The organism is Pseudomonas sp. W2-17, from assembly GCF_041060445.1.
Taxonomy (GTDB): Bacteria; Pseudomonadota; Gammaproteobacteria; order Pseudomonadales; family Pseudomonadaceae; genus Aquipseudomonas.
On the sequence record NZ_JAUFNS010000028.1, the window covers coordinates 1 to 57,671 of the forward strand.

Annotated in this window: 53 protein-coding genes and 1 pseudogene (1 of these 54 running past the window's edge); 1 reads left to right on the plus strand and 53 read right to left on the minus strand. The window is 60.4% G+C overall.

The genetic code is table 11. The features are described 5' to 3' along the window. Positions 1–838 precede the first annotated feature (838 nt). The 47 genes and pseudogenes from QWI20_RS24335 to QWI20_RS24565 all read right to left on the minus strand — a co-directional run bounded on the left by QWI20_RS24335 (position 839) and on the right by QWI20_RS24565 (position 47,748). Positions 839–1,237, minus strand: coding sequence for a DUF2802 domain-containing protein (locus tag QWI20_RS24335; RefSeq protein WP_369307585.1), 399 nt, complete (start codon positions 1,235–1,237; stop codon positions 839–841). Next, positions 1,238–1,717, minus strand: a complete 480-nt coding sequence (locus QWI20_RS24340; RefSeq protein WP_065987319.1) for a chemotaxis protein CheW — start codon at positions 1,715–1,717, stop codon at positions 1,238–1,240. Between the two features lie 72 nt (positions 1,718–1,789). Next, complete coding sequence (locus tag QWI20_RS24345; protein WP_369307586.1) at positions 1,790–2,746, minus strand: chemotaxis protein CheW; 957 nt, start codon at positions 2,744–2,746, stop codon at positions 1,790–1,792. A 112-nt stretch (positions 2,747–2,858) separates the two neighbouring features. Then, entirely contained in the window at positions 2,859–3,647 is a 789-nt protein-coding gene (locus QWI20_RS24350) for a ParA family protein (protein ID WP_369307587.1), read from the minus strand. A gap of 37 nt (positions 3,648–3,684) precedes the next feature. Further along, positions 3,685–4,566: a flagellar motor protein MotD gene (gene motD / locus QWI20_RS24355; protein WP_369307588.1), complete on the minus strand. Its 882-nt coding sequence runs from the start codon at positions 4,564–4,566 to the stop codon at positions 3,685–3,687. Positions 4,567–4,573: 7 nt separating this feature from the next. Beyond that, positions 4,574–5,314 carry a flagellar motor protein gene (locus QWI20_RS24360; protein ID WP_369307589.1) on the minus strand — a complete coding sequence of 247 codons (741 nt, stop codon included), beginning with the start codon at positions 5,312–5,314 and terminating at the stop codon, positions 4,574–4,576. Continuing rightward, positions 5,314–6,486, minus strand: coding sequence for a chemotaxis response regulator protein-glutamate methylesterase (locus tag QWI20_RS24365; RefSeq protein ID WP_369307590.1), 1,173 nt, complete (start codon positions 6,484–6,486; stop codon positions 5,314–5,316). Before QWI20_RS24365 ends, QWI20_RS24360 begins: the two co-directional genes overlap by 1 nt. Positions 6,487–6,874: 388 nt before the next feature. Beyond that, positions 6,875–9,226 (minus strand): chemotaxis protein CheA, encoded by a 2,352-nt coding sequence (locus tag QWI20_RS24370; RefSeq protein WP_369307591.1) that lies wholly within the window; start codon positions 9,224–9,226, stop codon positions 6,875–6,877. 144 nt (positions 9,227–9,370) lie between these two features. Continuing rightward, positions 9,371–10,159 (minus strand): protein phosphatase CheZ, encoded by a 789-nt coding sequence (locus QWI20_RS24375; RefSeq protein WP_122536798.1) that lies wholly within the window; start codon positions 10,157–10,159, stop codon positions 9,371–9,373. Between the two features lie 19 nt (positions 10,160–10,178). After that, positions 10,179–10,553 (minus strand): chemotaxis response regulator CheY, encoded by a 375-nt coding sequence (locus tag QWI20_RS24380; protein ID WP_172612850.1) that lies wholly within the window; start codon positions 10,551–10,553, stop codon positions 10,179–10,181. 241 nt (positions 10,554–10,794) lie between these two features. After that, the gene (gene fliA / locus QWI20_RS24385; protein WP_074892894.1) at positions 10,795–11,538 is read right to left on the minus strand and encodes an RNA polymerase sigma factor FliA; all 744 of its coding nucleotides are present in this window, start codon (positions 11,536–11,538) and stop codon (positions 10,795–10,797) included. Then, complete coding sequence (gene fleN, locus QWI20_RS24390; protein WP_037011520.1) at positions 11,535–12,368, minus strand: flagellar synthesis regulator FleN; 834 nt, start codon at positions 12,366–12,368, stop codon at positions 11,535–11,537. The genes fliA and fleN overlap by 4 nt, the downstream gene beginning before the upstream one ends. Positions 12,369–12,486: 118 nt before the next feature. Next, positions 12,487–13,830, minus strand: a complete 1,344-nt coding sequence (gene flhF, locus QWI20_RS24395) for a flagellar biosynthesis protein FlhF (protein WP_192174156.1) — start codon at positions 13,828–13,830, stop codon at positions 12,487–12,489. Between the two features lie 11 nt (positions 13,831–13,841). Continuing rightward, positions 13,842–15,971 (minus strand): flagellar biosynthesis protein FlhA, encoded by a 2,130-nt coding sequence (gene flhA / locus QWI20_RS24400; protein ID WP_369307592.1) that lies wholly within the window; start codon positions 15,969–15,971, stop codon positions 13,842–13,844. A 759-nt stretch (positions 15,972–16,730) separates the two neighbouring features. Further along, positions 16,731–17,462, minus strand: a complete 732-nt coding sequence (locus tag QWI20_RS24405) for an anti-sigma factor (protein WP_369307593.1) — start codon at positions 17,460–17,462, stop codon at positions 16,731–16,733. After that, complete coding sequence (locus QWI20_RS24410; RefSeq protein WP_369307594.1) at positions 17,459–18,022, minus strand: sigma-70 family RNA polymerase sigma factor; 564 nt, start codon at positions 18,020–18,022, stop codon at positions 17,459–17,461. The genes QWI20_RS24405 and QWI20_RS24410 overlap by 4 nt, the downstream gene beginning before the upstream one ends. A gap of 111 nt (positions 18,023–18,133) precedes the next feature. After that, entirely contained in the window at positions 18,134–18,676 is a 543-nt protein-coding gene (locus tag QWI20_RS24415) for a DUF3455 domain-containing protein (protein WP_369307595.1), read from the minus strand. 237 nt (positions 18,677–18,913) lie between these two features. Beyond that, the gene (locus QWI20_RS24420; RefSeq protein WP_282373144.1) at positions 18,914–19,471 is read right to left on the minus strand and encodes a fasciclin domain-containing protein; all 558 of its coding nucleotides are present in this window, start codon (positions 19,469–19,471) and stop codon (positions 18,914–18,916) included. 74 nt (positions 19,472–19,545) lie between these two features. Beyond that, positions 19,546–20,259, minus strand: coding sequence for an anti-sigma factor (locus tag QWI20_RS24425; protein WP_369307596.1), 714 nt, complete (start codon positions 20,257–20,259; stop codon positions 19,546–19,548). Continuing rightward, positions 20,256–20,834, minus strand: a complete 579-nt coding sequence (locus tag QWI20_RS24430; RefSeq protein WP_369307597.1) for a sigma-70 family RNA polymerase sigma factor — start codon at positions 20,832–20,834, stop codon at positions 20,256–20,258. Before QWI20_RS24430 ends, QWI20_RS24425 begins: the two co-directional genes overlap by 4 nt. An 898-nt stretch (positions 20,835–21,732) precedes the next feature. Further along, positions 21,733–22,872, minus strand: a complete 1,140-nt coding sequence (gene flhB / locus QWI20_RS24435; RefSeq protein WP_369307598.1) for a flagellar biosynthesis protein FlhB — start codon at positions 22,870–22,872, stop codon at positions 21,733–21,735. 1 nt (position 22,873) lies between these two features. Next, complete coding sequence (gene fliR, locus QWI20_RS24440) at positions 22,874–23,659, minus strand: flagellar biosynthetic protein FliR (protein WP_369307599.1); 786 nt, start codon at positions 23,657–23,659, stop codon at positions 22,874–22,876. Between the two features lie 7 nt (positions 23,660–23,666). Then, positions 23,667–23,936, minus strand: coding sequence for a flagellar biosynthesis protein FliQ (gene fliQ / locus QWI20_RS24445; protein ID WP_065987304.1), 270 nt, complete (start codon positions 23,934–23,936; stop codon positions 23,667–23,669). A gap of 25 nt (positions 23,937–23,961) precedes the next feature. Beyond that, a complete protein-coding gene (gene fliP / locus QWI20_RS24450; protein ID WP_369307600.1) occupies positions 23,962–24,705 on the minus strand; it encodes a flagellar type III secretion system pore protein FliP in 744 nt (247 codons plus the stop codon). Between the two features lie 119 nt (positions 24,706–24,824). After that, positions 24,825–25,247, minus strand: a pseudogene (gene fliO, locus QWI20_RS24455) (flagellar biosynthetic protein FliO); the annotation flags it as partial. Positions 25,248–25,307: 60 nt separating this feature from the next. Beyond that, positions 25,308–25,766, minus strand: a complete 459-nt coding sequence (gene fliN / locus QWI20_RS24460; protein WP_369307601.1) for a flagellar motor switch protein FliN — start codon at positions 25,764–25,766, stop codon at positions 25,308–25,310. Between the two features lie 62 nt (positions 25,767–25,828). Further along, the gene (fliM, locus tag QWI20_RS24465; RefSeq protein WP_237251446.1) at positions 25,829–26,797 is read right to left on the minus strand and encodes a flagellar motor switch protein FliM; all 969 of its coding nucleotides are present in this window, start codon (positions 26,795–26,797) and stop codon (positions 25,829–25,831) included. A gap of 9 nt (positions 26,798–26,806) precedes the next feature. After that, entirely contained in the window at positions 26,807–27,313 is a 507-nt protein-coding gene (gene fliL, locus QWI20_RS24470) for a flagellar basal body-associated protein FliL (RefSeq protein WP_192174147.1), read from the minus strand. A 237-nt stretch (positions 27,314–27,550) separates the two neighbouring features. Next, positions 27,551–28,978 (minus strand): flagellar hook-length control protein FliK, encoded by a 1,428-nt coding sequence (locus tag QWI20_RS24475; RefSeq protein ID WP_369307602.1) that lies wholly within the window; start codon positions 28,976–28,978, stop codon positions 27,551–27,553. A gap of 115 nt (positions 28,979–29,093) precedes the next feature. Beyond that, positions 29,094–29,486: an Hpt domain-containing protein gene (locus QWI20_RS24480; protein WP_369307603.1), complete on the minus strand. Its 393-nt coding sequence runs from the start codon at positions 29,484–29,486 to the stop codon at positions 29,094–29,096. Between the two features lie 29 nt (positions 29,487–29,515). Then, on the minus strand, positions 29,516–31,225 hold the full coding sequence (locus QWI20_RS24485; RefSeq protein ID WP_369307604.1) for a SpoIIE family protein phosphatase: 1,710 nt from the start codon (positions 31,223–31,225) through the stop codon (positions 29,516–29,518). After that, positions 31,225–31,527, minus strand: coding sequence for an STAS domain-containing protein (locus tag QWI20_RS24490; RefSeq protein WP_369307605.1), 303 nt, complete (start codon positions 31,525–31,527; stop codon positions 31,225–31,227). The genes QWI20_RS24485 and QWI20_RS24490 overlap by 1 nt, the downstream gene beginning before the upstream one ends. Positions 31,528–32,431: 904 nt before the next feature. Continuing rightward, positions 32,432–32,881, minus strand: coding sequence for a flagellar export protein FliJ (gene fliJ / locus QWI20_RS24495; protein ID WP_369307606.1), 450 nt, complete (start codon positions 32,879–32,881; stop codon positions 32,432–32,434). Positions 32,882–32,887: 6 nt separating this feature from the next. Then, positions 32,888–34,246: a flagellar protein export ATPase FliI gene (fliI, locus tag QWI20_RS24500; RefSeq protein ID WP_369307607.1), complete on the minus strand. Its 1,359-nt coding sequence runs from the start codon at positions 34,244–34,246 to the stop codon at positions 32,888–32,890. Further along, a complete protein-coding gene (gene fliH / locus QWI20_RS24505) occupies positions 34,236–35,051 on the minus strand; it encodes a flagellar assembly protein FliH (RefSeq protein ID WP_369307608.1) in 816 nt (271 codons plus the stop codon). The genes fliI and fliH overlap by 11 nt, the downstream gene beginning before the upstream one ends. A 15-nt stretch (positions 35,052–35,066) precedes the next feature. Further along, positions 35,067–36,083 carry a flagellar motor switch protein FliG gene (gene fliG, locus QWI20_RS24510; protein ID WP_065987292.1) on the minus strand — a complete coding sequence of 339 codons (1,017 nt, stop codon included), beginning with the start codon at positions 36,081–36,083 and terminating at the stop codon, positions 35,067–35,069. Beyond that, the gene (gene fliF, locus QWI20_RS24515; RefSeq protein WP_369307609.1) at positions 36,076–37,854 is read right to left on the minus strand and encodes a flagellar basal-body MS-ring/collar protein FliF; all 1,779 of its coding nucleotides are present in this window, start codon (positions 37,852–37,854) and stop codon (positions 36,076–36,078) included. The genes fliG and fliF overlap by 8 nt, the downstream gene beginning before the upstream one ends. Before the next feature lie 14 nt (positions 37,855–37,868). After that, positions 37,869–38,198 (minus strand): flagellar hook-basal body complex protein FliE, encoded by a 330-nt coding sequence (gene fliE, locus QWI20_RS24520; protein WP_065987290.1) that lies wholly within the window; start codon positions 38,196–38,198, stop codon positions 37,869–37,871. A 316-nt stretch (positions 38,199–38,514) separates the two neighbouring features. After that, positions 38,515–39,921 (minus strand): sigma-54-dependent transcriptional regulator, encoded by a 1,407-nt coding sequence (locus tag QWI20_RS24525; protein ID WP_369307610.1) that lies wholly within the window; start codon positions 39,919–39,921, stop codon positions 38,515–38,517. After that, a complete protein-coding gene (locus QWI20_RS24530; RefSeq protein ID WP_369307611.1) occupies positions 39,918–41,165 on the minus strand; it encodes a PAS domain-containing sensor histidine kinase in 1,248 nt (415 codons plus the stop codon). Before QWI20_RS24530 ends, QWI20_RS24525 begins: the two co-directional genes overlap by 4 nt. Before the next feature lie 139 nt (positions 41,166–41,304). Further along, a complete protein-coding gene (gene fleQ / locus QWI20_RS24535; protein WP_192174136.1) occupies positions 41,305–42,780 on the minus strand; it encodes a transcriptional regulator FleQ in 1,476 nt (491 codons plus the stop codon). 169 nt (positions 42,781–42,949) lie between these two features. Further along, positions 42,950–43,246 carry a flagellar protein FliT gene (fliT, locus tag QWI20_RS24540; protein WP_133775902.1) on the minus strand — a complete coding sequence of 99 codons (297 nt, stop codon included), beginning with the start codon at positions 43,244–43,246 and terminating at the stop codon, positions 42,950–42,952. An 11-nt stretch (positions 43,247–43,257) separates the two neighbouring features. Beyond that, complete coding sequence (gene fliS / locus QWI20_RS24545; protein ID WP_369307612.1) at positions 43,258–43,653, minus strand: flagellar export chaperone FliS; 396 nt, start codon at positions 43,651–43,653, stop codon at positions 43,258–43,260. Positions 43,654–43,773: 120 nt separating this feature from the next. Continuing rightward, positions 43,774–45,204 carry a flagellar filament capping protein FliD gene (fliD, locus tag QWI20_RS24550; RefSeq protein WP_369307613.1) on the minus strand — a complete coding sequence of 477 codons (1,431 nt, stop codon included), beginning with the start codon at positions 45,202–45,204 and terminating at the stop codon, positions 43,774–43,776. A gap of 78 nt (positions 45,205–45,282) precedes the next feature. After that, positions 45,283–45,672, minus strand: coding sequence for a flagellar protein FlaG (locus QWI20_RS24555; protein ID WP_369307614.1), 390 nt, complete (start codon positions 45,670–45,672; stop codon positions 45,283–45,285). Positions 45,673–45,745: 73 nt separating this feature from the next. Then, positions 45,746–46,597, minus strand: coding sequence for a flagellin domain-containing protein (locus QWI20_RS24560; RefSeq protein WP_369307615.1), 852 nt, complete (start codon positions 46,595–46,597; stop codon positions 45,746–45,748). Between the two features lie 299 nt (positions 46,598–46,896). After that, positions 46,897–47,748 (minus strand): flagellin domain-containing protein, encoded by an 852-nt coding sequence (locus QWI20_RS24565; RefSeq protein WP_369307627.1) that lies wholly within the window; start codon positions 47,746–47,748, stop codon positions 46,897–46,899. 407 nt (positions 47,749–48,155) lie between these two features. Here QWI20_RS24565 and QWI20_RS24570 point away from each other — a divergent pair, with 407 nt between their 5' ends. Further along, positions 48,156–50,228, plus strand: coding sequence for a hypothetical protein (locus QWI20_RS24570; RefSeq protein WP_369307616.1), 2,073 nt, complete (start codon positions 48,156–48,158; stop codon positions 50,226–50,228). 58 nt (positions 50,229–50,286) lie between these two features. Here QWI20_RS24570 and QWI20_RS24575 read toward each other — a convergent pair whose 3' ends face one another. From QWI20_RS24575 to pseI, 6 genes are all read right to left on the minus strand, one after another. After that, positions 50,287–51,594: an HlyD family type I secretion periplasmic adaptor subunit gene (locus tag QWI20_RS24575; protein WP_369307617.1), complete on the minus strand. Its 1,308-nt coding sequence runs from the start codon at positions 51,592–51,594 to the stop codon at positions 50,287–50,289. Further along, positions 51,591–53,315 (minus strand): type I secretion system permease/ATPase, encoded by a 1,725-nt coding sequence (locus tag QWI20_RS24580; RefSeq protein ID WP_369307618.1) that lies wholly within the window; start codon positions 53,313–53,315, stop codon positions 51,591–51,593. Before QWI20_RS24580 ends, QWI20_RS24575 begins: the two co-directional genes overlap by 4 nt. Positions 53,316–53,483: 168 nt before the next feature. Next, on the minus strand, positions 53,484–53,753 hold the full coding sequence (locus QWI20_RS24585; RefSeq protein ID WP_369307619.1) for a hypothetical protein: 270 nt from the start codon (positions 53,751–53,753) through the stop codon (positions 53,484–53,486). Then, positions 53,750–55,045 carry a motility associated factor glycosyltransferase family protein gene (locus QWI20_RS24590; protein ID WP_369307620.1) on the minus strand — a complete coding sequence of 432 codons (1,296 nt, stop codon included), beginning with the start codon at positions 55,043–55,045 and terminating at the stop codon, positions 53,750–53,752. The genes QWI20_RS24585 and QWI20_RS24590 overlap by 4 nt, the downstream gene beginning before the upstream one ends. Positions 55,046–55,146: 101 nt before the next feature. Beyond that, positions 55,147–56,079: a ketoacyl-ACP synthase III gene (locus QWI20_RS24595; protein WP_282371604.1), complete on the minus strand. Its 933-nt coding sequence runs from the start codon at positions 56,077–56,079 to the stop codon at positions 55,147–55,149. 642 nt (positions 56,080–56,721) lie between these two features. Further along, a protein-coding gene (pseI, locus tag QWI20_RS24600; RefSeq protein WP_369307621.1) for a pseudaminic acid synthase crosses the window boundary here: on the minus strand, positions 56,722–57,671 show its 3' portion. Its footprint extends 103 nt past the window's final position; only the last 950 of its 1,053 coding nucleotides appear in the window; its start codon lies beyond the right edge, outside the window — the gene reads right to left on this strand; it ends in the stop codon at positions 56,722–56,724.

The following is a 57,671-nucleotide window of genomic DNA, read 5'->3' on the forward strand; positions in this document are numbered from 1 at the left end:
TGAAAGTAAGTCTTCGCGAGCAAGCTCGACTCCCACGGGAGGGTGATTCGGCTCGGGATTTCCGGTTGTTGCAGGACCTGTGGGAGTGAGCTTGCTCACGAAGAGGCCGGGACATTCAGCCACTTTCTCGGGGGCTGAAAGTAAGCCTTCGCGAGCAAGCTCGACTCCCACGGGAGGGTGATTCGGCTCGGAATTTCCGGTTGTTGCAGGACCTGTGGGAGTGAGCTTGCTCACGATATAGGCCGGGGCATTCAGCCACTTTCTCGGGGGGCTGAAAGTAAGCCTTCGCGAGCAAGCTCGACACCGGGGGTGATTCGGCTCGGGATTTCCGGTTGTTGCAGGACCTGTGCAGGCTGTGTGAAAACCCCGAACGCCGATGCACTGCTCAAAAAATGTACTAAAAAATGCGTTTCTACGCGAAATCTGGGTCTGCAAACCACGCGAGCATTTGCAAAATTCACGTGAGAGCGCGCAGTTCATTTTTGGTGGAGGGTTTTCACACAGCCTGTGTGGGAGTGAGCTTGCTCACGAAGAGGCCGGGGCATTCAGCCACTTTCTCGGGGGCTGAAAGTAAGCCTTCGCGAGCAAGCTCGACTCCCACGGGAGGGTGATTCGGCTCGGGATTTCCGGTTGTTGCAGGACCTGTGGGAGTGACCGGGGTGGCGCTCCACCTTGCTCACGAAGAGGCCGGTACATCCGCTAAAAATGCAGCGGTTGAAAGGCCCATTTCGCGAGCAAGCTCACTCCTACCGTTCATTTATCGGCAGATAATTCCGCGGTGTCGTCATGGTGGGTGAGATTGAGCGTGCACGCGAAGCAGCGACGACAGCCCCCTCACCTACCGATTATGCCCATGCACCTTGGTCATCAACTGCGCTTCGGCCTGGGTCAGGCCGCAGGACTGGGTGAGTTCGTCGATGCTGGCGCCCATGCCGACCAGGCGGGCGGCCTGGGCGAATGACAGAGTCGAAGGATCGCGCTGCTCGAGGGCAGTGATCTTGTCCGGCAACAGCGCGATGATGGAACGCAACTCGTGCAGTTCCTCGCCCATTCTCACCGTTCCGCTCTGGTAATTTTCCAGGCGCCGGGCCAGCTCGCGGATGCGCTGATCACGCAGCGAATCCGCCTCCAGCTGCTGCGTGGCCACGGTGCGCAGGCGCTTGGTGTGGGCCATGAACATCACGACGCTCACGACCCACAACACCGCCAGAAAAATAACCGCCACATCGAGAATCAATCAGATGTTCTCCAGCTCGGACCACTCTTCCTCGGACATCATTTTGTCCAATTCCACAAGGATCAGCAGTTCGCCGTTCTTGTTGCAGACGCCCTGGATGAACTTGGCGGATTCGTCGTTGCCCACGTTCGGCGCGGTTTCGACTTCCGACTGACGCAGGTAAACCACTTCAGCCACGCTATCGACCAGGATCCCGACCACTTGCTTGTCGGCCTCGATGATCACGATACGCGTGTTGTCGCTGACTTCAACCGGCGGCAGACCAAAGCGCTGACGGGTGTCGATGACAGTGACGACGTTACCGCGCAGGTTGATGATCCCCAGCACGTAGCTTGGCGCGCCCGGGACCGGAGCGATCTCGGTGTAGCGCAGCACTTCCTGAACCTGCATCACGTTGATGCCATACGACTCGTTGTCCAGGCGGAAGGTGACCCATTGCAGAATCGGATCTTCGGAACCCTGTGCTGACGACTTCTTCATACCCCTAACCCCTTGCGTGTTGTGCCGTGCGGTCGACGTTTCGTACGCCGGCCTGTGTTGATCTGATGATGGTTATTGATGCGTCTTCATCTGCTTGACCGCGCCACTGGCAATCAGCTCGGCCAGCTCGGAAACGTCCAGCAGCGCACACATGTGCTCGATCACCGTCCCGGCAAGCCAGGGTCGCTGACCACGATGGGTGCGCCATTTGATTTCATTGGGGTCCAGGCGCAACGAGCGGCTGACCTGATGCACCGCCAGCCCCCATTCATAGCCCTGAACCGAGATCACGTATTGCAGGCCCTGACGGAAATCGTCGCGGTACCGGTCCGGCATGATCCAGCGCGCCGTGTCGAGCACCTTCAGGTTGCCGGCCTGGCTCGGCAGGATCCCGAGAAACCAGTCCGGCTGACCGAACAGCGGCGTCAAGTCATGGCCCGCCAGCGGATAAATCGAACCCAGGCACACCAGCGGCACCGCGAGGGTCAGACCGGCGACGTCGAACAACAGGCATTCGAACGGCTCGGCCGCCCAGGCCGGGCGTTCATCGCCAGTGGGTGGAGGCGTCGGTGTGCGCTGTGCAGAGAGATGCACGTCGACCACCGGCTCGACCCGCGCCGTTGGCGGTTCTTCCACCACCAGAGCCTCAACCACAGGCGCTTCAACGACCGGCTCAACCAGCGCAACGATCGCTGGCGGCAGAATCACCGGTGGCATGACCACTGGCCGCTCCATCACCCGGGCAGCAGCCGGTTCAGGCTGAGCCGAATAAGCGAGCGACACCGGCGCAGGCCGGCTCACGGGGGCAGGCTGCGAAGCTGGCAACGCAGGGGGCAGCGCAGCAGCCACCGCTGCCGCGACGGCAGAACGCATGCGTGCGTCATGGGCCTGCTCTTCGAGCACGGCCGCTTGAAATTCATCGACGGACTCGACGACCTGCAGCTCCTCGGTCGCGTCAAACAGCAACGCGTCCAGGTAGTTCTGCAGCGCCAGTTGTGGTCGTGAAGCGATGTCCAGGGGGCGGTTCATACGGGAGCCCGAAAAGTAGTGATGCGATTACCGCCTGATACAGATATCGGCTGCATAGCCGATGGACTTGAGCGTGCAGGCGCGCCGCTCGGCAAATAATGATCAGCGGACACTAGGCGACCTGCCCGACAAGCTGTTCGGTGAGCAGGTGCTTGAGCAACGCGCGGTAAGCCAGCACGCCGCGGCTCTTGTTGTCGAACTGCGAGGGGGTCACACCGGCGCGGCTGGCATCGCGCAACCGGGTGTCCACCGGAATGAACGCATTCCAGACGTGCTCCGGGTAACTGTCGCGCAGCAGCTTGAGGGTGCTCATCGACGCCTGGGTACGCCGATCGAACAGCGTCGGCACGATGGTGTACGGCAGCGGCACCTTGCGCGAGCGGTTGATCATCGCCAGCGTGTTGACCATGCGCTCCAGGCCCTTCACCGCGAGGAATTCAGTCTGCACCGGGATCGCCAGTTGCTGGCTGGCCGCCAGCGCGTTGACCATCAACACGCCGAGCAACGGCGGGCTGTCGATGATCGCGTAATCAAAGTCCTGCCACAGCTGCGCCAGACTTCTGGCAATCACCAGCCCCAGGCCGCTCTGCCCCGGCGACTGGCGCTCAAGGGTGGCCAGCGCGGTGCTCGACGGCAGCAGTGAAATGCGTTTGTCACTGGTGGGCAGCAGCAGTTGGCCCGGCAAACCGTCCGGCACCACGCCCTTGTTGAGGAACAGGTCGAAGCTGCTGTGCTCCAGCGTATCGGGATCTTGCCCGAAATAGCTGGTCATCGAGCCGTGGGGATCGAGGTCCACCACGACCACGCGCTTGCCCGCCTCTGCCAGCAAGCCGGCTAAAGCGATGGAGGTGGTGGTCTTGCCGACCCCGCCTTTCTGATTGGCTACTGCCCAGACTCTCATGTACTCGTTTTCCCCCCGACCAAAGCGACGACCGGGTTTAAGGGGCAGATGACGAAGATTTGACGCCTTGCGGCGGCTTGGCCGGGACCGGTGCAGTTTGTGTGCCAGCACGGCGCAGCGCTGCATCGGGTTTTGCGTTGGCCGTGGTGCCCGAGCCCGTGAGGCTGCGGCGCACGTCCAGGTTGCGCGAGATCACCAGCACCACGCGGCGGTTGCGCGCGCGGCCATCGGCGGTGGCATTCGAGGTCAGCGGCTGGAATTCGCCATAGCCCACAGAGGCCAGCCGCGCCGGGTTGATCCCGTCCATGGCCAGCATGCGCACGATGCTCGACGAACGCGCCGACGACAGCTCCCAGTTGGTCGGGAACTGCCCGGTGTTGATCGGCTGGTTGTCGGTGAAGCCCTCAACGTGCACCGGGTTGTCGAACGGTTTGATGATCTTCGCGACCTTGTCGATCAGGTCAAATGCCTGATTGCTCGGCATCGCGTCGCCGCTGCCGAACAGCAGGCTGGAATTAAGCTCGATCTCGATCCACAGCTCATTGCCGCGCACGGTCATCTGTTTGGAAGCGATCAGGTCGCCGAACGCCGCGTTGACGTCATCGGCAATGGATTTGAGCGGGTCGTCTGCGGCCTGGCCCAGCGCGGCGTCGGTCTGCTCGCTGTCCTGAACCAGCGGATCGGCGGGTCGCACGGTCTGCGGCTTCTGCTCGCCGATGGGGATCGGTTTGACGCTGCGCTCGGGCTCGTTGAACACCCCGACCAGCGCCTCGGACAGCACTTTGTATTTGCCTTCGTTCAGCGACGAGATGGAATACATGACCACGAAAAAAGCGAACAGCAAGGTGATGAAGTCCGCGTAGGACACCAGCCAGCGTTCGTGGTTTTCGTGCTCTTCCTGGCGACGTCGGCGGGCCATCAGTCCATCACTCCATGAAGCCTTGCAGCTTCAGTTCGATCGAGCGCGGGTTCTCGCCTTCGGCAATCGACAGCAGGCCTTCGAGGAGCATCTCCCGGTAGCGCGACTGACGAATCGCCACGGCCTTGAGCTTGTTCGCCACCGGCAAAAGAATCAGGTTGGCAGACGCAACGCCATAAATGGTCGCGACGAACGCCACCGCAATGCCGCTGCCCAGTTGATTGGGATCGGCCAGGTTGCCCATCACGTGGATCAGGCCCATGACGGCACCGATGATGCCGACCGTTGGCGCGTAACCGCCCATGCTTTCGTAGACCTTGGCGGCCTGGATGTCGCGGCTTTCCTGGGTGATGAAGTCCACTTCCAGAATGCCGCGAATGGCCGCAGGCTCGGCACCGTCGACCAGCAGTTGCAGGCCTTTGCGTGAATAGTTATCGGGCTCCGAATCCGCCACGGCTTCGAGGCCAAGCAAGCCCTCCTTGCGCGCGGTGAGGCTCCAGGACACGACGCGATCAATGCCGCCCGCCAGATCGATACGCGGTGGAAACAGAATCCAGATGAAGATCTGCATCGCCCGCTTGAACGCGCTCATGGGCGTCTGCAGCAGGCAGGCCGCCAGCGTACCGCCGAGCACGATCAGCGCGGCCGGGCCGTTGAGCAAGGCGCCCAGATGCCCGCCTTCAAGGAAGTTGCCGCCAATGATCGCGACGAACGCCAGAATGATCCCTATGAGCGTCAAGACATCCATCAGCTGCAGGCCTCCACCAGGTGGCGCCCGATGTCGTCGAGGCTGTAGACGGCGTCGGCCAGTTCAGCTTTGACGATCGCCATGGGCATGCCGTAGATCACACAGCTGGCTTCGTCCTGCGCCCAGATCTGGCTGCCGCTCTGCTTGAGCAGGCGCGCGCCTTCACGGCCGTCGGCGCCCATCCCGGTGAGGACGACGGCGAGGACTTTGTCGCTGTAGGACTTCGCCGCCGAGCCGAATGTGATGTCGACGCACGGCTTGTAGTTCAGGCGCTCGTCCCCCGGCAGGATTTTCACCGCGCCGCGACCATCGACCATCATCTGCTTGCCGCCCGGGGCCAGCAGTGCCAGACCGGGACGCAGGATGTCGCCGTCTTCGGCTTCCTTGACACTGATGCGGCACAGCTTGTCGAGACGCTCGGCGAAGGCTTTGGTGAAGGCGGCCGGCATGTGCTGGATCAGCACGATGGGCGCCGGGAAGTTGGCCGGCAGTTGGGTCAGTACGCGCTGCAAGGCCACCGGACCGCCGGTAGACGTGCCGATCGCGACCAGTTTGTAGGCTTTGCGCTTGGGCGCAGCCGACGTCGGCGCGTGGTGATGGGACGCCGCTGCATGATGCTGCGACGCCGGCGCGGCTGAACGCGCAGGCGCAGGGGCTGGCGCCGGACGCGACGGTCGCGCTTCGGCAGCCGTGCTGCGCGGTGCAGCGGGCGCAGCAGACGGCGCGGGCGCCGAGGTGGCAGAAGGCGTGCTGCCGTAACCACTGAAACGACGATTACTGCGGGAGATGCTGTGCACTTTCTCGCACAGCATCTGCTTGACCTTCTCGGGGTTGCGCGAGATGTCTTCGAAATTCTTGGGCAGGAAATCCACCGCGCCGGCGTCCAGCGCATCGAGAGTGACTCGGGCGCCTTCGTGGGTCAGGGAGGAGAACATCAACACCGGGGTCGGGCAACGCTGCATGATGTGACGGACCGCGGTAATGCCATCCATCATCGGCATTTCGTAGTCCATGGTGATCACGTCGGGCTTGAGGGCCAGGGCTTGGTCAATGGCTTCCTTGCCATTGGTGGCAGTACCGACCACCTGGATCGTGGGATCCGAAGAGAGAATTTCCGAGACACGACGTCGGAAAAAACCCGAATCGTCCACGACGAGAACCTTAACTGCCATAAACACTCCAAAGAGCGCGCGCCACCCTGAGGGGCCGCACGCCCTGAATCACGTAGCTTGGGTCACATTGGCAAAACGAAACAGGCCAGTGGGACCGGTTTTCGCGCTTAAAACGAGACCGGGTCTATTTGTAGGACCGGCTTTAGCCGGGAAGGCGTCGGGTATCACACCGAAAAATCAAGGGTGTTCACCCTGCCCTCTTCCCGGCTGAAGCCGGTCCCACTGAAAAACCTCGCAAGGCGCCCTCCGCATGCTGTTAGTGGGACAGGCTTTAGCCGGGAAAGCGTCGGGTGTCACACCGAAAATCCACAGTGTTTTCGCCGCCCTATTCCCGGCTAAAGCCGGTCCCACCAAAAATCGAAAGCCGCCCTACCGAAGCCGATCCTGCTTAACCAATCCGTCGGGCCGCGTAGCGCTTGAGCATGCTCGGGACATCGAGAATCAGTGCAATGCGGCCGTCACCGGTGATGGTGGCGCCCGACATGCCCGGCGTGCCTTGCAGCATTTTGCCCAGCGGCTTGATCACCACTTCTTCCTGGCCGACCAACTGATCCACCACGAAGCCGATGCGTTGCGTGCCCACCGACAGAATCACCACGTGACCTTCGCGCTGCTCCTCGTGAGCCGCCGAGCTGATCAGCCAGCGCTTGAGGTAGAACAGTGGCAGCGCCTTGTCGCGCACGATCACCACTTCCTGACCGTCGACGACGTTGGTGGTCGACAGGTCCAGGTGGAAGATCTCGTTGACGTTGACCAGCGGGAACGCGAAGGCCTGGTTGCCCAGCATGACCATCAGCGTCGGCATGATCGCCAGGGTCAGCGGCACCTTGATGATGATCTTCGAGCCCAGGCCTTTGGTGGAATTGATGCTGATCGAGCCGTTGAGCTGGGCGATCTTGGTTTTCACCACGTCCATGCCCACGCCACGCCCGGACACATCGGAAATCTCGGTCTTGGTCGAGAAGCCCGGCGCGAAGATCAGGTTGTAGCAGTCGGTGTCGCTGAGGCGATCCGCTGCGTCCTTGTCCATCACGCCACGCTTGACCGCGATGGCACGCAGGACCGCAGGGTCCATGCCTTTGCCGTCATCGGAAATCGACAGCAGGATGTGATCGCCTTCCTGTTCGGCGGCCAGAATCACACGGCCGTTCCGGGACTTGCCCGATGCCTCGCGCTCTTCCGGCGACTCGATACCGTGATCGACCGCGTTGCGTACCAAGTGGACCAGCGGGTCGGCCAGGGCCTCGACGAGGTTCTTGTCCAGGTCGGTTTCTTCACCCACCAGTTCAAGGCTGATTTCTTTCTTCAACTGACGCGCCAGATCGCGAACCAGACGCGGGAAGCGACCGAACACTTTCTTGATCGGCTGCATGCGGGTCTTCATGACCGCGGTCTGCAGGTCAGCGGTGACCACGTCCAGATTGGACACGGCCTTGGACATGGCTTCATCGGCGCTGTTGGCGCCCAGGCGGACCAGGCGGTTACGCACCAGCACCAGTTCGCCGACCATGTTCATGATTTCATCCAGCCGCGCGGTGTCGACGCGCACGGTGGTTTCCGCTTCAGACGGCGGCTTTTCGCTGGGCGCCGGCGCCGCAGCGCGAGCCGGTGCTGGAGCAGCAGCCGGTGCAGCTTTGGCCGGGGCCGCCGCAGCAGGCGTTGCTTTGGCCGGTTCAGCTTTGGCGGGCTCGGGCTTCTTGGCCGGTGCCGCTGCGGCCGGCGCTGCAGGTGCAGCGGCAGCGGCAGCCACGGCAGGTTCGAACTTGCCTTTGCCGTGCAACTGATCCAGCAGGTCTTCGAATTCGTTGTCGGTGATCTCGTCCGACGCAGCGCCCTTCGACGGAGCGGCGGGCGCAACCGGCGCGGCAGGTGCAGCGGCAGCAGGTGCCGCAGCGCCAGGAGCAGCAGCGCCGACGGCGTCCGGCGAGAACGAGCCTTTGCCGTGCAGCTGATCCAGCAGCGACTCGAATTCGTCGTCAGTGATTTCGTCACTGGTCGGTGCGGCAGACGGCGTCACCGCCGCCGGCGGTTGCACCGCATCAACGGCGAACTGGCCTTTGCCATGCAGCTGATCGAGGAGCGATTCGAATTCGGCGTCAGTGATTTCATCGCTGGCCGCCGTGCCAGGCGGTGCAGCGGAAGCCGATGCTGCCGGCGCAGCTGCAACGGGTGCCGCGGCAACAGGCGCAGGCGCAGACGGAGCCGGTGCAGGCGCACCTGCCGCTTGCGCCTTGACGGCACTCAGCGAATCCAGCAGCTGTTCGAATTCTAGATCGGTGATGTCTTCGGACGGCGCTTCAGCGACCGGCTCTTCAACCACCACCGGTGCCGCCGCGATTTCTTCTGCCGAGGCAGGCTCGGCCAGGCGTGCCAGCGCGGCGAGCAATTCAGGCGTGGCCGGGGTGACGGCGGAACGCTCGCGCACCTGACCGAACATGCTGTTGACGGTGTCGAGTGCTTCGAGCACCACGTCCATGAGCTCCGAGTCGACGCGACGCTCACCCTTGCGCAGGATGTCGAACACGTTCTCGGCGATGTGACAGCATTCAACCAGCTCGTTGAGCTGGAGGAAGCCGGCGCCCCCTTTTACAGTGTGAAAACCGCGAAAAATTGCATTGAGCAGGTCCGCATCGTCAGGCCGGCTTTCCAGCTCGACCAACTGCTCTGACAACAGCTCGAGAATCTCGCCGGCCTCTACCAGAAAATCCTGAAGGATTTCTTCATCGGCGCCGAAGCTCATTGGGGGGTGCTCCTAAAATTAACCGTCAAACCGATCCGGAGGCTGCACTGACGGCCTGCGCGCATTGCTTTCGTCGAAGCATTGGCGCGCGGGTCCAGCAGCCACTTTCACAGAAAACCTGAAGTCCGAGACAGAATGACCGAATCAGAATCCGAGGCTGGATAGCAGATCGTCAACATCATCCTGTCCGGATACAACGTCTTCACGTTTATCGGCATGAATCTGCGGACCTTCACCCTTGGAGTGAAGTTTTTCTTGTTCTTTTTGCTGACGGAACACTTCCTGGTCGTGCTCGATGCCCGCGAAGCGGTCCACCTGGCTCGCCATGAGCACCAGCTTGAGCAGATTGCGCTCGACTTCCGTGACCAGCGTGGTCACGCGCTTGATCACCTGACCGGTGAGGTCCTGGTAATCCTGGGCCAGCAGAATGTCGTTCAGGTGCGCAGAGACCTCGGTGGTCTCCTTCTCGCTGCGGGTCAGGAAGACATCAACGCGGCGGGCCAGATCACGAAACTCTTCGGCGCTGATCTCGCGGCGCATGAAGCGTCCCCAATCGGCGCTCAATGACTTGGCGTCGTCCGTGAGCCCGTGCATCAACGGCGTGCTCAGCTCCACCAGGTCCATGGTCCGGTTGGCCGCGTTTTCGGTCAACCTGACGACGTACGACAGCCGCTCGGTGGCGTCGGTGATCTGGGAGACCTCCTCGGCCTGCGGCATGTTCGGGTCGATCTGGAAGTTGACGATCGCGCTGTGCAGCTCGCGCGTCAGTTTGCCGACTTCCTGATACAGGCCGCGGTCGCGGGTCTGGTTAAGCTCATGGATCAGTTGCACAGCGTCGCCGAACTTGCCTTTTTCAAGGCTCGCGACCAGCTCTTGTGCGTGTTTCTTCAGGGTTGACTCAAAGTCACCCATTGTCGAATCTTTGGAATCCATAGCGCCCTCGCAGCGGACATCAGCTATTGACGCGCTCGAATATCTTTTCGATTTTTTCTTTGAGCACTTGCGCGGTGAACGGCTTCACCACGTAGCCGTTCACACCGGCCTGAGCGGCTTCGATGATCTGCTCGCGCTTGGCTTCGGCAGTGACCATCAGCACCGGCAGGCTGCGCAGACGCTCGTCGGCACGCACCTGACGCAACAGGTCGATGCCGGACATGCCCGGCATGTTCCAGTCAGTGACGAGGAAGTCAAAAGCGCCGCTTTGCAGCATCGGCAATGCGGTGAGTCCGTCATCTGCTTCGGCCGTGTTGGTGAACCCAAGGTCACGCAACAGGTTTTTTATGATCCGCCGCATCGTTGAGAAGTCATCAACGATGAGGATTTTCATGTTCTTGTCCAATTCGACCTCCAAGCAGTCTTTAACGCGTTCAGCACCTGAACGCGCGTTCAATCAATACCGGCTGTGCCGAACATCAAGAGGGGGTGGAATCGACCGGGACAAGCGCAGCGAAACCGGATCATCTACGACCCGGTTCGACCGACTCCTGCCGTGTCTCATTTGCTTCCCGCTCACGTCTTGCACAGCCGGTCTTACACGCAACACGCAGGCCTCGCAGCCTGCGCCTGATTCACGAACGTGCGCGCCACTCGCCAAGACGACCGCGCAACCGCGCCGCGCATTGACTGTGCAGCTGGCTGACCCGCGACTCGCTGACCCCCAGGACCTCACCGATTTCCTTGAGGTTCAGCTCTTCGTCGTAGTACAGCGACAACACCAGGCGTTCACGTTCGGGCAAATTGGCAATGGCCTCGGCCAGCGCAGCCTGGAAGCGCTCGTCTTCCAGATCCCGAGACGGTTCGAGGGACTGGCTCGCGCCGTCCTCGTGCAGCCCTTCGTGTTCGCCGTCCTGCAACAGGTCATCGAAACTGAACAGGCGGCTGCCCAGGGTATCGTTCAAAATCCCGTAGTAATCGTCGAGACTCATTTCAAGTTCGGCAGCAACCTCGTGATCTTTAGCGTCACGGCCGGTTTTTGCTTCGATTGCACGAATCGCGTCACTGACCATGCGCGTGTTGCGGTGGACCGAGCGCGGCGCCCAATCCCCCTTGCGCACTTCATCGAGCATCGCGCCACGGATACGAATACCCGCGTACGTCTCGAAGCTGGCCCCTTTGGTGGAGTCGTATTTGGTCGAGACCTCGAGCAAGCCAATCATGCCCGCCTGGATCAAATCCTCGACCTGCACACTGGCCGGCAGACGCGCCAGCAAGTGGTAGGCGATTCGTTTGACCAGCGGGGCATAACGCTCGATCAGCTCATACTGGGAATCTTTGGACGATTTGCTGTACATGCGATAGCCACTTGCTGTCATGAGACGGGCCCTGCGCTGGTGTGATGCACGAGGCGTTCTACGAAAAATTCCAGGTGGCCGCGCGGGTTCGCCGGGAGCGGCCAGGTGTCGACTTTCTGCGCGATGGCCTTGAACGCCAGGGCACATTTGGAACGCGGAAACGCTTCGTACACGGCGCGCTGTTTCTGCACGGCCTTGCGTACGCATTCGTCGTACGGCACGGCGCCCACATACTGCAGGGCCACGTCGAGAAAACGGTCGGTGACTTTGGTCAGCTTGGCGAAGAGGTTGCGCCCTTCCTGCGGGCTCTGGGCCATGTTGGCCAGGACGCGGAAGCGGTTCATGCCGTAATCGCGGTTGAGCAGTTTGATCAGGGCATAGGCGTCGGTGATCGATGTGGGCTCGTCGCACACCACCAGCAGCACTTCCTGGGCCGCGCGGACAAAGCTCACCACCGACTCGCCGATGCCGGCGGCGGTATCGATGACCAGCACATCGAGGTTGTCGCCAATGTCACTGAACGCCTGAATCAGCCCGGCATGCTGCGCCGGGGTCAGGTGAACCATGCTCTGGGTGCCCGATGCCGCCGGCACGATGCGTACGCCGCCCGGGCCTTGCAGCAGGACATCGCGCAGCTCGCACCGCCCTTCGATGACATCAGCCAGGGTGCGTTTGGGGGTCAGACCCAACAATACGTCGACGTTGGCCAGACCCAGATCGGCGTCCAGCAGCATGACGCGACGTCCCAGCTCGGCCAGTGCCAGTGAAAGATTCACTGAAACGTTGGTCTTGCCTACGCCACCTTTGCCACCGGTCACCGCGATAACCTGTACGGGATGCATGCTGCCCATGTTAATTGTTTACCTTGTCTTGCTTAGACCTAAGCCACATGTCGGGCTGCACGTTCAGTGCCTGAACAATGCCTGGCAGACCATCGATGCAGGAAAATTCCACTGTCATTTTCTTCACCTAGCCCGCGCGCTTGCCGGTGCTGTGATAAAGATCCGCAAACATATCCGCCATCGCTTCCTCGCTTGGCTCCTCCTGCATCTGCACGCTGACAGCCCGGCTCACCAATTGGTGCCGACGCGGCAAATGCAGATCATCCGGTATCCGTGGGCCATCGGTGAGATAGGCCACAGGCAGTTCGTGTGTCACGGCCAGACTGAGCACTTCGCCCAGGCTGGCCGTTTCGTCGAGCTTGGTCAGGATGCACCCGGCCAGCCCGCAACGTTTGTAACTGTGATAAGCCGCTGACAGCACCTGTTTCTGGCTGGTTGTCGCCAGCACCAGGTAGTTGCGCGCCTTGATGCCACGCCCGGCGAGGGTTTCCAGTTGCAGACGCAGGGCTGGATCACTGGCTTGCAGGCCGGCGGTGTCAATCAACACCACGCGCTTGCGCAACAGCGGCTCCAGCGCCTGTGCCAGGGACTGGCCCGGGTCGACGTGGGTGACCGGTACATTGAGGATCCGGCCCAGGGTTTTCAGTTGCTCCTGAGCGCCAATGCGGAAACTGTCCATGCTCACCAGCGCGATATTTTGCGCGCCGTATTTCAACACATATCGGGCCGCCAGTTTAGCCAGCGTGGTGGTTTTGCCCATGCCGGCAGGACCGACCATGGCAATCACACCGCCCTCTTCCAGTGGCTCGACGTCCGGCGTGGCAATCATGCGGGCCAGATGGGCCAGCAGCATGCGCCAGGTGTGAGCCTGATCGTTGGAGTCCGGGACCATCGCCAGCAAGTCGCGGGACAGCGGGCCGGAAAGGCCGACCCGTTGCAGACGGCGCCACAGGTTGGCCTGTTGCGGACGGCCGTCTCGCAGCTGGTTCCAGGCCAGCGAGCCCAGCTGGACTTCCAGCAGTTCGCGCAGGCCGTTCAATTCGGAGCGCATTGCTTCGTAGGCGCGGTCGCCAACGCCCGGCTCGGCGTTGCGCTCGGCGCGTTCGGCGGCCACTGCGGCGTGGACGGACGGGCGAAACGGTTCTTCCAGCGTCGGTTCGATCTGCTTGCTGTCATCCATCGCAAGGCCGGCGAACAACTGACGGTTGGCGACAGTGTCCAGCTCGCTGCGGTGGGTCAGCTCAGCCTGAGCAGTGACGATGAGCGATTGAGTCTTGCGCAGCTCGTCTTCGAGTTCGATGTTCGGTACACGCGGGGCCAGCGCAGACAGCTTGTAGTCCAGGGCGGCGGTCAGTTCCACGCCGCCAGCGATCCGCCGGTTGCCGATGATGGCGGCTTCAGCGCCCAGCTCATCGCGAACCAGTTTCATGGCTTGTCGCATATCGGCGGCGAAAAAACGCTTAACTTGCATGACTCACTACCTCAGCCGTTAGGCCCGACAGTCGCTACGATGGTGACTTGCTTATTGTCAGGAATTTCCTGGTAAGCCAAAACATGCATATTCGGTACAGCCAACCGTCCAAAGCGGGACAACATGGCGCGAACCGGACCTGCGACCAACAAAATAACCGGCTGCCCCTGCATCTCCTGACGCTGCGCCGCTTCGATCAACGAGCGCTGAAGTTTCTCAGCCATGCTCGGTTCGAGGAGAACGCCTTCTTCCTGACCCTGACCTGCCTTCTGCAGACTATTTAGCAATATCTGTTCCAACCTTGGCTCAAGGGTGATCACAGGCAGCTCCGGCTCAATGCCGACAATGCTTTGGACGATTGCGCGGGACAATCCGACCCGTACGGCAGCCACCAGCGCGGCGGTATCTTGACTACGCGCAGCGTTGTTGGCGATGGCTTCGGCGATGGAGCGGATATCGCGCACCGGCACCTGTTCGGCGAGCAGCGCCTGCAGCACCTTCAGCAGCGCCGACAGCGACAGCACGCCCGGGACCAGTTCTTCCGCCAGTTTTGGCGATCCCTTGGCCAGCAGGGTCATCAATTGCTGGACTTCCTCGTGGCCAATCAATTCATGAGAGTGCTTGTAGAGAATCTGGTTCAAGTGAGTCGCCACCACGGTGCTGGCGTCCACCACGGTGTATCCGAGGGACTGCGCCTGGGCACGCTGGCTGATTTCGATCCACACGGCCTCCAGGCCAAACGCCGGGTCTTTGGCAGTGATGCCGTTGAGGCTGCCAAACACCTGACCGGGGTTGATGGCCAGTTCGCGGTCCGGGTAGATCTCGGCTTCGGCCAGGGTCACGCCCATCAGGGTCAGGCGATAGGCGCTGGGCGCCAGGTCGAGGTTGTCGCGGATGTGCACGGTCGGCATGAGGAAGCCCAGCTCCTGGGAGAGCTTCTTGCGCACGCCCTTGATCCGCGCCAGCAACTGACCACCCTGGTTACGGTCCACCAGCGGAATCAGGCGGTAGCCGACTTCCAGGCCAATCATGTCGATTGGGGTGACGTCGTCCCAGCCCAGTTCCTTGGATTCCTGCGCGCGGGTCGGCGATGGCAGCAGCTCTTGCTGACGCTTGACCTCTTGCACGGCGGCCAACTTGACCTGGTTCTGTTTCTTCCACAGCAGGTAGGCGCCGCCGGCAGCCACCAGACCGAGGCTGATGAAGGAGAAGTGCGGCATGCCCGGGACCAGGCCCATGACGATCATGATCCCGGCGGACACGGCGAGCGCCTTGTGGGAGGCAAACATCTGCCGGCCGACCAGCTTGCCCATCTCTTCCGAACCGGAAGCACGGGTCACCATGATCGCGGCAGCGGTGGACAGCAACAGGGATGGCAATTGCGCCACCAAACCGTCACCGATGGTCAGCAGCGCGTAGACCTTGCCGGCGTCGCCAAAGCTCATGCCGTGTTGCAGGATGCCCACCAGCATGCCGCCGATGAGGTTGATGAAGAGGATCAGCAGGCCGGCGATGGCGTCACCGCGGACGAATTTGCTGGCACCGTCCATGGAGCCGTAGAACTCGGCTTCCTGGGCAACTTCAAGACGACGACGCTTGGCTTCGGGCTGGTCGATGAGGCCGGCGTTGAGGTCGGCGTCGATGGCCATCTGTTTGCCGGGCATGGCGTCGAGGGTGAAGCGCGCGCTGACTTCGGAGATCCGGCCGGCACCTTTGGTGACGACGACGAAGTTGATGATCATGAGGATGGCGAAGACGACGATACCGACGACGTAGTTGCCGCCGATGACGACTTCACCGAACGCCTGGATGACTTTACCGGCGGCGGCGTGGCCGTCCTGGCCGTGGAGCATGACAACGCGGGTGGAGGCGACGTTTAGCGCCAGTCGCAGCAGGGTGGCGACGAGGAGGATGGTCGGGAATACGGAGAAGTCGAGGGGCCGCAGGGCGTAGATACAGACGAGCAGGACGACGATGGACAGGGCGATGTTGAAGGTGAAGAAGACGTCCAGCAGGAACGGCGGCATGGGCAGCATCATCATGGCGAGCATGACGAGGAGCAGCAGCGGGACGCCAAGTTGTCCACGGCCCAGGCCGATCAATCCGGTTCTGGCGTGGGAGATAAGTTGTGAGCGTTCCACCGATGGGCACCTGCGCGTTAAATCAATCTTTTGACGCCGAAGCGTTGTATCGGGGTTATTGCAAGAAGGGGTCCAACATTTGGGATTGGGTGAAAATATCAGAGTGCCAGTATTTAGATCTGCGATTTAGGTCGTGGGTCGAGATCAAGATCAAGAGCAAGGCATCTGCCTAGGGGCAGATTGTTTCGCCTTCGGCGAGTTACTTGGAAAAGCACCCCAAGTAACCAAAGGTGCTTGCTCCTGGCTAGGTCCCTCCTTCGTCGGGATACCCTCACTTCGACGACGCTCCGTGGGCCCGCGCCGAACGGACATCCATGTCCTGACGGCGCTCTCGCGGCATCCATGCCGCTCGACCCACTCCGCGTCGTCTGCGTTCGGCCTGCACCCAAGTCGCGATTGGTGGTGTCTGAACTTTTTGTGCATGAAGATCAAGATCAAAAGCAGGTCAAGAGCTTCCCGGCTAAAGCCGGTCCCACTGGATGCACGCGCTGCTTTTTTGTGGGACCGGCTTCAGCCGGGAAGAGGCCAGTGTGGCCACCACCCATTTCACTGAATGCACGCGCTGCTTTTTGTGGGACCGGCTTTAGCCGGAAAGGCGTCAGATGTGACACCGCAAATCATCAAGGGCAAACGACGCTCATGTGGGAGTGAGCTTGCTCACGAAAGCGGCCTTCCAGACGCTAGATGATTGGCCGATCGTTCCCCCGCTCCGCGTGGGAATGCCGCCCCAGACGCTCCGCGTCCTTGAGGACGGTGGGTTCAGATCACTTTCACCGCCCGCCCAATAAATTGAATCGGCCCTGTAGGCTTGCCGGTCGGGGAGCCGGTGGGGTTTTCGAGGGTGAGTTCGAAGAGTTGGTTGGCTTGCAGCGGTGGCAGTTTGTTCACCGGTACGGAGAGGGTCTGGCCGGGTTTGACCAGGCCCAGGGAAACGGGGCCCTGCCAGCCGTCGGCCTTGGTCCAGAACTGGAGGGCTTTGTCGGCGGGGACTGGGGTGGCGCCGAGCGGTATCAGCTGGATTTCTTCCGGATTGTTGGCCTGGATGACCCAGCCGGGGGCCTGGTTCTGTGGGGCGACGAGTACGACGAGGTAGGTCGTGGGGTTTATCGGTGTTGTCCGGGTCACCAGCATTGTGGCCAACAGCAGCGTTGCAAAAAGGCCAGCGCCAGCAAGTCCGCGCCACAGTGGCAGGAGGTCCCACCATGAGTGCGACGTCACGGCCGGAGTCTTGACGCAAGCCCGGCGGTCCCGGCTGTTGACGCTGCGCTCGATCCGTCCCCACAGCTGCGGGCCTGGGGCTTGCGGTTCGGCGAGTTCGGTCAAGGCCAACAGGCGCCCTTCCCATGCGTCCACTGCCGCGCGCAAGTGGGCGTCCGTGGCGAGGCGGTTTTGCACATTGAGGCGTTGCTCGGCCGGCAGTGTGCCTAACACGTACTCGCTGGCCAGTGCGTCCAGTTCATCGGCGCTGTCTTTCGACGGATTGCCTGTCATCCCATGCACTCCCGCAATGCCACCAGACTGCGTTTGATCCAGGCTTTCACGGTGCCCAGCGGCGCGCCGATTTTCTGCGCTATCTCCGAATGCGAAAAACCGTCCACGTACGCATGAAGAATGCAGTTGCGACGCGCCGGTTCCAGTTGTTCAAGGCACCCATAGATACGTCCCGAGCGAGCACGGTATTCGAAGGTGTCGGCATCGGTGGCTGCCTCCAGAGAGGCCTCGGCCAGTAACGCGCTTTCACCCTCTTCGCTGACTTGAACGGTCTGCGCGTTATCACGCATGAAGTTGAGCGCCAGGTGCCGGGTCACGCTGAAGATCCAGCCACGGGCAGTGCCTCGCGCCGGGTCGTAACTGCCGGCGCGGGTCCAGATTTTGAGGAAGGCGTCGTGCACGATGTCCTCGGCCAGCGCGTCGCTGCGGGCGATCCGTTTGGCGACGCCGAGCAGGCGTGCGCTCTCCTGGGTGTAGAGGTCGTGCAAGGCCTGCTGCTCACCTCGGGCGCAGGCCGCCAGACAGGCTTCGTAGTCAAAACAGTCTTCAGGTAGGGACAAAATGTTCAACCGCCAACGAAAAGAAATACCCCAACCCAAAGGCCGGGGTTGCGTCGGTGCAGCGTAGATGACTTTGTGCGTCAGCGACGCTGCCTGACGTGGGACGTTGGTCTACTTGGCGGCCCAGAAAATGTAGTCCGCCTGATATTTCACGATTTCCTGCTTGCCCTTTGTCGCCGTCGAGCACTCCATCTTCGGCGCCACACCGCCTTTGGTCGCCACCCGCTGGATGTAACTGACGTTGCTCATCGCACCCTTGCCTTCCGCAGGGTTGGCTTTCACCAGCTGATACGGAATATCGCCCGTGCCGGCGGGGGCCACGGCGAGTTGCGTACCGGTGATCTTCGAACCGTCAGCGGCCTGCCACGTCGCCGGTGGCCCGAAGTACGTGCCGACCTGCTTGCCGCTGCGATCATTCAATACCGCTTTCGGACCGACGAATGTCCATTCGGTCTGGCCGGCGGCGTTGGGCTTGTCGCGGCACTCGTAGGTGATCTCGCCCACGCCCACGGTTTCCATGGCGATCTTGTGACCGTCCGGAACCTTGACCGCGTCAGGCAATGCCATCTGCGCGTACGCCGCCGGCGCCGTGCCCAGCAGGCAAGTGGCAGCCAATGAAACACCGAAAGAACCCAGTAATTTTTTAGCGTTCATGCCATCTCTCCATTGGATAAACAGGTCAGCAGCCATCGCTACTACTTGTACTACCCGGGGGAAAGGGAACTGGATGCAGGGATTTGAAAATAAATCTGTGCGGGGAGTGGCGGGGATACGGGGAGGATGAGCAGAAGGGCATTGAGTCGATCGACATGGCGCCCGCAGAAAGGCCAGGCCATGGACCCGGCGCACGGAGTGAATGTCCGCCGGGTACTGCAACGATCAGGTCAGCGCTTAGGGCATCAGCACCGAGTCGACCACGTGAATGACGCCGTTCGACTGCATCACATCAGCGATGCTGACTGCGCTTTTGCCGCCTTTGGCGTCCATCACCCAGAGCTTGCCGTCATGGGGCATCACGGTGAGTGATTCGCCCTGTACGGTTTTCAGCATCACCTTGCCGCCGTTCATTTTGGCGTCTGCCATCAATTGTTTGGCGGTGTGGGTGCCGGCGACAACGTGGTACGTCAGAATTTTGGTCAGGTCCGCCTTGTTCTCCGGCTTGACCAGCGTGTCGACGGTGCCGGCCGGCAGTTTGGCGAAAGCTTCATTGGTGGGGGCGAAGACGGTGAACGGGCCTTTGCTGTTGAGGGTGTCTACGAGACCTGCAGCTTTGACCGCTGCCACCAGGGTCGTGTGGTCCTTGGAGTTGACGGCGTTCTCGACGATGGTCTTGGTCGGGTACATGGCGGCGCCACCGACCATGACGGTATCGGCGGCAAAGCCGGGGGATGCAGCAAGACAAAGGGCAGCGAACGAGACAGCGGCGATGCGTTTGGCGAGGGTCAACATGGTAGTTCTCCCGGATTCTTCGGTCCTTCGGATGAAGGTGGGAGATATACGAAGCGGGCGCCGTAACGGATGCATCAAAGTGAGGATATTTTTCCCTGGGCGACGACCGGTCCGGTCGGCAGCCCGCTCGGTGATCCGTTCAACGGCTCAAGAGTGACGGCAAGCACCGCGCCGCTGGCGAGCAGGTCAGCCAGTGGCGGCGCCACGTTCAACGTCGCGGGGGCATTGGCCGGCAGCAGGCCCAGCGACCGAGGCTTGCCATCGGCGGCGATTACCCACGCCTCGGCACTTTTGCCCGGCCAGTCGGCGCGGCCCGTGTTGACGAACAGCACGCTTCGCCGGTCAGGGTTGACCGTCGCGGCAAACAGCGTATTGCCATCGCTCTGTTCGAGACGCGCCAACAAGGCCGGCCCCGACGTCGGTCCAGGAACAGGTTGCTGAAGCGTCAGCACCGACGCCAGCAACCCGGCAGCCAGCGCCGCCGCTGTCCAGCGCCAGAGTCCGAGGCTGTTCCACCAGCCTGAGGCCCTTGACGGCGCATGGCTGGCACCCGCAAACAACCGCTGCTCAATCCTGCCCCAGGTACCGGCGGGAGGACTGGAAGCGGGCAATTGACCGAGCCACTCGGCGAACTGCTCCTGCCATTGCGCCAGTGCGCGTTGATGGCGAGGCTCCAGCGCAATCATCGCTTCCACCCGCTCACGCTCTTCGCGGCTGAGCACGCCCAGCACGTACTCTGCGATCAGCAGGTCCGGGGTCTCGTCGGGCGGCACGGGATGCTCGTTCATAGGCCGAGGCACAAGCGCAGTCGAAGCAACCCGCGACGAATCCAGCTTTTCATGGTCCCCAGCGCAATACCGTGGCGCTCGGCCAGTTCGGCGTAGGAGCAGCCCTCGAAGAACGCCACGCGGATATAGCGTTGCTGCGCGTCTTCCAGGGTTTCAAGGCAGCGGTCCAGCTGACTGCCCTGCTGCTCGCGTTCGAGGGAGTCCGGGATGGGGTCGTCTTGGGCGGGTAAGTCGGGGATGGTTTCGAGTGGATCGTGACGGCGATGGGCCCTGCGCCGGTCAATCGATTTGTTGCGAGCCATGGTCGAGAGCCAGGTCAGGGCGCTGGCCAGTTGCGGATCGAATCGAGAGGCCTTCAGCCACGCCATGATGTACACCTCCTGCAGGACCTCTTCCGCCTCGGCCCGATTGCCGGAATAGTGCAGGCAAATGCCGAACAGCCTGGACGACGTGGCGTGATACATCGCTTCGAACGCCAACCGATTGCCTGTGGCGCAGGCCAGCAACAGGACATTCAACGCTTCGGCGCTGGAGTGGGCGTCAGACAATGGCGCTGCATTCGATCGAATGGTCAAGTGGCGAGGCCTTGAAAGGGACTGCGGTCACTCTAGCGGTGCTGCTGAGAGAAGATCAAGAGCGTCTGCCTGGGGGCAGACCGTTTCGCCTTCGGCGAGTTACTTGGAAAAGCACCCCAAGTAACCAAGGGTGCTTGCTCCTGGTTGGGCCCTTCCTTCGTCAGGGTACCCTCACTCCGACGACGCTCCGTGGGCCCGCGCCGAACGGACATCCATGTCCTGGCGGCGCTCTCGCGGCATCCATGCCGCTCGGCCCACTGCGCGTCGTCTGCGTTCGGCCTGCACCAAAGTCGCGATTGGCGGTGTCTGGGCTTGCTTCGTAGGAGAAACCAAAAGCGAAGCAAAGCAGATCAAGAGCAGATCGAGGGCAGATCAGTCGCTAAGGACTTGTGGGAGTGAGCTTGCTCACGAAGGGGTTGGTACATCCACCGAATTTCTGGTGTTTGAAGTGCAGCATTCGCGAGCAAGCTCGCTCCCACAGGGAGGGGGACTGTCAGCAAAAATGTCGGCGCCTGAGCTGGCCTCTTCCCGGCTAAAGCCGGTCCCACTATAGGCACCGCGTACACACTGTGGGACCGGCTTTAGCCGGGAAGCCTTTGATCTTGGTCTCGTACACAAAAAGTCCAGTCACCGCCAATCGCGACTTGGGTGCAGGCTGAACGGAGGTTTCGCGGAGTGGGCCGAGCCGCATGGATGCGGCAAGAGCGCCGTCAGGGCATGGATGCCCGTTCGGCGCGGGCCCACGGAGCGGGACCGGAGTGAAGGAACCCTGACGAAGGAAGGGCCTAACCGAGAGCAGGCACTTTTGCTTACTTTTGGTGCTTTTCAAAAGTAAGTCGCCGAAGGCGAAACAGCCTGCCCCCAGGCAGGCGCTCTTGATCTTGACGGTCTAGAAGCCCTACGAATCCCGCCTCAAATCCGGCGGAATCGGCAGATTATCCCTAAGCGGATCAGGCCGTTTGCCCCGCCCAGCCCGGAACTGCCGAATCTGATACACATACGCCAACACCTGCGCCACCGCCAGATACAACCCCGCCGGAATCTCCTGATCCAACTCCGTGCTGTAATAAATCGACCGCGCCAACGCCGGCGACTGCAACAACAAAATCTCATGCTGCGCCGCAATCTCCCGAATCTTCAGCGCCATGAAATCACTGCCCTTGGCCAACAGAATCGGCGCCCCGCCCCGCTCCGCGTCATACTTCAACGCCACCGCATAATGCGTCGGGTTGGTGATAATCACATCCGCCTCGGGAATCGCCGCCATCATCCGCCGCTGTGACATCTCCCGCTGCAACTGACGAATCCGCTGCTTGACCTCCGGCCGACCCTCACTGTCCTTGTGCTCATCGCGCACCTCCTGCTTGGTCATCAACAACTTCTTGTGGGACTCCCACAACTGCACCGGCACATCGATCGCCGCGATGATCAAAAGGCCCATCGCCATCCACAGCGTGCTCCAGCCGACCAACTGCAAACTGTGCACCACCGCCATTTCCAGCGGCTCATGGGCAATGGACACCAGGTCGCCCTTGTCCTTCATCAGCACCACCAGCGCCACCGCCAGCACAATCAAGAACTTCGCAAACGACTTCAGCAGCTCGATCAGCGCCTTGGGCGAGAACATCCGCTTGATCCCGGCGGCCGGGTTCATGCGGCTGAATTTCGGCGCCAGGGACCCTGCCGCAAACAGCCAGCCACCGAGGGAAATGGGACCGACGAACGCCGCCACGGTTAACGCCAGCAGGATCGGCTGCACCGACAGCAACGCCGCCTTGCCCGAGGCCATCAGCATGATCGCCATGCTGCGCTCGTCGAGAATCGCCTCGCGGGTGATGGTGAAATTGTCGCGCATCAACTGCATCATCATTTCCGCCATGGAGCCGCCAAACGCCAGCAGCCCCGCAGCGCCCACGATCATCACCACAACCGTGTTGAGCTCCTTGGAGCGGGCGATCTCGCCCTTCTCCCGGGCGTCGCGTTTGCGTTTGTCCGTGGGGTCTTCTGTCTTGTCCTGACCACTCTCGCTTTCGGCCATGTCAGCGCGCCTTGACCAGGTCTCTGAGCAACTGCAGGGCGTCGACCGCCAGCGGTTGATATTGATTGAGAATGTCGCCGAGGGTGATCCACAGAATCACCATCCCCAGCACCAGCGTCAGCGGAAAACCGATCGAAAAGATATTCAGCTGTGGCGCCGCGCGGGTCATCACGCCCATGGCGATGTTCACCACCAGCAGCGCAGCGACGGCCGGCAGCACCAGCACCAGTGCCGCGCCGAGCACCCAGCCCAGACGCATCACCAGCAGCCAGATGTCCGCCGTAGCGAAGCCCTGCCCCACTGGCAAAGTGGTGAAGCTCTCGATGAGGATTTCGAACACCACCAGGTGAGCATTCATGGCCAGGAACAGCAGGGTCACAAGCATGGTGAAGAACTGCCCGACCGTCGCGATCGACACGCCGTTGACCGGGTCGACCATGGACGCAAAGCCCATGCCCATCTGGATCCCGATGATCTGCCCGGCGATCACGAAGGCCTGGAAAAACAGCTGCAGCGACAGGCCCAGCCCGGCGCCAATGATGATTTGTTGCGCGATCAGCAGCAGTCCGCTGAGGTCGAGGGCACTCACGGCGGGCATCGGTGGCAGGCTTGGCGCAACCACGACGGTGATCGCCAGCGCCAGATAAAGCCGCACGCGCTTGGGCACCAGCGCGGTTCCGATCATCGGCATGGTCATCAGCAGCGCGCCGATGCGAAACAGCGGCAGCATGAACGCCGCCACCCACGTGCTGATCTGGGTGTCGGTCAACGCCAGCACAGGTTCCATCGAGGGGTCAGCCGATCACTTGAGGAATGCTGGTGTAGAGATTGGTGATGTACTCCATGAAGGTGCGCACCATCCACGGGCCGACCACGATCAGCGTGACCAGCATGACCAGCAGGCGCGGCAGGAAGCTCAAGGTCTGTTCGTTGATCTGCGTCGCGGCCTGGAACATCGAGACGATCAGGCCGACGATCAGGCTTGGTACCACCAGAATGGCGACCATGGTCGTGGTCAGCCACAGCGCTTCGCGAAACAGGTCGACGGCTACTTCCGGGGTCATGCTGCGCACTCCACGTCAAACAGGTTCATACGCCACCAAAACTGCCGGCCAGGGTGCCGATGATCAGCGCCCAGCCATCCACCAACACAAACAGCATGATTTTAAACGGCAGGGAAATGATCAGCGGCGACAGCATCATCATGCCCATGGCCATCAGGATGCTTGCCACCACCAGGTCGATGATCAGGAAGGGGATGAAAATCATGAAGCCGATCTGGAACGCCGTTTTCAGTTCGGAGGTCACGAATGCCGGCACCAGAATCGTCAACGGCGCCGCGTCCGGGGTCGGAATGTCGGTGCGTTTGGACAGGCGCATGAACAGCTCAAGGTCGCTGGAGCGGGTCTGCGCCAGCATGAAGTCCTTGATCGGCACTTCGGCCTTGGCCACGGCGTCCTGGGCGGTGAGTTTTTCCGCCAGGTACGGCTGCAGCGCGTCGTTGTTCACCCGGTCGAACACCGGCGCCATGATGAACAGGGTCAGGAACAGCGCCATGCCGGTGAGGATCTGGTTGGACGGCGTCTGTTGCAGGCCCAGGGCCTGACGCAGGATCGAGAAGACGATGATGATCCGCGTGAAACTGGTCATCAACATAACGAACGCCGGAATGAAGCTCAGCGCCGTCATGATCAACAGGATCTGCAGGTTGACCGAATATTCCTGCTGGCCGTTAGCGCCGGTGCCCAGCGTGATGGCCGGGATCGACAACGGATCGGCGCCGAACGCCAGCGGCGCTGCAAGCAACAGCAGCAGCGTCAAAACAATGCGCATCAGTTCATGTCCTTCTGATCCGAAGTATCTGGCTTGCCCGTCGTGCCTGGCGTGCCCGCTTTCTTGCCTGCGACACCGAAAATATTCATGCCTGGGCGTTGCCCCGCCGCGCCCTTGTTGCCCAGCGCTTCAAGCAAACGCCTGGCGAACTCCGGCTGCGCGTTTTGCGCGTCAGGGACCTCGACCGGCTCGTTCATCACGTGCAGGGCGGTGATACTGCCGGGCGAGACGCCCAGCAACACCTGTTCGTTGCCGACCTGCACCAGCACCAGCCGATCACGCGTGCCCAACGCGCGGGAGCCGACCAGTTTGATCACCTGATTGCCGGCCGGCCCCGCGCGCTGGACCCGGCGCATCAGCCAGGCCAGCACGAAGATCAGCCCGATCACCAGCAGCAGCCCCAGCACCAGTTGCAGCAACTGACCGGCCATGCCGCCATTCAGCGAACCGGCCACCGGCGCGGCGACCGCAGGCGTTGCCGTCGCAGCCGCACTCGCCGTCGTCGCAGCAGGCGCGGCAGGCGTCGCCGGATCGGCCGCCATCACCGCCCAGGACAACGCCAGCAGCGGCAGGCTCGACAGGGTTCTGATTACGCCGCGCACTTAACGCAGCTTCTTGATACGTTCGCTCGGGCTGATCACGTCGGTCAGACGGATGCCGAACTTTTCGTTCACCACCACCACTTCGCCGTGGGCGATCAGGGTGCCGTTGACCAGCACGTCCAGCGGCTCGCCGGCCAGACGGTCCAGCTCGATCACCGAGCCCTGGTTGAGCTGCAGCAGGTTGCGAATGTTGATGTCGGTGCTGCCCACTTCCATGGAAATCGACACCGGGATATCCAGAATCACGTCCAGGTTCGGGCCGTCCAGAGTGACCGCGCCGTTGCTTTTCGCCACGCCGCCAAATTCTTCCATCGTCATGCGATTGGCGTTGTTGCCGGCGTCGGCCGCCAGCAGCGCGTCGATGTCCGCTTGTCCGTCCCCGGATTCACCCAGTGCAGCCGCCCACTCGTCGGCCAGGGCCTGGTCTTCAGCAGAAGTCATTTCGTTGTCATTAGCCATGGTTGCCTCGGGGGAACATTGATTCGTTTACGCAGCACATTCGTTTTGCCGGCGACGGAGCGTCAGCGGCGTTCTATGGGTTCGACGACTTGCAGGGCCAGGTTGCCCTTGTGCGAACCCAGTTTGACCTTGAAGGACGGCACGCCGTTGGCGCGCATGACCAGGTGTTCCGGCAGCTCGACCGGGATCACGTCGCCCGGCTGCATGTGCAGGATGTCGCGCAACTTGAGCTGGCGCGTAGCGACCGCGACGCGCAACGGCACCGACACATCGAGCACGTCCTGCTTGAGGGCGTTGACCCAGCGTTCGTCCTGATCGTCGACGTCCGACTGGAAACCGGCGTCGAGCATTTCGCGCACCGGCTCGATCATCGAATACGGCATGGTCACGTGAAGATCGCCGCCACCGCCGTCCAGTTCGATGTGGAAGGTGGACACCACGATCGCTTCGCTCGGACCGACGATGTTGGCCATGGCCGGGTTCACTTCCGAGTTGATGTACTCGAAGTTGACTTCCATGATCGCCTGCCAGGCTTCCTTCAAATCAATGAACGCCTGATCCAGCACGATGCGCACCACGCGCAGCTCGGTCGGGGTGAATTCACGGCCTTCGATCTTGGCGTGGCGACCGTCGCCGCCAAAAAAGTTGTCCACCAGCTTGAACACCAGCTTGGCGTCGAGGATGAACAGCGCGGTGCCGCGCAGGGGTTTGATCTTGACCAGGTTCAGACTGGTCGGCACATACAGGGAGTGCACGTATTCGCCAAACTTCATCACCTGAACGCCACCCACGGCCACGTCGGCCGAGCGGCGCAGCAGGTTGAACATGCTGATGCGGGTGTAACGGGCGAAACGCTCGTTGATCATTTCCAGGGTCGGCATGCGTCCGCGGACGATGCGATCCTGACTGGTCAGGTCATAACTCTTTACGCTGCCAGGCTCGGCAACACTATCGGTCTGTACCAGACCGTCGTCGACGCCATGCAACAGCGCGTCGATCTCATCCTGGGACAGCAGGTCTTGCACGGCCATGTCGTGGTCCTACTGCAGTACGTAGTTAGTGAAAAGTACCTGTTCGATCACGCTCTTGCTCAGCTCTTTCTGGCCCACTTCCTGGACCACGGCTGCCGCTTTCTGGCGCAGCATTTCCATGCCCACCGGCGTTGCGATGGTATCGAATGGCTGACCGGAGAACATCATCACCAGGTTATTACGGATGACCGGCATGTGCGCTTTCAACGCTTCGAGGTCGGCGTGGTCGCGGGCCAGCAAGGTGATGCTGACCTGCATGTAGCGCTGACGGCCGTTGACGTTGTAGTTGACGACGAAAGGCGGCGTCAGCGGTTCGAAGATCGCCTCTTTTTTGGCATTCGCCGCTTCCGCAATGGCGGCGGCATCCGGCTTGCTTTCGGCCTTGTGCATGATGAACCAGGTCGCGCCCACCGACACACCAATGGCCAGCAGCAGCCCCACCACAATGAGGATGATGACTTTCAACTTGCCCTTTTTTGCAGGGTCCGCCACTGCTGCGTCGTCACTCTTCGCCATGCCAATAATCCGTCACTATCCAAGGGGTTCGGTGTTGCGTGACAGAGGAAGAGCAAGGGTTGTGCCACATGGACAGCTTCAAGCTGCAAGAGGTGAGCGGCAAGCTAAAGCAAAAAGCGGCAGTGCCCGGGAAACCGGGGTCTCCCATGCACTGCCGCCCTTGTTCCTGCTTTTACTTGTAGCTTGTAGCATGTCGCTGACGGCTACTGACAACGCCCAAGCGTTGGCAGGGCGTTTTCAGGCGTAATAATCCACCGCGCTGGAACCCACGACGGTCAGCGGTGCGTTGGCGGCGGCCGAGGCGGCGTCCACCGGAGCGCCGTCGGCGATGAGATCGCTGCCACTGGCACCGTTGACGCGGCTGCTGCCGCCGTTGCGTTGACCATCACCGCCCGACTGCTGTTGTGCCTGTTGCTGCCAGCCCTGGGACTGGTCAGAGACGTTGACGTTGACCTGGCCCATGCCCTGCTGGACGAAGGAATCGCGCAGGCGAGACATCTGGCTTTCCAGCGCTTCACGCACGCCAACGTGGGCGCTCATGAAGGTGACCTGGGTTTGCTGGTCCGCCGCCATATTGACGCGGATGTCCAGACGGCCCAGTTCAGCGGGCTCCAGCTGAATGTCCGCCTGCTTGAGGTTCTGGCTCGACAGGTACATCACGCGGTTGACCACGCCTTCGGTCCATCCCCCCTGATTCATCGCCAATGGCTGATTGAGCAATGGCGTGGCCGGAGCCGAGGTCGACGTGTTTTTCACCTGCGCGGCCTGGGACAAGGCCGCCAGTCGATCGGCGAAGTTATCCACTCGCGTATCGCTGGTGGCGGCCTTCACGTCTTTCAGGCCGTCAGCCAGCAAACCGCTGAAAGCTTTGTCGCCGCCGCCTTCGGTGGTGCTCTTGTCCACGGGCTGGTCGCCCAGCGCGGCCAGGTTGGTGGCCAGCAGCTGCGAAGGATCGGCGTTCGGGTCTTGCTTGCCCCCGCCTTTGCCGTCGCCCTGCACACCGTTGTTCTGCGCCGTCTGCTGGGCCTTGTTTTCCAGGGCGACCTGCACAGCGGTCAAGCCTTCCAGCGGATCGGCGTACGGATCGAAATCGTCGCCGGCGGCGTCGGTTGCGTCGGTCGGCGCTTGCACCGCAGGCGGCGGCATCACGGGCAGCGTGCCGGCGAGAAGCGCCGGATCTACCACCGGTTGAACGGCAGGCGCGACGGCCACGGGCTCTTGCACCGGAGGCGTGACGGCCAGTGTCGGGTCCGGCACAGGGTCTACCGGCGGCGCATCCGCGAGGGTCGGGTCTTTCGCATCGTCAGTGCCGTCATCCTTGTCGTGAGCATCGCCTTTGCCCGCGCCGGCCTCATCGTCGGCCTTGCCGTTGACCGGCTTGGCAGGCAAGCCATTGCCGTTATCGGCAACGGTCTTGTCGGCGGCGGCAGACGTATGGCTGGCGGCAGGCTTGTCGTCGGCTGCCGAACTCTTGGCGCTTGCCGGCTTGGGCGCCGGATTATCCGCACCGTGAGACTTGACCGGCGCCTGCTTGGCGAATACGTCAGAAAAGCTGGAACTGCTGTGCTTGACGGGTTCCGGCGCCTTGGTCGGGGCGTTATTCCCGGCTTTCTGGGCTTTAGCCGCTGTCAAAGCCGTCAGTAATGGGTTGGTGGCGAGCGCCATGTGAATCTCCGCAAGAGCACAATTACAGAGAGACAAAGCAAATGGCGGGCCAGTTAACGCGAGAAGCTGGATTAAACGTGAGTCCGAGGCAAAAAGCCGGATGGGAACACCTGGCTCAGTGGCTGGCGTGGCAGAGCTGCAGTTCGTCTTCGAAAACTTTCCTGACGGCGCAGAATTCCTCTTTGATCTCGGACACCAGCCGCCTTATCCGGGCGTCATCCGCTGTCACCATGCCGCGCCCCTGCTCTTCGAGTTGCAGGCACAGTTCTGACAAATGCGTGGCGCCCATGTTGCCGGTGCTGCCTTTGAAGCTGTGGGCCATCAGGCCGAGGCGTTGCAGCGAGGCGGTGGAGGCGGCAGTGAAGGAAGGGTCACGCAACAACAGGGTCATGTCGTTGACGCGATTGATGGAATCGGAAATGAACACCTGCAGCAGCGCCGGGTATTCAGCTTCCATCACCTCACGCAGCGTGCTGAGCACGTTGAAGTCCACAGGATTATTCGACACTTGTTCACTCCTTGATCAAGACGCGGGGATTATGCCAGACCCTCCCAGGCAAATTCCACGCTGGCCGTCCGGCCATCATCGGACCACCGACAGCGGTCGCTGAGCTGCCGGACCAGCGCAAGGCCGCGCCCGGACAATTGGGTGACCGCAGGCGGCAGCGCCAGCACGCGATCGGAATCGAAACCCGCACCGCTGTCCTGCACCCGCACCGTTAGGCGACCGCCCTCGCCGTCCGGGACGATCTGAAAATCGATGCGGATAAAACCGTCCACCAGACGATCAAGGCGTTCGGCGCGTTGCCGGTAGTAAAGCCCAAAACCTGCGGCGTCGCGCTTCAGCGCCGAGTCGAGCCCAAGCACGCCATGCTCCAGCGCGTTGCTGTAGAGCTCCGACAGCACGATATACAGCTCGCTGCTCTGCACGCGCAAGCCGTGTACCTCCTGCAGCAGTTGCAACAGATACGGCAGCGGGTTGAAGCGCTTGAGCGTTGCCGCGCGGTACTCGAACGACGCGGACCAATCCAGCGGGCTGGAATCGCCGCTGTCGGTATAGATGACCGAGGGCGGTCCGAGCAAGTCAGGTTCGCTGAAGGCCACTTCAACCATGCTCACGTCGTCCCGCGCCTGGCCGCGAAAGCGCGCCAGGGCCCACTGCACTTCTTCGATCAGCAGCGCCGGGTTGCGGTTGCTCACCAGCACATTCTGCAGACGCCGGGCGCCGAACAGTTCGCCGTCCTGGCCGGTGCTGTCGACCACGCCGTCGGACAGCAGAAACACCCGGTCACCCGGCCCGAAGGGATACACCTGGGTGTTGTCGTCAAAGCTGCCGGCGCTCAAGACACCGAGGGGCACGTTCGACGAAATCAGCGGCGTGTGCGGCCGGTCGTCGCCATGCAGCAGGTAACCATCCGGCAGCCCGCCGTTCCAGACCTCGACCAACTGCTGCTTGAAGTTCAGGGACAGCAGCGCGGCGCAGCAGAACATGTCGACGGGCAGGATGCGTTTGAGCTTGGCGTTCATCTCCCGCAGGGTTTCGGACAAGCCGTACCCCTTGGCGGTCATGCCGTAGAACACTTCGGCCAGCGGCATCGCGCCCACCGCCGCCGGCAGACCATGGCCGGTGAAATCCCCCAGCAGCAGGTGCATGTTGCCGGACGGCGACCAGGCGGCCAAAAGCAGGTCGCCGTTGAACAGCGCGTAGGGCGATTGCAGGTAACGGATGTTGCGCGAACTCAGGCACCCGGAGTGGGCGATCTGGTCGAACACCGCCTTGGCCACGCGCTGTTCGTTGAGCAGGTATTTATGGTGGCGGGTGATCAGGTCGCGCTGGTGCAGGACGGTTTCCTGCAGCACGCGCAGGCGGTTCATGGCGTTGATCTTGGCGGCCAGCACCACTTGGTTGTACGGCTTGGCAATGAAGTCGTCGCCGCCGGCGTCGAGGCAACGGGCAAGGTCTTCGCCTTCGGTCAGGGACGTCAGGAAGATGATCGGCACCAGCGAGTCCCCGGCGAGGGTCTTGATCTGGCGCGCCGCTTCGAAGCCGTCCATGACCGGCATCATGGCGTCCATCAGCACCAGTTGCGGCCGCCGACGCTCGAACAGCCCGACGGCTTCGGCGCCGTCGCTGGCGGTCAGGACGTCATGGCCCTGGCGGCTGACGATGGCGGACAGGAGCATCCGGTCGCTGACGTTGTCATCGGCGATGAGGACCGTCAGGCGATCGGAGGCAGACGAAATCATCAGGCGATTTTGAAGAGTTTGGAGAAGTTGGAGATGGTGAGGATTTTGTGGACGTCGGCGTTGCAGTTGAGCAACTGGACTTCGGCTCTCTCGCCGCCGGCATGGTCGCGCAACAGGAGGAGCATACCGAGCGCTGAACTGTCGAGGTAGGTCGTGCCGGTCAGGTCAACCGTATAGCGTTTGGCCTGGTGTTCTTTTTCGTAGGCGCCGCGAAAATCCTGGTGCTTCGAGAAGTCGAAGCGTCCTTTGATGGTGATGGTCAGCTCTTGGCCATCTTTGGAGTGTTCGGAGGTAACTGACATTGGCAAATTCCTTGTATGAAACAGCGCCAGACGCTTGAGTTTTAGCAGCCCTTGTGAGGAGTGGCAAATCGTTAGCTTTTACTTGGCTTTCAGGATCAAGAGCAACAGTTGACGGCAGCTCTCAAGATCAAGGGCGTCTGCCTGGGGGCAGACTGTTTCGCCTTCGGCGAGTTACTTGGAAAAGCACCCCCCTCTCTGTTTTAAAGAGCAGCCAAGGGTGCTTGCTCTCGGTTGGGCCCTTCGTTCCTCAGGGTTCCTTCACTCCGGTCTCGCTCCGTGGGCACGCTGCCATCCGCCATCCATGGCGGGGGGCAGCTCTCGCCGCATCCATGCGGCTCGGCCCACTCCACGAGACCTCCGTTCAGCCTGCACCCAAGTCGCGATTGGCGGTGTTTGGGCTTTCTATGTACGAAAATCAAAAACAGATCAAAAGCTTCCCGGCTAGAGCCGGTCCTACGGTCAGAGCCACAACCAATCCCACGGGATGCATACGATGACTTAGTGGGACCGGCTTCAGCCGGGAAGAGGCCGGTTTGTCCGCCATCAGTTTTGCAGTGTGCCTTCCGACGCCTTCCCGGCTAAAGCCGGTCCCACTATGTCGTCGTCCTCACGATTTTCGTTGCCTTTGCTTTTGCTCTTCAAACTCAAAAAGTTCAAACACCGCAAAACGCGACTTGGGTGCAGGCCGAGCGCAGGTTTTGCGCAGTGGGCCGAGCCGCATGGATGCGGCGAGAGCGCCGTTGCGGACATGGATGTCCGTTCGGCGCGGGCCCACGGAGCAAGACCGGAGCGAGGGAACCCGACGCAGGAGGGCCAAACCAGGAGCAGGCACTTTTGGTTACTTTTAGTGCTTTTTAAAAGTAACTCGCCGAAGGCGAAACAATCTGCCCCCAGGCAGATGCTTTTAAAACTGCTCGGTCCGCGGCAGCCTCTGTACCAGCTCATCCAGCAGCTTTTGCTCGCGTTTATCTTCCAGCGCGCGCGCCTCATCGATATACCGCTGCACCAGCTTGCGCAGCCCCTCCACCCGCGCATACGCCTTCTGCCACTCGCCGCGCGCCTTGTTCAGATTATTCTCATGCCACGCCAGACTCTGACGCTGCTGCGCCACCGCCGTCTCCAACTGATTGAGAAAGCGCTGATAATTCATCAGCCACTGACCCGACACCCCATGGGCGCCCTTATCGATCCACTGCTGCTGATAATCAGAGCGAAACTTATCCAGCTCGCCCAGCTTGGTTTCAGCCAGCCGCACCTGACCCTGAAAATGCCCCAGACGCTGCACGGCGGCCTTCTCGACCTTCTCGGCCATCTCGACCACCGGCGCCAGACGGCCTGCGCGACTGAGTGCCATGACCAATTAACCGCCAGCCTGAGGATTGAAAATCTTCGCCAACTGCTCCTCACTGCTCTGCATGCTCTCGTTCTCCTGCAAGCCCTGGCGCAAATACTTCACCAGTTGCGGCTGCAGCGAAATCGCCAGGTCCGTCTCGCGATCGCCGCCGGCCACGTAGGCGCCGACGCTGATCAGATCGCGGCTCTGCTGATAACGCGACCACAACTGCTTGAAATACTGCGCCTGAACCATGTGCTGCGGATCGACCACGGACGGCATCACCCGGCTGATCGACGCTTCGATATCGATGGCCGGGTAATGACCCTCTTCAGCCAGTCGCCGCGACAGCACGATGTGGCCGTCGAGCACGCCCCGGGCCGAGTCGGCGATCGGGTCCTGCTGGTCGTCGCCTTCGGACAAAACGGTATAGAACGCGGTGATCGAGCCACCGCCCGCCTCGGCGTTACCGGCGCGTTCCACCAGCTTGGGCAGCTTGGCGAACACCGACGGCGGATAACCCTTGGTCGCGGGCGGCTCGCCAATGGCCAGGGCGATTTCCCGCTGGGCCTGGGCGAAACGCGTGAGCGAATCCATCAGCAACAGGACGTTCTTGCCCTTGTCGCGAAAATACTCGGCGATGCGCGTGCAATACATCGCCGCTCGCAGACGCATCAACGGCGCGTCATCCGCCGGGGAGGCCACGACGACAGAGCGCTTGAGGCCCTCCTCGCCCAGGCTGTGCTCGATAAATTCCTTCACCTCGCGGCCCCGTTCGCCGATCAGGCCGACGATGATGATGTCGGCCTCAGTGAAGCGGGTCATCATTCCCAGCAGCACGCTCTTGCCCACCCCGGTACCGGCGAACAGACCCAGACGCTGACCGCGGCCGACCGTCAACAAACCGTTGATGCAGCGAATGCCCACGTCCAACGGCTGGCTGATCGGGTTGCGATTGAGCGGATTGATGGTCGGGCCGTCCATCGGCACCCAGTCTTCGGCTTTCATCCCGCCCTTGCCGTCGAGGGGGCGACCGGCGCCGTCGAGGACGCGGCCCAGCATGGTCATGCCCATCGGCAGACGGCCGGTGTCCGGCAGCGGCACGACGCGGGCGCCCGGCGCAATGCCGGAGACGCTGCCGACCGGCATCAGGAACACCTTGCCGCCGGAGAAGCCCATGACCTCGGCTTCAACCTCAACCGGGTGATGACTGCCGTCGTTGATCACCATGCAGCGGCTGCCCATGGCCGCGCGCAGGCCCTCGGCTTCGAGGGTCAGGCCGACCATGCGCAGCAATCGCCCTTCGACGATCGGCTGCGTAGGCAGGGAGATCGCGTCAGGGTACGTGCTCAGACGCTTGGCGAAACTGGTGCGTTCAAGGCGCATCGACAGCACCCAGCGGGTAAGTGGTTTTCTCGGCGCTCTGGATCGCCTCTTCCAGTTCGATGGTCACATCGGGCGGCGCCGGGTGCAGGGCCTGCTCGTGCAGTTGATCGAACATTTTGCCGAGGGCCTGACTGATCCGCGCCTCGACCGTGGCGTCGATGCGGCTGTGCTCGCTCTCGACACGGCAACCGCCGGGCTGCAGGGTCTCGTCCTCGAGAATGCGCCAGGTTTCCTCGTGACGCTCACGCATGGCTTTGACCAGCGCAAAATCCTGCGGATTGACCAGAATGCGCACGTTGGCCGCCCCCATCGGCAGCAGCCGCAACGCTTCGCGCAGCACCGTGCCGATCTGGGTGGAGTCGGTTTTCAGCTCGCGCTGGATGACCTGGCGAACCACGTGTTCGACCAGTGACACCATCGACTTCTCGATCTGCGCATCCTGATCGGCGATCGGTTCGAACAGATGCCCCATCAGGGTTTCCATGCTGTCGAGCTTGGCCGCCAGGGCCACTTCCGCTTCCTGACGAACCTTGAGCTGGGCGCTGTGGAAACCCTCTTTTTCACCGATGGCAAAGCCCTCGTTGTAGGCGTCCTGGCGGATGCTTTCCAACTCTTCCAGGGTCATCGGCTGGACTTCTTCCAGCGGCACTTCTTCGCTTTCGGCGAGCTCGGCTTCTTCGATGACCGGTTCCGGCTCGGGCGTTTCCACCTGCGGGTCGAAGCTGGGCAAGGCCCAGACGTCGAGGCCACGCAAATCCTGGGCGCGGATGAGCTCACTGGGTGCTGCTTTATCGGAGCTGGACATCAACGACACCTACGCTTAAATCATTTCCTCGCCACCTTTGCCGCCAAGAACGATCTCCCCGGCCTCCGCCATACGACGGGCAATGGTGAGAATTTCTTTCTGGGCGCCTTCCACGTCGCTGACACGAACCGGGCCTTTGGCTTCCAGGTCGTCGCGCAGCAGTTCGGCGGCACGTTTGGACATGTTCTTGAAAATCTTTTCCTTGATGGCGTCGTCGGAGCCCTTCAGTGCCAGGACCAGCACATCGGAGGAGACTTCGCGCAGCAAGGCCTGAATCCCGCGGTCGTCGACGTCGGACAGGTTGTTGAAGACAAACATGAGGTCTTCGATCTGCGTCGACAGGTCTTCGTCCACTTCGCGGATCGAATCCATGAGCTGGCCTTCGATCGAGCTGTCGAGGAAGTTCATGATATCCGCCGCACGCTTGATACCACCGAGGGTAGTACGCGACGTGTTGGCGTTGCCCGAGAACTGCTTCTCGAGGATCTGGTTCAATTCTTTCAGCGCCGCCGGCTGCACGGTGTTCAACGACGACACGCGCAGGATGATGTCCAGGCGCACCTTGTGGTCGAAATGGCTCAGCACTTCGCCGGCCTGATCGGCGTCCAGGTAGGCCACGACGATCGCTTGAATCTGCGGGTGCTCGAAACGGATGACGTCGGCCACCGCGCGCGGTTCCATCCACTTCAGGCTGTCGAGACCGCTGGTGTTGCCGCCCAGCAGAATCCGGTCGATCAGGCCGTTGGCCTTGTCCTCGCCCAGTGCCTGGGTGAGCATCTTGCGGATGTAGCCGTCCGAGCCGATGCCGACGCCGGTCTGATCGCCGACCACGTCAACGAACTCGCTCATCACCTGCTCGACCTGCTCGCGGTGCACATTGCGCATCTGCGCCATGGCCACGCCCACACGTTGAACCTCTTTGGGCCCCATGTGGCGCAAGACCTGCGCGGCATCGGTCTCACCCAGGGTAAGGAGCAGAATCGCGGCCTTGTCCACGCGGGTCAATTTAAGCGCAGCAGCTCTATCACTCATCAGCGTTGATCCACTCTTTGACGACCTGCGCTACACGCGCCGGGTCCTCGGCCACAAGGCTCTTGATTGCGTTGAGCTGTGCGTCATAGCCCTCGGTAGGGCTCGGCAACAGAATACTTTGCGGACCGCCCAGACTGACGCGGTCGTTTGCCAGTTCACCGTCCATCCCGATCATGCCGCCCAGCTCGGAGTCACCATCCAGGCGCTTACCTTGCGGATTGGTAATGCCCTTGAGCACCGGACGCAGTACGCCGAACACCAGCACCAGGATGAACAGCACGCCCATGGCCTGTTTGACGATGTCCCAGAACCATGGCTGCGAGTAGAACGGAATGTCCGGAATCACTTCGCCGCGATCGGTGGAGAACGGCACGTTGATCACGCTGACGCTGTCGCCACGGCTGGCGTCGAAGCCGACGGCGTCCTGCACCAGGCGGGTGAAGCGTGCCAGCTGATCGGCCGTCCACGGCACCATTGTCGTCTCGCCGTTGGCGGGGTTCACCTTGACCTGATCATCCACCACCACCGCAACCGACAGGCGATTGACCTTGCCCTGCTGCTGCTTGGTGTGGCTGATGGAACGGTCGAGCTCGAAGTTCTTGGTCGACTGGTTACGCTTGTCGGCCGGGTACGGCGCCAGCATTGGCTGACCGGTGGCCGGGTCCATGATCTGTTGACCGTTGGCGTCCAGCAGCGGTTGGCCCGGGGCGATGGCGCCTGCGGCACCGGCAGCACCGGCGGCGGCGTTCTGTGGTGCGGTCGCCGGGCCTGGCGGCTGGTTGCTCAAAGCACCCGGCACGCCTCCGGAACCGCTGCTGCTGGAGCGTTGTTCGTTGACCGTCTGCTCGCTGCGCAGCGCAGGCTGGTCCGGGTTGAAGCTTTCGGCAGTGGACTCGACGGCGCTGAAATCAACGTCTGCCGACACTTCTGCCTTGTAGCGGTCATTGCCCAGCACCGGCTGCAAAATGTTCTGAACGCGCTGGGTCAGCATGCTTTCCATGCGACGGGTGTAATCGAATTGCTTGCCGGCCATGGACAGCTCGGAGTTCTCGGCCTGATCGGACAGCAGGTTGCCCTTCTGATCAACGACAGAAATCTGCGACTTGCTCAGTTCCGGCACGCTGGTGGCGACCAGGTTCATGATCGCCAGCACCTGACCCGGCTCCAGCGAACGACCGGCATACAGCTCAACCAGAATGGAAGCACTGGGCTTGCGATCGTCACGCACGAACACCGAGCTCTTCGGAATCGCCAGGTGAACGCGGGCCCCCTTGACGTTATTGAGGCTGGAGATGGTCCGCGCCAGTTCGCCTTCCAGGCCACGACGGTAACGGGTGGCCTCCATGAACTGGCTGGTGCCCAGGCCTTGATCCTTGTCGAGGATTTCGAAGCCGACGTTGCCGTCGCTCTGGGCGATGCCGGCGCCGGCCAGCTTGATGCGGGCACGGGACAGGTCATCGGACTTCACCAGCAGCGCGCCGGAATTAGGCTCGACGGTGTAGGGAATGTCGGCCTGGGCCAACGTGTCCATCACCTGCTTGGTGTCGACGCCCGACAGGCTGCCATAGAGCGGCTTGTAATCAGGCTGTTGCGACCAAAGCACGACGGCGAAACCAATCGCCACGCTGGCAGCCAGACCGACCATGAGGCCGACCTGACGCAGCATGGTCATCTCGGAGAGATTTTGCAGGAACGCCAGCCCGAACATCGGCGGCTTGCTTCCTGGCGCACCCGTTTTGGCGGGTACGTTATCGACGGCGGCTTCGGCCATGACTTAAATCGTCCTCAAACCGGCATTTGCATGATGTCTTGGTACGCCTGAACCAGCTTGTTGCGTACCTGGGTCAGCGCTTGAAACGACACGCTGGCTTTCTGCGAGGAGATCATCACGTCGGTGAGGTCCACGCCGCTCTTGCCCATCTCGAAAGCGGTCGACAACTGATTCGACGCCTGCTGGGTGTCGTTGACCTTGTTCACCGCCATGCCGAGCATGTCTGCGAAACTGCTCGCACCGGCCTGTTCTGGCGCTGCGATTGCCTTGGGCTGAGCCATGGCGTCCATTTGCATGGAGCGCATGTCCAACATCAAGCGATTAAATTCAACACCTTGGGTCATGACGTTTCTCTCAAAAGGGCCGCAAATTTTTGACACGGATTCAGCGGTTACCTAAGCATTAGCAACAAGGGTGCCAGACCAATAGCGGCGATGTGCCACGTTTGATGAAAGTGTTTGGATGGGTATTTGAACAGATACATAAACGCAGAGGCGCTTCACGCATTGACACCGCGCGATGCCTATCAGACGCAGTCCCTGTGGGGGTGAGCTTGCTCACGAAGACGGCATCACACTCACTGAAAAATCAGCGGGTTATCGGGCATCTGTCGTCAGCTCCAGTCAGGCAGGCATCCATTTCACCGACACACGCGCCTGCTCAGGAGGCAAACAGAAACCCTTCGACATCCATCCCCGCATCACGCATCTGCGCCAGCTTGTAGCGCAACGTACGCGGGCTGATACCGAGGCGTTCGGCGGCTTCTTTGCGACGGCCGCGTTCGGCCCGCAGGGTGTCGATGATCATCTGGAACTCGCGGCGACGCAGGTCTTCACCCAGGGCGCCGGCCCCTTCCCCGCTGCCGGTATCGGACGACACGTCCATGGCGCCGGTCGCGACTGCCGACACCGGAGGCGTCGGCGCGGCGGCGAACGTGACCGGCCCGGCAAGGCAAAAGTCCTCGGCCTGAATCACCCCGCCCTGCTGCAGAATCAGCGCCCGCTGTACCGCGTTGTCCAGCTCGCGGACATTGCCCGGCCAGGCGTAGCTGATCAGGCACTTCTGCGCCTCGGCGGACAGCCGCACCGGCCCGTGCTTCATTTTATTGACGTGCTTGGCCAGCAGACGCTCGGCCAGCGGCAGAATGTCGGCGGGACGCTGGCGCAAGGATTGCCACGCGAGCGGGAACACCGACAGTCGATAAAACAGGTCTTCGCGGAAACGCCCGGCCGCCACTTCGCCCGCCAGATCGCGGTTAGTGGTGGCCAGCACGCGGATGTCCAGTTCGATGGGCTTGCGCGCACCGACCCGTTCCACTTCCCGCTCTTGCAGCACACGCAAGAGTTTGGCCTGCAGGCCCATGGGCATTTCGGAAATCTCGTCGAGCAGCAGGGTGCCACCCTCGGCCTGCTCGAACTTGCCGGCCTGAGAGGCAATGGCCCCGGTGAACGAACCCTTTTCGTGGCCGAACAGCGTGGCTTCGAGCATGTTGTCCGGGATGGCCGCACAGTTGATCGCAATGAACGGCTTGCCGGCGCGCGGCGACTGCTGATGAATGAAACGCGCCAGCACTTCCTTACCCGTGCCCGATTCGCCTGAAATCAACACCGTCGAATCGCTCTTCGCGACACGACTGGCGAGGCTGAGCAGCTGCACGCTGGCAGGCTCGACCGCGATCGGACCCTCGCCATCGGCCGGCCCGAGGCGACCCAACGCATGGCGGGCAACCAACGCCACCAACGCCTTGGGCTCGAACGGCTTGACCAGATAATCGGCCGCGCCCTGACGCATCGCCTCCACCGCGCGGTCGACCGTGCCGTGGGCGGTCATCAACAACACTGGCAACTGCGGATAACGGCTGCGCAACTGGCCGAGCAATTGGTGACCGTCCATGCCGGGCATATTGACGTCGCTGACCACCAGGCTGAACGACGAATCGGCGGCGGCGATCAGCGCCTCTTCCGCCAAGCCGACCGCTTGATAATCATGGCCGGCCAGCGCCAGGGTTTCGCCCAGTGCTTCGCGCAGAGAAGGGTCATCCTCGACCAGCAGCACCTTGATGGTCATGAGCGCTCACCTGCCGTTATGGCCAACGCGCCAGGGCCAGTCCCAACGCCAGGAACCAAAGGCAACGACACGATGGCGCAGGTGCCACGGCCCGGACGCGAGCGGAATTCGACACGGCCCTGATGCGCCCGCGCCACGGCGGTGACAACGGCCAGACCGAGGCCGGTGCCGGTGGTTTTGGTGGTGAAGAAGGGTTCGCCGATGCGGGCCAGCGCCGCAGGCTCGATGCCGCTGCCACTGTCGCTGACACACAGGCGCAACGTGTTGCCGCGGTTGTACGCATGAATCTTGAGGCAACGCCGCCCTTCACTCTGGCCGGCACTGGCCTGGACCGCGTTTTCAATGAGGTTGAGCACCGCGCCGACCAGCGTGTCACGGTTGCACAGCAATTCGCCCGTCGGGCTGTCGCACTGCCAGCGCACGGCCACGTCGCGGACATGGGTCTGGGCGGCGGATTCGAGGGTGGCGACCAGCGCGGCCGGTGTCACTCGGTCAGTCAGTGGCAACTCGCCACGGGCAAACACCAGCATGTCGCGCACCTGATGCTCGAGTTCGTGCAGGCGCTCCTTGAGCCGTCCGGCGAAGCGCTGCTGCGTCTCGACGTTCAAAGCCTGTTCGGCCAGGTGGCTGGCGTAAATCATGGCGGCGGACAGCGGCGTACGGATCTGATGGGCCAACGACGCGACCATACGGCCCAGGGACGACAAACGCTCATGACGCGCCAGCTGGCTTTGCAGGTGACGGGTTTCGGTCAGATCGTTGAGCAGCACCAATTGGCCTGGCTCTGCGTCCAGCGAACGGGTGGCAATGGACAGCCGGCGCCCGTCCTTCAGGGAGATTTCGTGGCCGTCGTCCTCACGGGGCGCAAAGCAGCGGGCGATGACGTTGCGCCAGAGCATGCCGATCAACGGCTCGCCCAGCAGATCCAGTGCGGCAGGATTGGCCTCACGGACCATACCGGTGCCGTCGATGACGATAACGCCGCCGGGCAGCAGATCGAGCAGATGCTGCAAGCGGTTCGCCAGGCGCTCTTTCTCCGCCAGCTCCTGCATGCGCTGGGCGCTGACCACGGCCAGCTCGCCCTTGAGCTCGGTGACCCGCGCTTCGAGCAGGCCGTAGGAGTCGGTCAGTTGAGTCGACATCTGGCTGAACAGAGCGAAGGCCTGTTCAAGTCCTTGCCTGCTGGCCACTTCCGGGGACTGCTGCACTAACGAACCAATGGCTGAACCGGGTTCGGAAGACATCTGAGCGGCCTGGGGCATAGTTGATCTCTCGGGTAGCGAACCGTCAGTAAACGGTATGTTCCCAGAGACATAGCAATCCCCGTGCCGAAAAAAAACCGCTGAAAAATCAGCGGTTTATTTTTGGCGCGTCAAACGACAGTCAGTCTTCGACTTGTTCGTCGCCTTCGCGACGGCTCATGCCGTACTTACGCATTTTCTCCACCAGCGTGGTGCGGCGGATGCGCAAACGCTCGGCGGCGCGTGCCACGATCCCGTTGGCATCGTCCAGCGCCTGCTGAATCAGGCCCTGCTCCAGACCACCGAGGTAGTCCTTCAGGTCCAGGCCTTCAGGCGGCAGCAATGCGCTGCTGGCGAAGTTCGGCGTATGGCCGTTGATGGCCACGCGCTCTTCGAGATCGCTGCGCAGGCTGTCGACCAGTTGCTCGTCTTCGTCGTCGACGTAGCGGAATTTCTTCGGCAGCTCGGAGACGCCAATAACGCCGTACGGGTGCATGATCGCCATGCGCTCGACGAGGTTGGCGAGTTCACGCACGTTGCCCGGCCAGCCGTGACGGCACAGGGACATGATGGCAGCGGAGTTGAAGCGGATCGAACCGCGCTTCTCATGCTCCATGCGTGAAATCAGCTCGTTCATCAGCAGTGGAATGTCTTCCACACGTTCACGCAAGGGCGCCATTTCGATCGGGAACACGTTCAGGCGGTAGTAGAGATCCTCGCGGAAACTGCCGATGACGATCATGTCTTCAAGATTTTTATGGGTCGCGGCAATGATGCGCACGTCGACGCTCTGGGTCTTGTTGCTGCCCACGCGCTCGAAGGTGCGTTCCTGCAAGACGCGCAGCAGCTTGACCTGCATCGGCAGCGGCATGTCGCCGATCTCGTCGAGAAACAGCGTCCCGCCGTTGGCCAGTTCGAAGCGCCCTGCCCGGCTGGTGATGGCGCCGGTAAAGGCGCCCTTCTCGTGGCCGAACAGTTCGCTTTCGAGCAGCTCGGCCGGAATCGCGCCGCAGTTGACCGGCACGAACGGCGCATCGCGGCGCTTGGAATGGTAGTGCAGGTTACGTGCGACCACTTCCTTGCCGGTCCCGGATTCACCGAGGATCAGCACGCTGGCGTCGGTGTCGGCGACCTGCTGCATCATCTGGCGAACGTGCTGAATCGCACGGCTGGTGCCGACGAGGCTGCGGAAAAGATTGGGTTCGCGCTGACGCCCACGTTCACGGGCCTGGTCGTACATCTCGCGATAGACCTGGGCGCGGTGCAGGGAGTCCAGCAGTTTGCTGTAGCTGGGCGGCATCTCGACGGTAGAGAGGACACGGCGGCGCAGATCGTCCGCCAGTTCGGCCGAGGAATTCTCGCCCATCAGCAGGACCGGGAGAAACTCGTCCCACGCGGCCACGGTTTTGAGCAGGCCTTGAAGGCTGCCCGGGGCGTTCACGCTGCCGACGAGCACGCAAAGCACTTCTCGGGTGGATGTCAACGAACCCACGACTTGCTGCCAGTCTGTGCTGGAGCAGGACAGGTTCTCATCACCCAGAAAATTCAGGATCACCGCCATGTCACGGCGGCGCTGGCTATCGTCATCGATCAGCAGGATTTTGATTTCACGCCACATGCAATAGCAACTTCCCTAGTCAACTCGATGCCCGATCACGGGCAAGCTTGGCTTTCGTATCGTCCGTTGAGACGTGTCAATCACCGAAATTAGTGAACTTCACTAGTTAAGTCAAAAAACCGTACACAGTCAAATTTATGGCGTACATATTTTGGCTATGGACCAAGTGTCAACCGAACAGATGGTAAACCTTTGCCGCGCTTTTCGCTCGCTGGATCTGCGACATTTCGTCGACGATCGCTTGACGTTCGCCCACGGCCACGTCAATAAGCTTGCGATAGACGCCTAGCAGCTCTTCCAGATTATTTCGCAGCTCAGGCTCATCGTTGCTTGCCTGGCTGATGACCTCATCGACGCAGGCCCGGCAGGCCATATCGAGCTGGCCGATCGCCTCCCAGTCACGCTGCTCGAGGGCATCGACCAAGGCTTCACGGGTTTCTTCGATTCGCTTGAGTGCAGCGCTCATGGGTTTCTCCTTCAGAGCACGGGTTGCTGTTCGCCGATCCCGTCCCAGCCTTCCTTGACCGTGGTCAGCAAGCCGCTGACTTCGTCGAGGATCTTCGGATCGGATTTGATGTTCGCTTCCGCCAGACGCTTCATCAGGTACACGTACAGGTTGTCGACATGGGCCAGGGCTTGCGCCTGTTTTTCCATGTCCAGACCTTCACGCAGGCCACCGATGATTTCAATCGCCTTGCCGATCAACAGCCCTTTGGCAGGGATGTCCTTGCGCCCGATGGCGCCCTTGGCCTGGGCGATACGGTCCAGGCCGGCTTCCATCAGCATCTGAACCAGACGGTGTGGCGTGGCCACGGCGGTCTGGGCGTGTGAGTTAACCTTCTGATACTGACGAAGGGCTGCCATACGGTTCATTGTCTTACCTCGCGCAACGAAGTTTCTATAGTGAGGGTATCGACACGGGCCGGGAAAACTTTAAGGCCAGATGCCAAAAACCCGGCACTGGAGGCCGGGTCTTGATCAACTCGTCAACGGTCAGCCACTTTGCTGGGCATTCAGCGAGTCGAAGAACGAGGTGATGCTCGTCGCCGAGGCCTTCAACTGCCCCACCAGCAAGTCCATCGCGTTGTATTTGGCGGTCAGGGTAGCGGTCAGCGTGGTCACCCGCAGGTCGAGAGCGGCCTGTTGGTTCGTCAGATCGGTCTGCTGCTTGTTGAGGCTGGAGGTGCGCGTGTCGAAAATACCGCCGGTCTGGGTGTAAGGCGTGATGGCAGCCTGCATCCGCGAAAGCAAGCCGTTGGTGCTGTCCGTGCCGCTGAACAGTTGCTGCACGTCGCCCGCCAGGCCCTGATTCATCGCGGCAGTGAACTTCGTAGCATCAAGGCTGAGCGTACCGTCGGATTGACCGGTGGTGATGCCCAGCTGCGAGAGTACGGAAAGACCGCCTGGTGCACCGGTCGTCACCAACTGATCGCGGATTGCTGCAAGAATCGAGCGTGGCATCGCATCGCCGGTCAACGCCGCAGCCGTCACAGTCGCGCCGGTGGTTTTGTCCGGGGTGTCGCTTACCGTCGCTTTGGTGACGCTGGACACGGCTTTGACAACGTTGTTGTAAGCATCGACGAAGGTTTGCAGCGAGGCTTTAAGACCATCGTTGTTCGACGACACCGTCACAGTCGAAGTCCCCGTTCCCCCCACCAGTGTCATGGACACGCCGCCGAGGCTCTTGTCGATGGTGTTGCTGGCACTGGTGATGCTCAGGCCGTTGACCGTCAGACTGGCGTCGACAGCTTGCTTATCGATGTAGCCCGCGCTGGTGGTGCTGGTTGGATCAAGCTTGGCGTTGGCAGCAATGTTGAACTCGGGCGATGTGGTGCTCGACGCCGTGATGTCGGTGCCTTTACCCGTCACCGTCGAGCTGAACACCAGCCGTGAGCCATTGTCATCGGTGATGATGTTGGCGCTGATGTTCGACGTCGCGCTTTGTGCGTTGATCTGCTTGGCAACCGACGCCAGTGTAGCGCCGGTCGGGATGGTGATTTTGGTGTCAATGCCATTTTGAGTGAGGGTCAAATCGCCACTCGGAATAGCACTGGTGGACCCGCCTGAGAACGAAGCGCTCGCGACACTGGAGCTTGTGGCGAGGTTGCCTACTTTGATGGTGTAAGTACCGGGCACGGCCGAGTTATCGGACGTAACGGTCAGCATGGTCGCGTCAGAAGCTTTTGCCGCATAGCCGGCAAATGCAGGCGTGTCGGTTTTGCCAAGATTGGTAAGTGCGGTCTGAAACGCAGTCATCGCGCTCTGCAGCGTGCCGATGCCGGAGATTTTGGTGGTGACCAGCTTGGTCTGGGTGGTGATCTGGGTCTGCTTGGCCAGCTTGTCGGAGTTGACAAGCGCATCGACGATAGAACCGATTGCCAGGCCCGAGCCGAGGCCGGTGGAGGGGGTAATTGGACTAGCCATGTGAGTCTCCTTTCAGTTGTAGTCGGCATTTTGACGAGCACGCCACACCGAAGTGCCCGCGTTCACGTTTCATGCCATTTAAACTTTTGCTTCGAACAACAGGCTGTTTGCGTTCTTCAGACTGTCGGCGAGTTTCAACGCCTCAGCAGACGGCAATTGCCGCACCACTTCGCCGGTTTCTGTGGCGATCACTTTCACTACCACTTTGCCCGACTTGTCGTCGATGGAGAATTCCAGATTGCGATGAACCGACTGAAAGAACTTTTCCATTTGCTTGACGGCCGCTTCCAGTTCTTCGGTTTTCTTTTCCGGATCTGAGTCTTTACTTGTCGATGTGCCTGACGGCGATGAAGCAGCCGGAGCAGCAACGACTTGAGGCGCCACGGTTGGCTTGTCAGCAACCACAGGCACCGCGGGCAACGACTGGATCGTTGGATAAGACACATTCAGCCTGTTACTGATGTCCATGCCCACTCACCTCTTGAAAGTAAAAAGCGGGAGAGCACGCAAGCATACTCCCCCGCCAAAACTCTAGCCGTTATTACTGAAGCAGTTTCAGAACAGCGGATGGCAGCTGGTTAGCCTGGGCCAGAACAGAGGTGGAAGCTTGTTGCAGAGTCTGTTGTTTGGTCAGGTTAGCGGTTTCAGCGGCGAAGTCGGTGTCTTGAATACGACCCAGTGCAGCAGTGGCGTTTTCGTTAACGTTTTGCAGGTTGGAAATGGTGCTGGTCAGACGGTTTTGCGAAGCACCCAGGCTCGAACGGGTGCTGTTGATCTGTGCCAGTGCAGCGTCGATTGCCGAGATAGCGGCGTCAACGTTGGTGTGGGCAGTGGCGTTGTCGCCGCCGCTGATCGAACTTGTACCGCTCGAAACGCCCAGAGCCGAAGCAGTGAAGCTGCCGGTCAGGACCAGGTCGATGTGGTTCGAAGTACCGGTGTTGGAACCGACTTGCAGAGTCACGGTGCTGGCGGAACCATCGAGCAGGTTCTTGCCGTTCAAGTTGGTCGAATCAGCGATACGGGTCAGTTCGTCAGACATCTGGCCGTATTCGGCGTTCAGCGAGGTACGGTCAGCAGTACCGTTCGTGTCGTTTCGGGACTGAACAGCCAGTTCACGCATACGCTGCAGAATGTTGGTCGATTCTTGCAGAGCGCCTTCAGCGGTCTGAGCGATCGAGATACCGTCGTTGGCGTTCTTGATGGCAACAGTCTGGCCGCGGATTTGCGAAGTTTCGCGGGTTGCGATCTGCAGGCCGGCTGCGTCGTCTTTAGCGCTGTTGATTTTCAGACCGGAAGACAGACGAGTCATCGAAGTCGACAGTGCATCGGAAGCTTTGGACAGGTTCTTCTGAACAGCCAGGGAAGCTACGTTGGTGTTTACGCCTAAAGCCATGATGAATTCCTCGTGAGTTGTTTGCTGCGGCTATCCGGCCCTGGCAAGCGCCGGGTGTGGCCTAGAGAACCTACGTAATGTTTATCGTCGCGGTTGCCAGGAGCTTGAGGGCTTTTTCAAATTTATTTGCCACCAGAGCGCCACCCCCGCAGTTTGTTGTCCGGGGATACACAGCGTTTCGGCGCAACCCCTGGAAGCTTTAACCTGACCCGGCAATTTGTTAACCAGTTCTCAAAAAGAAGGGCGCCCCCTGCGGCGCGCCCGGGTTTTGGTTGGCCTCATCTATAGCGGCGGTTGGGTTATTGCAGCAGCTTGAGGACGGCTGATGGCAGCTGGTTGGCCTGAGCCAGTACTGCCATGGAGGCTTGCTGCAGGGTTTGTTGTTTGGTGAGCTCGGCGGTCTCGGCGGCGAAATCGACGTCTTGAATCCGGCCACGGGCAGATTGAGTGTTTTCAACCATGCTCTGGAGGTTGGCGACCGTCGAGGAAAGTCTGTTCTGCGACGCCCCCAATGCTGCGCGCGTCGAAGTGACAGACATCAGCGCTTTATCGATTGCTAGCATCGCAGCGTCAGCATTCGTGTGAGCATCGGCAATTGTCGCACCTGATAGCGCCAACGTGGCTGAATCCACCCCCATTGAAACGGCATCGAACTTAGCGCTTAAATCCAGCGTAATTCGAGATGCGGCACTTGTGTCGGTACCAATCTGTAGCTCCATGACCCCGGCAGTACCATCAAGAAGCCGCCGACCATTGAGCTTAGTATCTTCGGAAGTTCGGGTAAGCTCGGCACTCATCAAAACGAACTCATCATTCAAAGCCGTGCGCTGGGCTGTACCGTTGGTGTCATCCCGAGCTTGAATCGCTAGCTCTTTCATCCTGGTGAGAATATTTGCTGATTCATTGAGCGCTCCTTCCGCAGTCTGTGCCATGGATACCCCATTGTTGGCGTTTCTCAACGCGACACCCTGTCCTCTTATCTCACTCGTCATCATTGTCGCGAGCTGCAACCCGGCAGCATCATCCTTCGCGCTATTGATCCGTAACCCTGATGACAAGCGTGTCATCGAGATACTTAGCGCATCGCTCGCACGATTGAGTTTGGTCTGAATCGCAAGCGACGCAATATTAGTGTTTACAGTCAAAGCCATTTTTAATTCCTCGTTGATAGAAACGGAGAGCTCTCTAACATCGGGGACATCCATTTCTCCCGGAGAACCTACAACCGCTGTATCGACGCAACCGATACTCGCTTGAGCAACTTTTCCCACACAGCCCTTATACAACCACTACATATGTAGGATAAATTTCCACCTAAGCCACTGTAGGACAAAGCTTTCGAAATATTTTTAATTTTTTTTAATATTTTTGCACAGTCGGCGGATGGCTTGATGCTCAAATCCGAAATAGAAAATTCGCACATTAATATAGGAATTTTCTGAATATGAATTTGTGCTGAATCAAGGCTTAGATCTTGTGAGCACTGCGCCATATGAATAGTGCAGGACAAACGACAGAGACTGAGGCATTTATGAACGTGATATCAGGAACATCGAAAGTGGATACCCTAAAGGGGACAGCAGGCAGCGATAGCATCGACGGTCTGGCTGGCGATGACAGGCTCCAGGGCGACGGAGGTGCAGACTTATTAAATGGCGGAGAGGGTTTTGACACAGCGGTATTTAGTGACGCCTCAAACCTCAACCTAAAAACCAATCAACACACCGGCCATGCGGAAGGTGACACGTTCATTGGTATCGAACGATTTGAAGGCTCTACCTCACCTAACACTTTTGTGAGCGATGCACGCCCCGCTACATTCAACGGCGGCGGCGGGATAGATACGATGGACTACTCCACTTCACCTGAAGCAGTCAGTGTCAGCCTGAATGCGAAAGGCTCTATCACCTCTGGCGGTGACTCCGAAGGACATCAGCTGATCAGCATCGAAAATGTAATCGGCTCTGCTTTCGCCGACACCTTGGCTACAGAGCTTCCGAACTCGGCTCTGCAGGGAGGGCTTGGAAACGATATCTACATCGCAGCCGGTCTTGCGAATTCCACCACGAAATTTGTGGAGGAAGCAGACGGAGGGGACGACGAAGTGAGGACTGCCTTACCCAACTGGACGCTTGATCCCCATATCGAGCGCCTGACATACACGGGCTCCGCCAACTTCATCGGAACGGGCACTGAACAAGCCAACACCCTGACCGGCGGAGCCGGCCACGACAAATTGCTGGGAAAAGGCGGGCCGGATCAGCTAATGGGGGGAAACGGTAATGATGTACTCGAGGGAGGCGCAGACGCGGATGTCCTGAATGGCGGAGGCGATTACGACATCGCAAGTTATTTAGACAGTCCGGAAGCGATTACTTTCAACTTTGAGACCAATGTGCACTCCGGTTTTGCCAGCGGCGACACATATATTGATGTTGAGCTGATACGCGGGTCTAACCACGCCGACACGTTTATCCCAGGCCAGATACCAACCTCTTTTGACGGCGGCGCCGGTATTGACCTTGCAGATTACTCCGCATCGACTGCGGCTGTTGCGGTAGACAGATCGCTGACTTGGACCCAAGGTACCTCCCCTGTGGCAGACGTTTTGACGAACGTCGAGGTGTTCAAAGGTACGCAGTATGATGACACTTTCATCGGTGGTAATGATGCCGAAAACTTTATTGGCGGTGCGGGGAAGGACAGCTTCAACGGCGGTAACGGAGCAGATGGCGCCTGGTATGTGACCAACTACCAAGCGGTCGAGATCGACCTTGCAAATAATATCAGCAAGGGCGGGGATGCAGACGGTGACACCTTTTCAAGTATCGAGAACATCATTGGTACCAGCTTTGACGACGTGATAACTGGGGACCATCTCGCGAACCAGCTCGAAGGTGGCGCGGGGGATGACGTCATTCACGGAGGTGCCGGTGATGACTTCATTTATGGAGGCATGGTCTCGTCGACGGCGGCTGTTCCGATCTCTCCTGGTAAGGAAGGGCATCAGGCAGACATGCTTTATGGAGGGGAAGGTAATGACACCATCCGAACCCACACCGCCGATAAAGGCTCAGTGATCTATGGAGAAGGTGGCAACGATTCCCTATCGGTTAATTCAGGTGTAGCCCATGGAGGCGTCGGAAATGACCGACTAGCTGCGTGGGGCTCGGATTATGAGGTTCATGGCAACTTCGGCAATGACAGCTTTGAGCTACACGGTCGGGGAGATGCCCATGGCGGAGAGGGGGATGATCAGTTCGTGATGTATAACGCCGGTAGTGTCTTTGGTGACGAAGGGAACGACGTCTTCCAGATGATCGGAGTCGCTAATGCTTATGGTGGCGAAGGCTCGGATACCTATATCGTCGAATCTTATGCAGGTGGTGGTATCGGTGATGAGGGGACAACCGGCCACGACACCGTAAAATTCTTAAGTATTCCAACCTTAGATGATTTGAAGGTGGCGAAAGTGGGTTATAACGCTTTCATTCATTCGCAACAAAATCAAGGCGCTAATATTGGTGACAATGCGTTCATACTTTTTGATTGGTTCAATGGACAGCAGACCATTGAGACCTTTCAAGTAGCGAACGGAGACAGCTTCTCGATCGAGGGTATGGTGAGCTGACGCAAGCATGAGGCGTGGTTAGCAGACCACGCCTCTTCATTGACACGTTGGCAGCGCCCTACTCTTCTTTGAAAGCCCGCTGCGAATGGTCCATGATCGGCTTGATCAAGTAAGACAACACTGTCCTGTTGCCAGTCTTTATCAGTGACTCAACAGGCATTCCCGGCACAAGCTTAAGCTCTTCCAGCTTTGCCAACTCTGATGGAGGAATGGCGATGCCAACGCGGTAGTACCCTAATACATTTTCCGGCGAGCTTACCAAGTCAGGAGAAATTCTTAACACTTCGCCTAGGAGTTCGGGTGTGGTGTTAAGGTTAAACGCCGTCAAACGTAAAATCGCCGGCTGCCCGACAGCCAGCTGATCTATATCTTGCGGGGCGACAGTGGCCTCAACGATGAATTCGTCGCTCAATGGAACAATGTCCATCAAGCGTTCAGCTGGAGAAATAACGCCCCCCTCGGTATGGATTGACAACTGGTGGACACGTCCGGCCAATGGCGCTCTGATTTCAGAGGCGGCTAGCTGAGCAGCCGCAGCAATTTCTCGCTCTCTAAGCTCGCCTACTCGAACCTGAAGGTCACGTAATTCAACAACGACATTGCTTAGGAATGTCTGAGCCACCAGGAGAAGCTCTATCTCCGTCTCGGCAATTTTGCTTTTAGTTTCCGCGACAGCGGCAACGAGTTGACCTTGCTCACCCTGCAGTCTGGCATGGCTACGCGCGAGTGCATTCATACGATCGAGCGTCATCATGCCCTTTTCGTACAACGTGGTGACCGCCTTAAGCTCCTGCTCCACCAGTTTTATTTCCGCACCTTTAGTTCTCTGTTGCAGCGCGTGGCCTTTGATTTTCTCGCGCAGCTGACTAATACGCTCGTTAAGCTGCTTTTCTTGACCTTCTCGCAAGCGTCGATTTTCGGTAAACAGTCGGCGCTCACTCAATACTGCCGCTTCTATCGTCTTGCCTTCTCGCTGTTGAAGAATCCAAGGCACCTCAAAGGAAGAAAGACCGTCTCGTTCAGCTTCAAGCCTGGCCTCTCGCGCCCAAGATTGCTCAAGCGCTTTACTAACGATAGCGAGGTTAGTACGGTTCAACGTCGCATCCAGGCGGATGAGTATCTGCCCCTCATGTACTTGCTGCCCTTCGGTGACTAGAAGTTCTCCAACTACACCGCCGCTGAGATGCTTGACGGTCTTTACATGACCTAATACCGCAACGCTTCCGGGCGCGACTACTGCGCTGGCTAATTGTGCGACACTTGACCAGCCTATAGCGCCGCCAGCGAGTGCAAGTATGCAGATTGAACCACCCCAAAGATGTTGTTTTATGGACTTAGCTGCCCATACCTGATGATCCACGCTCATAACGAGGTACTCCCCGCAGTCACATGTCCATTATTTGCAGATTTCAACACCTTATCTTTGGGGCCAAATGCAACCTGCAATCCACCATTAAGAATTAGCACCTGATCGAGAACAGCGAGGATATTAGTGCGGTGAGCTACGACCACAACAATTCCACCTCGGCGTTTCACGGACAAAATAGCTTCGGATAAAGCCAGCTCGCCATCCCTATCCAAGTTCGAATTAGGTTCATCCAGCACCACCAGAAATGGATCGCCATACAAAGCACGAGCCAGCGCGATACGCTGCTGCTGTCCCGCACTGAGTTTTGATGCATCTTGGCCGACTAGGGTCTGGTAGCCATTTGGCAACTGCAATATAAGCTCATGGACTCCGGCGATTCGGGCTGCGGCGATGACTTGATCATCAGTGGCGGCCGGATCAAGGCGTGCAATGCTCTCTGCAATGGTGGTACCGATCAGCTCAGTGTGCTGTGCCATGTAGCCAATCAGCTGACCTTGTCGACCAGCGGGAAAAAGGCTGAGTGGGACGCCATCAAAGCTAACCTGCCCACGGGCGCAGCCCCAGCTCCCTACTAAGGCCTTTGCTAATGAAGACTTGCCCGAAGCGCTGGCTCCAACTACTCCAAGAGCGCTGCCCGCCTCCAGTGAAAAATTCAAATTCTGAAGCACTAAATTCTGCGAACCCGGAGGCGCCACAAACAAACTTTTGACGTTGACCCGCTTGGCAGGCATCGGCACCTGGGTCTTTTCGGGTGCAGTGGGGAATAGCGCAAGCAGGTCTTGAAGTCGGCGCCAGGCCTCCCTCGCATCAGTGAATGATCGCCAAGTAGCTATAACTTGTTCAGCAGGTGCCAAGGCTCTAGCCACAATTATCGACGCGGCAACAATCATCCCTCCACTCAACGAACCATTGATCACAAGATAAGCACCTACCGCCAACGCACCGGATTGCACAGTCAGTCGAATAGTCTTGGACACGCTCGCGCACAACCCTGCTATACCGGTCGCTCGTCTGTGCCCGGTAATGCCAGCACAATGATGTTGAAGCCAAAGCACTGAAACGCGACTCTGCATCCCCATCGCAGCCAATGACTCGGCGCTTTCAATTGCCTGCTGGGCGACAACATTTCGCTGCGTCATATTCAAACTGGCGTTTTGCAGCCAGCGCCGTGTCATGACGTGCGTGGTGGCTGTTAAAGCGACTAACAAAAAAATGACGACGGTCGCCATCCATCCAATGTACGGATGAATCCAGAAACACAGCGCCAAATACACGGGGACCCAGGGCAAATCAAGGAAAGCGACGGGTCCAGTCCCAGATAGAAAGACACGGATTTGGTCAAGCTCCTGCACCGGGCGCTGCCCATCACCTGACACTTTTGTTTTGAGAGGGACGCCCATAACGGCGGAGAACACCCTGGACGACAAAGACGTGTCGAAAGCCGATGCTAGGCGAATCATCAAGCGGGTACGTACGACGTCGATTGCGCCTGAGAAGAGGTAGGTAGAAATGACCAGGGACACCAGCGCTACCAGCGTAGGCGTGCTCCTGCTCGGTAGCACACGGTCATAGACCTCCAGCATGAACAGCGGCCCGACCAACCCGAGAATGTTGGCAACGCCAGCGAACATCGCGGCGCCCACTAGGCTTCTTATTAGCATCGGCTGAGAAGGTTGAGCGAACCTATAGACGGAACGATGCTTTATTTTTTTTGGCATGACTGGCTCGCAAGTAGATGATCTTGCAAGACTTCATACTTTTTTTTCAACGACGAATAGATGTGGCCATGCGATCGGGAACGGTCCTACACAAAAACGAGAACTTGCGGATAAGCCACCCTGCTACGGGACGGCGCGAGTCTCACCGGCACTTATCAGCCGTCGTCGTTACTTATTGAGCACTGCGCCTATCAAATCAACAAACTCAACTTCCAACCAATCCGCCACCCCCAACCAATCCTGCCGCTCCTGGCACGCCAGAATCGCACTCAACACCCTCCCCCATTCAGCCTGTCTCTCCGCAGAAACCGCGTCCATCAGAGGCAGCGCCCGATCGATCAGCTCGACCATTTTCAGCGCCCCTTCAATATCGCGGCCCAGGCGGAACAGCTTCGCGCAGTCGCGGGCTTCTTCTACAACTTGTTCAGGCAGGGTCATGGCGCGGTCCAGTCCGGGTCGAAGTCGGCGCCGGTGATTAGCGCACCGTCGCGGCTGGTGTTGAGGAACGTGACCTCGGGGTGGCGGGCGATGAAGCGTTCGAGTTCGATGAGGTAGCTGCGGAAGTTGAGCTGCGTCTTGACCTTGTTGCCCCGGCCGTCGCGCACCCAGTGTTTGGCGATGCTCAGCGCAGGCCCCAGGTCGCCGTCCTGCCAGCCGGTGTGGGTCTTGCCGCCGGGGAAGGCGAAATCGGCGCCGAACAGGGTGATCCGCGCGGCGCCCATTTTGACGGCGAGATCGACGGCGGGATGAATGACGCTGCCGCCCACGTGCAGGGTGGCCTTGGGAATCTGTTCGCGGAGCCGGGCATACAGCGGGCTGGTGGAATAGCCGACGTAGCGCGGGCCTTGCCATGCCTCCAGCATTGCGGCGTCCTGGCCCGGCACATAGACCAGCGCGATGTGGGCCGAATCCTCGGCGGGGAGATGTCGCGGGGTGATACGGTGGTCAATGCTCACCACCACGTCCGGGATGATGCCCTGGTTGCGCAGCGGCACGTAGGCCGTATCGACACAAATGATCAGCGGACGGTTGGCGCTGTTCGACGTGCTCAAGAGGCGCGGCAAATGCTGTTGCAGACTCGGCCCCGTGGCGATGACGAACACGTCACACCCGGTTTGTGTCCCAAACAACTCGGCGACATCGGTGTCCCGTTGCAGCAGCGCCCTGCCCTGCTCCAGCAGGCGCGCGTTGTCGGGGGTGTCGGCGGCGAACGCGTGATTGTTGAAGTCGACATGCACCTCGCTGACCAGCCGATCGCGGATCCGCGCGCTGCGGTCGTCGGCCAGTACCAGCTCGGCAGGCAGTGCGAAAAAGGGCAGCAGGATTTCGCTCCGGGCATCGGCGTACGCGAGGTTCACGCGGGGGTCGGACAGCCAGTCATCCTGTTCCAGCAGTTGCAGCACCAGGGCCAAGAGCGCGCCATTGAGGATGTGGACGTGCAGCGTTTGCAGGGAAGCGTCGGCCAGCAATACCCGCTGCAGATCGCCGAGGGCGGTGCCGTAAAGGTGAACGACGGGGCTGTTGGCGGGGAGGCTTTGTGCCTGGGTCTGCGCTTCGGCGAGGCGATAGTGGCGGCTGGTGAGCTGAATGCCGCCAATACTGAGGGTCGATTGTCGGCCTTCGATCAGCTGCGCGGGGATGGCGTCGACGTTTTCGCCGCGCAACCGCTGGGCAACATCGGGCCAGCGCTGGTCGATCACGGCGAGGTTGCGCTGGAAAATCTCGCTCATGACGGCAATCCTTTTCCTATGGGAAGTGCAGAACGCAAAACGGCGACCTGATAAATCAGCGTCGCCGTTGTGCAGGCTGGGATCAGCCCGGTGACGCGATGTCAGGGACGATAAAGGATCGCCGAGCCCCACGACAAGCCCACGCCGAAACCGCTGACCGCGATGCGCTTCCAGGTGGCGTTCATCACGTGTTTTTCCAGCAGCAGCGGAATGCTGGACGACACCGTGTTGCCGGTCTCGAGCATGTCCTTGACGAATTTCTCCGGCGACTTGCCGTCCTCGAACCGACGGGCGACCGCATCGACGATGGCCGCGCTGCCCTGGTGGATGCAGAACGCATCGACGTCGGAGGATTGCAGGCCGGAGTCTTCGAGCAGCTCGTTGAGGTGCGCAGGCACTTTGACCAGCGCGAAGTTGAAGACCTGACGCCCGTTCATGTAGAACGCGCCGTCGGTGGTCTTGAGGAACTCCGCGCCCGAGCCGTCGGTGCCGAACTTGGATTTACCCAGCTGCCACGGGGCATCGTCGCTCATCCAGGTGGCGGTGGCGGCATCGCCGAAGAGCATGGTGGTGTTGCGGTCTTCCGGGTCGACGATCTTCGAATACGGGTCGGCGGTGACCAGCAGGCCGTTTTTCAGGCCGGTCGCTTCCATGAAGCCTTTCAGCGCGTAGATGCCGTAGACATAGCCCGAGCAACCCAGGGAAATGTCGAACGCGGCGACGTGGGTCGGCAGGCCGAGTTTGTGTTGAACGATGGCGGCCGTGTGCGGCAGGCCTTCTTCGTCGCCGTTTTGGGTGACGACGATCAGGGCGTCGATGGCGTCCCGCGACAGCCCGGGGTTGTTGGCGAACAGCTGGTTGACCGCTTCGACGCACAGGTCCGAGGTTTCCTGGGTGTCGTCTTTGCGCGGCAGAAAAGCAGAACCGATCTTGCCAAGGATGAAGTCTTCATCCTTTCCGAATTTGGCACCCTGGGCGTAATTGTCGACGCCGGCTGTGGGCACATAACTCGCTATGCTCTTGATGCCAATCATCATGGCTTCCCAATAAAAAACTGCTGAACATCACCCGGCGCGGTAAGGCGGGGCGTTGAAAATCCGGGGCTTGCGGCCTGAAAAAAAGGCAACGTACAGGTCAGGGCAGTACCAGAATCACTCTGGAATCAGCCCGACGACGTCACGGCCCGCCAACACGATACAGTGAAGATGCCCGTTATGACCCACAGGTCACCAAAAGTTTTACAAGCTTTTAGCTGACCGACAGGTACGGCGCAACATCAGATCGCTGCTCAGACAGGTAATTGACATGAAGATGTCACGGGATTGTGGCGGGTGGTTTCAGTGTCATCGGCATTGCGTCAGACGCTAATTCATCGGACGACACGTGACACTGTGGGAGTGAGCTTGCTCACGAAGGCGGCATTCCAAACGCTGAAAATGCGGCGAATGTACCGGCCCATTCGCGAGCAAGCTCGCTCCCACAGGTTTTGCGTGCGCTGAAGATTATGGTCATTGCGCAGAACCACTGTGGGAGTGAGCTTGCTCACGAAGGCGGCATTCCAAACGCTGAAAATGCGGCGAATGCACCGGCCCCTTCGCGAGCAAGCTCGCTCCCACAGGTTTTGCGTGCGCTGAAGATAATGGTCCCTCTCACGAGCTTAGTCGGTCGCGCGAGTGCTAACCCACCCCATCCCAACTCAGCGCCGAGCCGCGTTTCAGCGCGTGGCGGGCCTTGCGCCCGAGGACGGCGTCGATGTGTTTGGGCGCCAGGCCTAGGCCGGGGCGGATGGCGCGGATGTTGTCTGGGGTGAAAGTCTCGCCCTCGGCGATGTCCCGCACCACGTACAACGAGCGGCGGTATTGCAGCGATTTCTGTTCAGCTTCGGTGGCGCCGTATTGCACGTGGCCCATGCCTTGCCAGGCGCGCTCGGTTTCAATGACCAGGCTGGCCATTTCTGCCGGTTCCAGGGAGAAACTGGCGTCGACCCCGCCGTCGGCGCGGTCGAGGGTGAAGTGCTTTTCGATGACCGTCGCGCCCATGGCCACCGCCGCCACCGACACGCCGACGCCCATGGTGTGATCGGACAAGCCCACCTGACAGCCGAACAGCCCGGCCATATGAGGAATGGTGCGCACGTGGCTGTTGGCCGGGGTCGCCGGGTAGGTGCTGGTGCACTTCAGCAGCACCAGATCCTTGCAGCCCGCCGCCCGCGCCGCGCGTACGCTTTCGTCCAGCTCGGCGATGCTGGCCATGCCAGTGGAAATGATCATCGGCTTGCCGGTGGCCGCGACTTTGCGAATCAGCGGGATGTCAGTGTTCTCAAAGCTGGCGATCTTGTAGGCCGGCACGTCGAGGCTTTCGAGAAAATCCACGGCGGTCTCGTCGAAAGGCGTCGAAAACGCCAGCAGCCCCAGTTCCCTGGCACGGGCAAAGATCGGCGCGTGCCACTCCCACGGCGTGTGCGCCTGGTCGTACAGCGCATACAGCGAGGTCCCCGTCCACAAGCTATTGGGGTCTTTAATGAAGAACTCGCCCTCGGCGATGTCCAGGGTCATGGTGTCGGCAGTGTAGGTTTGCAGTTTAAGGGCGTGGGCGCCCGCCTTGGCCGCCGCCTCGACGATACGCA

Bases quoted from the DNA above. Each gene is read 5' to 3' on its own strand.
- QWI20_RS24405 (WP_369307593.1), bottom strand. From the start codon at position 17,462: ATGACAGGCAATCCGTCGAAAGACAGCGCCGATGAACTGGACGCACTG.
- QWI20_RS24350 (WP_369307587.1), bottom strand. From the start codon at position 3,647: ATGAGAGTCTGGGCAGTAGCCAATCAGAAAGGCGGGGTCGGCAAGACC.
- QWI20_RS24565 (WP_369307627.1), bottom strand. From the start codon at position 47,748: ATGGCTTTGACTGTAAACACTAATATTGCGTCGCTTGCGATTCAGACC.
- QWI20_RS24490 (WP_369307605.1), bottom strand. From the start codon at position 31,527: ATGTCAGTTACCTCCGAACACTCCAAAGATGGCCAAGAGCTGACCATC.
- fliS (WP_369307612.1), bottom strand. From the start codon at position 43,653: ATGAACCGTATGGCAGCCCTTCGTCAGTATCAGAAGGTTAACTCACAC.
- QWI20_RS24585 (WP_369307619.1), bottom strand. From the start codon at position 53,753: ATGACCCTGCCTGAACAAGTTGTAGAAGAAGCCCGCGACTGCGCGAAG.
- fliJ (WP_369307606.1), bottom strand. From the start codon at position 32,881: ATGGCACTCAGTCGCGCAGGCCGTCTGGCGCCGGTGGTCGAGATGGCC.
- fliP (WP_369307600.1), bottom strand. From the start codon at position 24,705: ATGCGCATTGTTTTGACGCTGCTGCTGTTGCTTGCAGCGCCGCTGGCG.
- flhB (WP_369307598.1), bottom strand. From the start codon at position 22,872: ATGGCCGAAAGCGAGAGTGGTCAGGACAAGACAGAAGACCCCACGGAC.
- motD (WP_369307588.1), bottom strand. From the start codon at position 4,566: ATGGCCCGCCGACGTCGCCAGGAAGAGCACGAAAACCACGAACGCTGG.
- fliF (WP_369307609.1), bottom strand. From the start codon at position 37,854: ATGGCCGAAGCCGCCGTCGATAACGTACCCGCCAAAACGGGTGCGCCA.
- fliR (WP_369307599.1), bottom strand. From the start codon at position 23,659: ATGGAACCTGTGCTGGCGTTGACCGACACCCAGATCAGCACGTGGGTG.
- QWI20_RS24420 (WP_282373144.1), bottom strand. From the start codon at position 19,471: ATGTTGACCCTCGCCAAACGCATCGCCGCTGTCTCGTTCGCTGCCCTT.
- QWI20_RS24575 (WP_369307617.1), bottom strand. From the start codon at position 51,594: ATGAGCGTGGATCATCAGGTATGGGCAGCTAAGTCCATAAAACAACAT.
- fliE (WP_065987290.1), bottom strand. From the start codon at position 38,198: ATGACCCAAGGTGTTGAATTTAATCGCTTGATGTTGGACATGCGCTCC.
- QWI20_RS24375 (WP_122536798.1), bottom strand. From the start codon at position 10,159: ATGGATTCCAAAGATTCGACAATGGGTGACTTTGAGTCAACCCTGAAG.
- QWI20_RS24340 (WP_065987319.1), bottom strand. From the start codon at position 1,717: ATGAAGAAGTCGTCAGCACAGGGTTCCGAAGATCCGATTCTGCAATGG.
- fleN (WP_037011520.1), bottom strand. From the start codon at position 12,368: ATGGGCAGCATGCATCCCGTACAGGTTATCGCGGTGACCGGTGGCAAA.
- fliL (WP_192174147.1), bottom strand. From the start codon at position 27,313: ATGGCGAAGAGTGACGACGCAGCAGTGGCGGACCCTGCAAAAAAGGGC.
- fliA (WP_074892894.1), bottom strand. From the start codon at position 11,538: ATGACAGCAAGTGGCTATCGCATGTACAGCAAATCGTCCAAAGATTCC.
- QWI20_RS24560 (WP_369307615.1), bottom strand. From the start codon at position 46,597: ATGGCTTTAGGCGTAAACACCAACGTAGCTTCCCTGGCTGTTCAGAAG.
- fliM (WP_237251446.1), bottom strand. From the start codon at position 26,797: ATGGCCGTGCAAGACCTGCTGTCCCAGGATGAGATCGACGCGCTGTTG.
- fleQ (WP_192174136.1), bottom strand. From the start codon at position 42,780: ATGTGGCGTGAAATCAAAATCCTGCTGATCGATGACGATAGCCAGCGC.
- QWI20_RS24380 (WP_172612850.1), bottom strand. From the start codon at position 10,553: ATGAAAATCCTCATCGTTGATGACTTCTCAACGATGCGGCGGATCATA.
- QWI20_RS24590 (WP_369307620.1), bottom strand. From the start codon at position 55,045: ATGAGCGAGATTTTCCAGCGCAACCTCGCCGTGATCGACCAGCGCTGG.
- QWI20_RS24595 (WP_282371604.1), bottom strand. From the start codon at position 56,079: ATGATTGGCATCAAGAGCATAGCGAGTTATGTGCCCACAGCCGGCGTC.
- QWI20_RS24530 (WP_369307611.1), bottom strand. From the start codon at position 41,165: ATGTCTTCCGAACCCGGTTCAGCCATTGGTTCGTTAGTGCAGCAGTCC.
- QWI20_RS24365 (WP_369307590.1), bottom strand. From the start codon at position 6,486: ATGGCAGTTAAGGTTCTCGTCGTGGACGATTCGGGTTTTTTCCGACGT.
- QWI20_RS24370 (WP_369307591.1), bottom strand. From the start codon at position 9,226: ATGAGCTTCGGCGCCGATGAAGAAATCCTTCAGGATTTTCTGGTAGAG.
- fliH (WP_369307608.1), bottom strand. From the start codon at position 35,051: ATGTCCAGCTCCGATAAAGCAGCACCCAGTGAGCTCATCCGCGCCCAG.
- fliI (WP_369307607.1), bottom strand. From the start codon at position 34,246: ATGCGCCTTGAACGCACCAGTTTCGCCAAGCGTCTGAGCACGTACCCT.
- QWI20_RS24425 (WP_369307596.1), bottom strand. From the start codon at position 20,259: ATGAACGAGCATCCCGTGCCGCCCGACGAGACCCCGGACCTGCTGATC.
- fliG (WP_065987292.1), bottom strand. From the start codon at position 36,083: ATGAGTGATAGAGCTGCTGCGCTTAAATTGACCCGCGTGGACAAGGCC.
- flhF (WP_192174156.1), bottom strand. From the start codon at position 13,830: ATGCAAGTTAAGCGTTTTTTCGCCGCCGATATGCGACAAGCCATGAAA.
- fliT (WP_133775902.1), bottom strand. From the start codon at position 43,246: ATGAGCGCTGCACTCAAGCGAATCGAAGAAACCCGTGAAGCCTTGGTC.
- fliQ (WP_065987304.1), bottom strand. From the start codon at position 23,936: ATGACCCCGGAAGTAGCCGTCGACCTGTTTCGCGAAGCGCTGTGGCTG.
- QWI20_RS24360 (WP_369307589.1), bottom strand. From the start codon at position 5,314: ATGGATGTCTTGACGCTCATAGGGATCATTCTGGCGTTCGTCGCGATC.
- QWI20_RS24555 (WP_369307614.1), bottom strand. From the start codon at position 45,672: ATGGACATCAGTAACAGGCTGAATGTGTCTTATCCAACGATCCAGTCG.
- QWI20_RS24485 (WP_369307604.1), bottom strand. From the start codon at position 31,225: ATGATTTCGTCTGCCTCCGATCGCCTGACGGTCCTCATCGCCGATGAC.
- QWI20_RS24580 (WP_369307618.1), bottom strand. From the start codon at position 53,315: ATGCCAAAAAAAATAAAGCATCGTTCCGTCTATAGGTTCGCTCAACCT.
- QWI20_RS24525 (WP_369307610.1), bottom strand. From the start codon at position 39,921: ATGACCATCAAGGTGCTGCTGGTCGAGGATGACCCTTCTCTGCGCGAA.
- fliN (WP_369307601.1), bottom strand. From the start codon at position 25,766: ATGGCTAATGACAACGAAATGACTTCTGCTGAAGACCAGGCCCTGGCC.
- fliD (WP_369307613.1), bottom strand. From the start codon at position 45,204: ATGGCTAGTCCAATTACCCCCTCCACCGGCCTCGGCTCGGGCCTGGCA.
- QWI20_RS24415 (WP_369307595.1), bottom strand. From the start codon at position 18,676: ATGAACGCTAAAAAATTACTGGGTTCTTTCGGTGTTTCATTGGCTGCC.
- QWI20_RS24475 (WP_369307602.1), bottom strand. From the start codon at position 28,978: ATGGCGCTCGCCACCAACCCATTACTGACGGCTTTGACAGCGGCTAAA.
- QWI20_RS24345 (WP_369307586.1), bottom strand. From the start codon at position 2,746: ATGAACCGCCCCCTGGACATCGCTTCACGACCACAACTGGCGCTGCAG.